Consider the following 57,671-nt stretch of genomic DNA (forward strand, 5'->3'; position numbering starts at 1 on the left):
CCACCGGACCGCGCACCCCTGACCTGGGAACACCCCCACCCCCACAGTTGCCTCCACCACGAACCTGGAGGTGCCCGATGTTCCGAGCCGGACTGCTGGTCCTGGGCCTGCTCTCCACAGCAGACCTGCTGCTCCCCCTGCTCACCGACGGCCAGTCCCCGCCGATGGCCGTAGCCCTGATCGCCGCCGCACTCGGCCTCGCGAGCCTGGTCCTGGTCATCTCAGCCTGGCGCGGCGCCCGCAAGGCGATCGTCCCGCTGATCGTCCTCCGAGCCCTCTCCGCGGCAGCCGCGGTCCCGGCCTTCTTCGAGCCGGACGTCCCCGCACCGGCGATCGGCGGAGCGGCCGCCGTCATCGCCCTGACCGCCGTGGGCGCCACGCTCGTGCTCAAGGGGCGCCTGGCGGTGGCGCGATGAAGTGGCTGCTCCCGATCGGGCCCGCGGCGATCGCGATCCTGAGGCTGATCCTCCCCTACGACACGACCGACGACCGGGCCACCGTTCTGCAGAAGGTGGCCGCCGCCCCCGACACCATGAACTGGGTGATCTGGCTCGGCTTCATCGGCATGCTGACCCTGGCCCCCGCGGTCCTGTACGTCGCGGGCAGGACCCGCGACCAAGCCCCGAAGACCACGACGGCGGCCGTGCTCCTGCTGGTCCCGGCCTACCTGTCGCTCGGCCTGCTGGTGGCAGAGGACGCCGCGAACCTGAACGGCCACACCATCAGCCACCCCGTTCTCGACGCCGCCACCGCGGTCTTCGTGGCCGGGCACGTCATCGGCACCGTCCTGCTGGGCGCGGCGATGTGGCAGGCGGGCCTGCCGCGCTGGGCCGCCATCGCCACCGCCGTCTCGCAGCCGCTGCACTTCGTGGCCGCCGTCGTGATCGTCAGCCACGAGCTCGACTTCGTGGCGTGGGGTCTCAACGCGGCCGGGTTCGTGGCCCTGGCGGTCACCGCAAGGGCGAAAGTCCGGGTCTGACAAGGCGTCACGGCCAGACCACGCACCGAAACCGGCTGCTCCGACGAGCAGCCGGTTTGTCGCGTTCGGGCTAGTCGGAACCGATCCGTTCGTACCGGAATTCGAGAAACCGGTTTCGCGCGGAACCGGTTTCGGCTATTGATTGTGAGAGCGCTCCCACGAACGCTGCCGCCGCACGAGCCCTCCCGGAGACCACATGGATCGCGACGACGTGCCCTACCTCGACGCCACGCTGCCCACTGCGGAACGGGTCGCCGACCTCCTCCACCGCATGACGCTGCCCGAAAAGGTGGGGCAGATGATGCAGTTGGACTCGCGGGAGGACCTGGACGACCACGTGTTGCGCAAGCACGTGGGCTCGATCCTGCACACCTCGCCGGAACGGGTGCTACGCGCGCACGACCTCACCGCACAGACACGGCTGCGGGTCCCCCTGCTCATCGCCGAGGACTGCATCCACGGCCACTCGTTCCACGAGGGCGCGACGATCTTCCCGACCCAGCTCGGCATGGCCGCGTCGTGGGACCCGGACCTCGTCGAACAGGTCGCGCGCGTCACCGCCGTCGAGGCCGCCACGACCGGCGTGCACTGGACGTTCTCGCCGGTCCTGTGCATCTCCCGGGACCTGCGATGGGGCCGCGTCGACGAGACGTTCGGCGAGGACCCGGTGCTGATCGGCGAGCTCGCGGCGGCCATGGTCCGCGGCTACCAGGGCGACGGCCTGCAGGACCCGACGGCGATCCTCGCGACGGCCAAGCACTTCGCCGGCTACTCCGAGACGCAGGGCGGCCGCGACGCCAGCGAGGCCGACCTGTCGAGGCGCAAGCTCAGGAGCTGGTTCCTGCCGCCGTTCGAACGGGTCGCGAAGGAGGGCTGCGCGACGTTCATGCTCGGCTACCAGTCCACCGACGGCGTGCCGATCACGGTCAACTCGTGGCTGCTCGACGAGGTGCTGCGCGGTGAGTGGGGCTACCAGGGCACCCTGATCACCGACTGGGACAACGTCGGGCGCATGGTCTGGGAGCAGAAGCTGCAGCCCGACTACGCCCACGCCGCCGCAGCCGCGGTCAAGGCCGGCAACGACATGATCATGACGACCCCGCGGTTCTTCGAGGGCGCGCTGCAGGCCGTCGAGGAAGGTCTGCTGGCCGAGGAGGACCTCGACCGCGCGGTCACCCGCATCCTGACGCTCAAGTTCGACCTCGGCCTGTTCGAGAACCCGCGCCGGCCCGACCCCGAACGCCAGCGCGTCATGATCAACCGCGACGAGCACGCGGCGCTGAACCTGAAGGTCGCGCGCCGCTCCGTCGTCCTTCTGCGCAACGACGGTGTGCTGCCGCTGAAGAAGGGCAAGATCGCGCTCGTCGGGCCTCTCGCCGACGACGCGCAGACCCAGCTCGGCGACTGGGCCGGCTCGTCCGGCCAGGCCGACTGGCTGCCCGACGGCCAGCCGCGCGACCTGATCACCACCGTCCTGGACGGCCTGCGCGAACTGTCGTCCCACGAGGTCACCTACGCGCGCGGCGCCGACATCCTCACGCTCGAACCGGACCCCGAGGGCGACACGTTCCCGGACGGCCAGCCGCGCCCGCACATCGTCCAGCCGTGCGCGCCGGACCCCGAGCTGATCGCCGAGGCCGTCGCCAACGCGCAGGACGCCGACTGCGTGGTCGCCGTCGTCGGTGACCGCATCGAACTGGTCGGCGAGGGCCGGTCCACCGCCACGCTCGACCTGATCGGCGGCCAGATCGCCCTGCTGGACGCGCTCGCCGCGACCGGCAAGCCGTTGATCGTCGTGCTGATGGCCTCGAAGCCGCTGGTGCTGCCCGCGTCGGCACGCGACGCCGCCGCGCTGCTGTGGGTCGCGAACCCCGGCATGCAGGGCGGTCGCGCGATCGCCGAGGTGCTGCACGGGCTGGTCGAGCCGAGCGGTCGTCTGCCGATCTCGTTCGCGGCGCACGCCGGTCAGCAGCCGACCTACTACAACCAGATCCGCGGCCAGCACGGCACGCGGTACGCCGACCTCACGCAGGAGCCGGCGTTCGCGTTCGGCGAGGGCCTGTCGTACACCACGGTCGAGTACGGCGACCTGCACGTGGAGACGGCGGTGCTGCGGCCCGACGAGGTCGTCAAGGCCTCGATCACGCTCACCAACACCGGATCACGGCCCTCGGTCGAGACCGTGCAGGTCTACGTCAGCGACGCCGTCACGTCGGTGAGCTGGGCGGACAAGGAGCTCAAGACGTTCAGGCAGGTCGGCCTGGAGCCCGGCGAGACCGCGAAGGTCGACCTCGAACTCCCGGTCGCCGCCTGCACGATCGTCGACCAGCACGGCACCCGCGTGGTCGAGCCCGGCGAGTTCGTCCTCCTGGTGGGTCCGAACTCGAAGGATCTCCGCCGGGCCGAGTTCACCGTCAAGCCTCAGTTTTAAGCAACACTGAAGCTATTGAGATAACGAGGAACGATCGTGAGGTAGCGGGGCGGAAGTTCCACCGCCTTCGTGATCGCCCTCTTCACCGCCGGGACCAGGTCCGCGTCGACCAGCACGACAGCGGGCCTGCCCGGTGGATCGACCAGCATGCTGGCGCCCCTCGCCCCAGCGGCCAACGCGGCTTCCACCACCGCGTCCTGCACGGGATCCGGCTCCTGAACACGGTGATACGCCGTCAACGCCGCCCCGAGTTCGCCGCCGTCGTGCACGTACGGCCGCTCAACCTGCGATTCCTGCAGCCGGACCCGCGTGTCCACGACGAGCAAACGATGAAGGGACCCTTCATCCACCTCACGTGGATGAAGGGTCCCTTCATCCCGAACGTCGGGGCCGTCTGCGAGGTCGCGGAGTGCCAGGGTCACGGCGGTCCGGAGGGCTTCTCCCGCGGAGAGGCCGCTGCCCTGCGGCAGGTCGACGCTGCACATCAACGTCGCGCCACCGGCACATCCGGCCACCGGAGCCGCCCACGCCGGGATCTCGTCGGACGGCAGCACAGCCCGTTCGGTCGGCCGGTTCACCGACACCAGTTCGAGCCTGCCGTCGTCACGTCGATCTCCGGCGACGATCGCACCCCACTTGGCGTGCACCTTCACCCTGCCGCCCAGCAGGTTCAGCACACCGGGCGCGTACCACACGCCTTGCGCCGGCCGTCCGAACGTGCGCCGGAACGCGTGCGGCACCAGCCTGAGCTCCGGCGCGAGCTCAGGCCGATCCGCGATGTCCGTCATGCGGTCTTCCGCGCCAGCAGGCGATAAGCGTTGCCCTGGCCGGTGCGGGCTGCCAGGAACCGGTTCACCGTCTGGTCCAGCGCCATCGCGACGAAGAACGCCGGAATGCCCAGCGACCACACCAGGAAACTGCGGGTCCGGCGCAACCGCACCCGTTCCGGACGCCACGGCGCGGGCGTGCGCGGCGCGATGTTGCCGAGGAACAACAGCAACGCGAGCGTGAAGTCGTTGCAGAGGTGGGCTTTCGCGCGCTCGGTGGCCACGGTGGTCAGGCCGCGGTCCGCGAGCGCGTGCTCCAGGTTGCCGATCGGCATCATGTGCTGGTGCTGCGGCTGGAACCACGGCATCCAGTACTTGCCGAACAAACGCCCGAGCCGCCATTCCGGGTCCGGCAGCTCGATCAGCAGGTAGCCGCCGTCGGGCAGCACGTCCGCGACGATGTCGAGCTCCTCCCACGGATCCCGCACGTGCTCCAGGTAGTGGTGCATGCTGATCACGTCGTAGCGGCCCTTGAGCTCGCCCGCGAACTCCTTGAAGCTGCCCCGGTAGGACTGCTCGATCCGCCCGAGCCGCGCCGCCTCCTCGATGGCCGCGCCCTGGTCCAGCCCGTCGAACCTCGTGTCCGGCAGCACTTCCTTGGCGCCCAGGCAGAAGTGCGCGTGCCCGGATCCGACGTCCAGCCACCGTTCGGGCTTGGTGAACGGCTCCACCATGCGCGCCCGGCCGTAGTACGGCTCGGTCTTGCCGGAGAACACCGCTTCGGCGGACGTCGCGCCGAGACCGTCGTAGAAGTCGCGGTAGTAGAAGCCGAGCCCCTCCTCGGACAGGCGCGGGTTCTGCCAGACGTGTCCACATCGGACACAGCGGTCCATCGTGAACGTGCCGGGCTTGCGCTGCACCAGATCCGTGGCGGTGACCCACCGGCGCAGGTCCGTGCTCCCGCACGCCGGGCAGTTGTCCCGCCGGGTCTCGTGGAAGTTCTTGTCGCGGTTCTGCTCGTACCAGGGCGTCGCCTGCTCAAGAGTCGCGGCCTGGCGGCGTTCGGCCGTGGACTTCTTGCCGCCGGCCGTCCTGAACCACAGGTAGGGCGTGCGCACGAAACGCGGCACCCACAGGTCACGCGGCCGCAGCGGCGTTCCGGCGAACACCAGCAGCGGGTGCGCCCAGTAGGCGGCGAGCGCGACGAGTCCCCACTGCCAGTTCGCGATCAGCGCCGCCGCGACGAACCCGTACCCGATGACCGAGCCCGCGATCCACAGCGAGGGCCGTTTTCCGAGCTGCCGCAACGTCGCCGCGCGGTACCCGAGGTCGTACGGCCCGGCCTTGAGTCCCGGCGCGACCGCGATGTCGACCCGCGCCCGCACGTGGTCCTTGACCCGCCGGACGAACGCGACGAACTCCGTCGGGTCGTCGGGGTCCACGTCGTCCTTGTACTCGTCCCGCACCAGCACCGCCTGGGACGCGCTGACCCCACGTGCCCACTGGTCGTCGCGGTACTTGGCCGGATCGACCGCGCCGAGCAGGTCCAGCGCGGCGACCGTCGGCAGGTCGCGCGGCACCAGGTCGACCAGGTCGGCGTCGGTCTCCCACGAACCCTCGGTACCAACCCCGGTCGCGGTGAGAAGCGTGTGCTCGCTCGCGCCCGAGGCGAGCACCCGCAGCTTGGCCGCGCGGGAACGCAGGCGCAGCACGTCCAGCAGGACGACCAGCACCACCAGCCCAGAAAGAATCGAACCCGCGAGAATCACCCGGCCACCACCTTCTCCAGTCGGTCGGCTGCGGCTGCCGCGCCGCCCGCCGCCAAGAACGACTCCCGCACCAGCTCCGCGGCGGCCGCGTACTCCGGCTCGTCCAGCACGGACTCCAGCGCGCTGCGAATGTCCGCGGACCGGGCCCGCGAGTAGGTCAGCCGCACCCCGGCCCCTGCCGCCACGACCTGGGCGGCGACGGTCGGCTGGTCGTCCCGGATCGGTGCCACGACCAGCGGCAACCCGTGCGCCAGCGCCTCACACACCGTGTTGTGGCCGCCGTGCGTGATCACCGCGTCCAGGTGCGGCAGCAACGCCAGCTGCGGCACGGACGGCAGCATCAGCACGTTCGGCGGGGCTGGGCGCGGTTCCGCGACCATGATCGCTTGGACGTCCACGCCGGCGACCGCGTCCAGCGCCTGGCCGAGGAACCGCTCGCCGGCCGGGCCGTTGAGGGTGCCGAGCGAGATGAGGGCCCGCCGCTGCCCGGTCAGCCGCTGCCAAGGGAAGTCCACCCGTTCGACGCGGTGGCTCAGCGCGGGCCCCACGAACGCCACGTGCTCACCGAACTCCCCCGCCACCAACGCCTTCGAGCTGTAGACCAGCACCAGCCGGTCGGAGAACCTGATGTCGCCGCCCGCGAAGTCGTGCAGCAGGTCGCGCACCCAGGCGTCGACCTTCGGCATCGTCCTCAGTGGATTGATCAGCTCGGCGGAGGTGCTCGCCGAGGTCGCCCACGGCAGGTAGGCGTGCTGGGCGACCAACGGTCCGGCGAGCGCCTGCTGGTCCGCGACGATCATGTCCGGCTCGAACGCCGTGACCGCGGCCGAGACACCGGGCACCATCGCGTGCCCGAGCGGGATCAGGAACTCTTCCCAGAAGAACTTGAGCACCGCCATGCCGCGCAACGCGAGCCAGCGTTCCCGCTTGGCGCGGATGTCGGACTCCAGGTCGTCGTCGATCGCCGGGAACACCACGGCGTTGTCCGGCAGCAGCGGCGCGAGCGTGCCAGGATGTCCGACCCACGCGACGTCGTGCCCGCGCGCCAGCAGCTCGCCGCCCACAGAGGCGGTCGGGTTGACGTGGCCGGTCAGCGGCGGCACCACGAACAGGAACCGGCTCATGACGGCAACCAGTCCAGCAGCACGTCGAGCAGCTCGGCCGTGGCTTCGCGCAACACCGTGTGCCCCAACCCGGACACGATGTGCAGCCGGCAGGACGGGATCCGTTCCTGCAGCTCGGCCGCCGCACCGATCAGCTCGGACTCGGCGCCGTAGACGCCGAGCACCGGACACTGCACCTGCGTGAGGTCGAGCTTCGCGCCGGAGCCGAGGTCGTCGATCAGCGTGGTGCCGTTGAGCAACGCGTTGGCGTTGACCGCCAGTTTCGCGATCTTGCGCTGCCCGAGCGCCATCAACTGGTCCTGCGTGCGGTCGAACTCCAGGCCCAGGGCCGCGACCGTCAGCGTGTTCGTGATGTCCTCGAACCACGCGTCGCCGACCACTCCCCCGCACGCCGACTCGACGAGCACGACACCGCCGACCCGTTCGGGAGCCTGGACGGCCGCGTGCATCGCGACCACTCCGCCATAGCTGTTGCCCAGCAGGAAGACCGGCTCGGTCACGCCGATCTCGTCGAGCACGGCGACGAGGTCCTCGGCGCTTTCCTCCGGCGTGTAACCGGATGGCGGCCGTTCGGACAGACCGTGCCCGCGCAGGTCGAACAGCACGGTGCCGAACCCGGCCTGGGCCAGCGGTGCGGCGAGCGTGTAGTAGAAGCTCGACAGGTTGTCCATCACCAGGCCGTGCACGAACACGATCGTCGGCGCGTCAGTTGGCCCGAGCCGTTGCACGTGGAAGCGCAACCCTCGGGCGTGAACGTCAGACACGAGCCGTGATGTGGTCGACGAGCCGGCCGACGGACATCGCCATGATCTCGTCGATGTCCATGTCCGCCAGGAAAGCAACGAGATCGACGCCGTAGTGGGCGTTGAGCTTGTCCGCGAGCGCGACGAACTCGATCGACTCCAGGCCCAGGTCGTCGCTGAACGTGGTGTCACGGGTGATCTCCACGCCCAGCAGGAAGTCAGGCCCGACCACCTCGGTGATCATCTTGGCGACCTGCTCCAGCACCTCGTCCATCAGTTCTCCGTCCTGACCCGGGCGGCGGCTCGTCCGTGTTCCGCGATGACTTCGATGCCGGGCACGGCGAAGGCTCCGCGCACCCGGCCGTTGGCGCCGACGGTGAGTTCCGCCGGGTAGATCGGCCCGGCCCCGCGGTCCCACAGCCACGTGCGCACGGCGTCCTTCACGACGATCACGCGCAGCAGCCAGTCCCGTTGGGCGGGCACGTCCAGTCCGCCGTAGTGCCGTCTCTCGGCGGAGTTCAGGTAGCGGCGCATGATCAGGTCCCTGGTCGCGCTGTCCGACCAGTTCTCCGTGACCCGCAGCCACTCACCGTCCTGTGTGGACAGCAGTTCGGTGCCGGGCCTGAGCTTGACCTGCCAGATCCGGTCGTCCGTGGTGAACCTGCGGGTGGTCCAGCCGGTGATGCGGCACCACAGCTCGCCGTTCACCCTCAGCTCGGCGTCGGCGACCATCTCCTGGGCGGTCACCGAACGGATCCAGGCCGTGCACTGAACGTCCTCTGTCGGCGCCGGTCCGTGGAACGACACCTGTTCGATCCCGGTCGGCAGCACGGTCTGGTCGACCGTGTGCGTGACCTGCATCCAGTGCCCGATCAGCTGTCCGGCGCTGTCCAGCAACGCTCCGGGCGCGGGCAACGGCGTGAGCACACCGGCGATCCCGTTGTCCGCCAGGCAGTCGATCTTCGTCACGCCCGCGAACGCCGGACCGTGGAACATCCAGTTGTCCTGGTACAGCTCGGCGGCGGTGACCGGTGCTTCGCGCACGCCTTCAAGTTCCTTGCCGACGGGCTGTTTCGCGACCGGCGCCATCAGCACGACACCCTCGGCGTAGTCGCCGACCTTCACGACGACGCGTTCCTGACCTTCGGCGCGGGCGGAGATCTTCACCGTGGACGCGGGCAGAGCTGTCAGCCAGCGCTTGGCCTTGACCTGCGCGAACCCGTGCACCGTGCCACCGGTGAGCCTGCGCGCGGCGTCCGCGAACACCTCCAGCAGACCGGTCGCGGGAACGATCGGGAACCCGTCGGAGAGGTCCGGCCAGCCCAGCGGCTGCGGGAACACCGAGTGGTCGACGAGTTCCGGCATGGTGCGCAACGAGAACTCGCGGGTGAACCCGGCCTCGTTCGGCCTCAGCGCACCGACGACCTCGCGCGCCACCGCGTTCGTGTGCGCGATCAGCCGGTTGACCGCGGCCGACATCGGGCTGTCGTCGGCGACCAGCACGGGTTCGGTGCCCAGCGGGTCGACCTTGATCCTGGGCGTGCCGAGCCGGAGCTTGACCTTGTGCGCCGTGCCGCGCTTGAGCCCGAACGCCCACAGCGCCTCTGGTGCGATGTCGGCGTTCACGGCGAGGTGCGGGCGGTCGCTGAGCGTGTCGCTGACGAACCCCTGCACACTGCCCGGTCCGATTTGGACGAACGCCCGGAAACCCGACTGGTGCAGGCGTTCCAGCAGCGGCCGGAACCTGACCGGTTCGACCAGGTGGCGCAGGACCAGTTCGCGGACCTCGTCGACGGCCATCGGTTCGAGGGAGTTCGCCGACCACACCGGGATGTCCGAGGCGCGGACCGGCAGCTGGTCGAGCGTTTCCCTGGCCTGCCCGAGATACGGGGCGAGCGCCGGGGTGTGGAAGCCGGTGCGGAACGGCATGAGCTGGGCCATCACGCCGTTGGCCTTCAACGTGACGAGGACCTGTTCGAGGCGGTCGATCGGGCCGCAGATCACCGACTGGTGCGGGCAGTTGTCGTGGCTGATCGTCACGCCCTCGACGAGGTGCTGCTCGGCGGTGTCGGCGGAGCAACCCAGTGCGGCGTAAGCGATGTCGACGACCGCGACCGCGCCGGGGCCGAGTGCCGAGACGAACTCGTCGATCGTCGGGTAGATGCCGCCGACGACCATCGCGGTCCACTCGCCCATGCTGTGCCCGGCGAGCGCGCCGGGCGTGATGCCGAGCGCCATCAGTTCGCGGGCGACGCGGCGGCCGTCCTGCAGCAGCCGCACGGCGTGCTCGACGACCTCGCCGCTGAACTCGCGCTCGAAGCCAGGGAACAGGAACGCGACCTGGTCCGTGCTGGTCAGCAACGGTTGCGGGGCGAACCAGATGTCGTGGCGGCCCGGCCACGCCTTGCCCTGGGCGAGCACGCGTTCGGCGAGCTTGAGCTTGCGGTCGTCCGGGTTGCCGATGGCGAGCCGGAACGCGCGGTCGGCGCTGGACGTGCGGCGTTCCTTGAGCGCCTTGGCCAGTTCGTCCGCGGTGTCGGCGGCGAAGGTCATGACCGGCTTGCGCGGCTTGGCGACCGTGTGGCCGTCGAGGACTGCGTGCGCGTTGATCCCGCCGAACCCGAACGCGTTCACGACCGCGCGGTGCGGCCCGGTCCACTCGCGTGCCTCGTGCACGGGGGTGAACCTGGTGCCCGCGAGCGCCGAGTGCGGGTTCTCGACGTGGAGGGTCGGCGGCAACGTGTTGTGGTGCAGCGCGAGGGCGGCCTTGATCAGGCCGGCCATGCCGGCGGCCGGCATCGCGTGGCCGATCATCGACTTGACCGTGCCGATGCCGATCTCGTCGCCCTCCGCGCCGAACGCGTTGATCATCGTCGACAGTTCGGCGGCGTCACCGGCGGGCGTCGCGGTGCCGTGCGCCTCGATCAGGCCGGGAGCGTCGTGGTGAGGATCGAGCTCAGCGCTGGCCCAGGCCCGTTGCACGGCAAGGAGCTGGCCCTCGGGGTTGGGCGTCATCATGCTGGTCGCCCGGCCGTCGCTGGCGGTGCCGATGCCGCGGATCACCGCGTAGACGCGTTCGTCGCCGACGTCTTCCAGTCGTTTCAACACGACCATGCCGACGCCCTCGGACAACAGCGTGCCGTCCGCGCTCGCGTCGAACGGCCGGATGCGCTCGCTCGGGCTCAACGCCCTGAGCTGGGTGAAGACGCTCCACAACGTCGGGTGGTGGCAGACGTGCACGGCCCCGGCGAGCATGGCGTCCGCGCGGCCCTCCTGGAGCTCGCGGACGGCGTGTTCGACGGCGACCAGGCCGGACGCGCAGGCCGCGTCGACGGTGTAGGCGGTGCCCTTCAGGTCGAACCGGTTGGCGATCCGCGACGCCGCGAGGTTCGGCACCAGGCCGATCGACGATTCCGGCTGCTCCGGGCCCAGCCGGTCCTTGATGGCCTGGCGGACGTTGTTCAGCTCCGTGCCGGCCAGGTTCGGGAAAAGATCGCGGACCACCGACACGACCTCGTCGGCGAGCCGCACCCGCTGGTCGAGGCGCGCACAGCCGGGCGTGAGGTAACCGCCGCGCCCGACGACCACGCCGACCCGGTCACGCGAGGGAAGCGTTGCCTCGCCGCCCGCGTCCGCGATGGCTTCCGCCGCCGTGGCGAGGGCGAGCAGCTGGTCGGGTTCCGCGCCGTCCACTGTGGACGGCATGATGCCGAACCTGGTCGGGTCGAACTCCGCCAGGTCGTCGACGAACCCGCCCCTGCGGCAGTAGAACCGGTCGCCGCTGGTGCTGCCCTGGTCGTAGTAGGTGGCCGGATCCCAGCGGCCGGGCGGGATCTGCCCGATGGCGTCGACGCCGCTGACGATGTTGCGCCAGAACGTCGTGGCATCGGGGGCACCGGGGAAGACGGCGCCGATCCCGACGATCGCTATGCCTCCCATCGGTAGACCACCTGCACGTCCGCACCGTTCCCGATCTCGTTCAGCAGCGCGTCCACACCCTGCCGCGGCTCGATCAGCGGGATGCCCCGGCGCCCGTACTCGTCCGCGAGCCCGGCCGCCATGCCCGCGCCGGCCCAGGGACCCCAGTCGACAGCGACGACCTTCCGTTGCACGCCCCAGAACCTCGCCATCCGGTCCAGCGCGTCGTTCGCCGCCGAGTAGTCGGCCTGGCCGCGGTTGCCGAACACCCCGCTGACGCTGCCGAACAGCACGAGGAAGCCCTCGTCGAACGCCTTGGCGCCGTTCACCTTCGTGGCCCAGACCCGGTCGAACGACTCCTGCGTCTTGGCCTCGATCAGCTTGTCGTCCAGCACGCCCGCGCCGTGGACGACACCGTCGATCCGGCCGAACCTGACCTTGATGTCGTCGAGGATCTTCGCGACGGCCTCGGTGTCGGTGACGTCGCACTCGTGGTAGCGCACGCTCGATGCCTTGGCGCGCAACCGTTCCATGGTCTGACGGACTTCACGTTCGGCGAGCACCTTACGCGCCTTGGCCGGCACGTTCTCCTTCTCGCCCAGCTCGAACAGCGCCTTCACGAGCTCGGGCTCGGTCGTGGCGTGGCTGAGCCGGTGGTCCTCCGCCGCGATCGGGGTGCGGCCGATCAACTCGATGTGACAGCCGGTGCGTTCGGCGAGCTCGGTCGCGACCAGTGCCGTGATGCCACGGGCGCCACCGGTCAGCAGCACCACGCTGTCCGCGTCCAGGTCGAGGCTGCCGTTGGCGAGTTCCGCCGGCACCGCCTCGATGACCTGCCGCCTGCCCGCCTGGTAGCCGACGACCGCCGGTCCCGGGCCGATCTCGGCGAGCAACGCGGTGGCGATGTCGCGGTGACTCTCCTTGGAGTTCACGTCGACCGCGCGCACCACGAGGTCCGGGTACTCGAGCGCGGCCGTGCGGATCAGGCCGTGCAGACCGATGTCCGCGGGCAGCTCGTCCGGGGTGTGGTCGAAGCCGAACGTGCCACCGCCAGTGGTCACCACGAGCAGGTTCACGCCGTTGGTCACGCACGCCTTGACTTCGCTGAACGCCTCGGGCAACCGTGCCCCGAGCCTGACCACGACGTCGATCCCGCCCAGGTCGTCCGGCAGCACCTGCTCGATGCGCGGACGGACCGCGTGCCGTTCGATGAGGTCCGCGAGCTCCAGGCCGATGCCGTTGTCGTCGATGATCAGCACGGTCTTGCCGGTCAGGTCGACCGGTGCCGCCGGCTCGGCGGCCACGACCTGCGGCACGAGCCGGACGAGACGACCGGTCGTCTTCGGCGTGACAGGTGCTCCGAACCAGCCGACGATCCCGTCGATCGTCTTCAACTGGGCCAGTTCCTCGACCGCGCCCGTGGCACCGAGCTCCTGGGCCAGCTCGCCCACGATCTCGGCGCGCTTGATGGAGTCGATGGACAGGTCCGCTTCCAAGTCCAGGCCCGGCTGCAACATCTCCACCGGATAACCCGTGCGCGTGCTGATCGTCCGCAACACGACCGCCCGCACGTCCCGTGCCGGTGTGCCTGGTGCGTCTGCAAGTACTACCAGCCGCGAGTTGGTGGTACTTGCAGACGCCAGTTCCGCCGCGCCGAACCAGCCGACGATCCCTTCGATCGTCTTGAGCTGGGCGAGCTCGTCCACCGATCCGGAGGCGCCCAGTTCCGCCACCAGCTCGCCGACGATCTCGGTCCGCTTGATGGAGTCGATCGACAGATCCGCTTCCAGATCCAGGCCTGGCTGCAACATCTCGACCGGGTAACCCGTGCGCGTGCTGATCGTCCGCAACACGACCGTACCCACGTCCTCCTGCGGCTTGGCCGCGGCGACCGGGACGGGAGCGGCCTGTTCGAGCACCGGCATCGGCGCTGGAGCAGCGGGTGCGTTGCCGAGGTAGCTCAGCAGGACATCGCGCTGGGCGCTGACCGCGTCGCGCATGCCGTCCAGGAACTTCTCGATGATCTCGTCGCGCCCCAGCCCCGAGCCGACTCGCAGGGTCGGGAACTCCGTCGCGGGCCGCAGCCCGCCGGGCAGTGCGTCGCCGTTCGCGTCCCGCACGAGACCTCCATCCACGTACCAGCCCGGCCGCGGTGGCACGACCGTGGCGGGTTCGGCCCTGTCCTCGAACAGCGGCGCGGCGTCCACCTCGACGCCGGCGACCGCGAGTTCCGCGAGCGTGCGCAGGAACGTCACGTGGTCGTCGCACCGCAACGCCTGGTGCGGCCGGTCGCCGAGGGTCTTGCCGACCAACGACGTCAGCACGCCGCCTGGGCCGGCCTCGACGAAGATCCGCGCGCCCGCCGCGTACATCGACTCGATCTGGTCCACGAACCGCACCCGGCCCGCGAGCTGTGCGGACAGGCCGTCGCGCACGTCCGTGTGCGGGGCAGCGGACACGTTCGACCACACCGGGAAATGCGTCTCACCAAGGGAAACGGCCGCGAGACTGGCCGCGAACCGGTCCCGGGCACCCGCCATCAGCGGGCTGTGGAACGCGGCGGCGACCGGGATGCTCTTCACGCTCAGCCCGGCGGCCCGCAGCACCTCGACGGCGTTCGACACCGCGGCCGTCGCACCGGAGATCACGACCTGCTCGGGCGCGTTGTGGTTGGCCACCACGACATCCGCCGGCAGCAACGCCTCGACCGCGGCCAGCGGCGCGGACACCGCGGCCATCGTGCCGGGGTCCTCGCCCACTGCGGCCAGCATCGCCTCGGCCCGTGCCGCGCTGAGCGACAGCAGTTCTGCCGGCCCGAACGCGCCGGCCGCCGCCAGCGCGACCAGTTCGCCGTAGCTGTGGCCACCGGCCAGATCCGGCCGCACCCCGACGGATTCCAGCAGCGCGGTGACCATCAGGCCCGCGATGCCGAGCGTCGGCTGGGCGTTGCGGGTGTCGGTGATCTCCGCGCGTTGCCTCGACGCGTCGTCGGGCGTGAGCGCGGCCGGCGGGTACATCACCCGTTCGTACCGGGCGTCCACGAAGTCCTGCAGCCGCGGGAAGGCCGTGACCAGGTCGAGCAACATGCCCGGCCGCTGGCTGCCCTGGCCGGGGTACAGGAACGCGATCTTCGGTCGTTCGCCGGAACGCAGGCGCACGACCTCGGACGACTGCCACGCCTCGACGTCCGCGAGCGCCTTCCGCAAGCCGTCGTGGTCGCTCACCACGAACGCCGCCTGAACCATGCCGTCACCGCACGCCGCGGCCAGCGAACGCAACGGCGTGCGCTCATCGACAAGTGCGCTCAACCGGGCCGCTTCTCGTTGTGCCGCAGCCTGATCATCGCCCCGAACCAGGAAGAGCTCGGCCGGCCAGCGAGTCAGCCCGTGGCGTGGTTCGTCAGCACCGGTATAGCCCGCGAGGACGGTGTGGAAGTTGGTGCCGCCGAACCCGAACGCGCTCACGCCCGCGACCCGGTTCCTGCTCGCCCACGTGCGGTGGCCGAACGAGAACGGGCTGGTCCGCGCGTCCCAGAAGGCGTTGGGCTGCTTGACGTGCAACGTGCCGGGCCGCAACCCGGTGTGCACGGCGAGCGCCGCCTTGATCACGCCCGCGAGGCCAGCCGCGCACTTGGTGTGCCCGATCTGCGACTTCACCGAGCCGATCGTGCAGGTGCCCGCCTCGACGCCGGAGAACATCTCGGTCAAGGAAGCAAGCTCGGTCCGGTCGCCCACCACGGTTCCAGTGCCGTGAGCCTCAACCATCCCAACCGACGTCACCGGTAAACCCGCTGAGGCGTACGCACGACGCAACGCCCGTTGCTGCCCCTCCGGACGTGGCGCGGTGAGGCCCAGCGACCGGCCGTCACTGGACGCGCCGATGCCCTTGATCACCGCGTAGACCCGGTCGCCGTCCCGTTCCGCGTCAGCCAGCCGCTTCAGCACCACGGCGGCGACACCTTCGCCCAGCGCGATGCCGTCCGCGGCCGAGTCGAACGTGGCGCAACGGCCCTTGGCGGACAACGCCTTGACCGAAGCGAACATCTGGTAGTCGTGCGCGCTGTTGTGCAGGTCGACCGCGCCGCACAACACCATGTCGCTGGTGCCGCCGACGAGTTCCTTGCACGCCACGTCGAGCGCCGCGAGGCTGGACGCGCAGGCCGCGTCGACCGTGTAGTTCGCGCCGCCGAGGTCGAGCCGGTTCGCGACCCGGCCGGCGATCACGTTGCCGAGCACACCGGGGAACGAGTCCTCGGTCAGCGCGGGCAGGTGGTCGTCCAGGTCGCGGATTCCCAAGGCGGGCAACGCGGTGCGGACCGTGTAGGCGTTCGCGAGGTCGGCGCCGGCCTCGGCGCCGAAGATCACCGACGTGCGTTCGCGGTCGAACACCCGCGTCGCGTAGCCGGCGTCCTTCAACGCCTGCGCCGAGACTTCCAGCGCCAGCAGCTGCGCGGGTTCGATCGAGGTCAGCGACGCGGGCGGGATGCCGTAGGCGAGCGGGTCGAACGCCGTGCGCGGGATGAACCCGCCCCACCTGAACGGGCTGCCGTAGCGTTCGGGCGACCAGCGGTCCGGCGGGATCTCGGTGATGGAGTCGGTGCCCGCCAGCACGTTCGCCCAGAACTCGGCCACGTCCCGAGCACCCGGCATGATCGCCGCCATGCCGACGATGGCGACGTCCAACGGCTCCCGCGCAACGGTTTCCGAGCTGGTCTCCGGCAGCAGGCCGGAAACGATGTCCTCGTGTAACTGAGCGATCGTGGTGCGGTCCGACCGCAACGTCGCGACCTGGCCGATCATGAACATGCCCTCACGGCGCTGTTCGTCCTCGCCGACCTCTTTCAGGCCTTCGTCGTCGCGGACGAGACCGCGGCTGGCGAGCCGGAGCCGGCCGAGATTGAGCTGTTCGAGCCGCTCCCAGCTCTCCTGCTTCGGCAGGCCGGCGAGTTCGGCCCGCGCCTGCTCGAAGGTGTCCACATAGGACGTCTGCGCGCACCGGACCGCGTGGCCGGGCGAGGTCTCCAGCAACGCGGTGTCCTCGCACTCGATCGCGACCTGCTGGAACACCGGCTGGATCGCGCCGTGCGTGACGGCTTCCTCGGTGAACAGGTAGGCCGTGCCGACGAGCACGCCGACCGCCGCACCCCGCGCCGCGATCGGTGCGGTCAGCGCGGAGATCATCGCGGCCGAGCGGGCGTCGTGAATGCCACCGGCGAACAACACAGTGACGTCAGCAACATCCGTCTTACGCCCGCGCAACACGTCCACCTGCTGCTGCCACAACGTGAAGCTGGACCGGGGGCCGGTGTGCCCGCCGCATTCCGAGCCCTCGAAGACGAACTTCCGCGCGCCCTCGTCGAGGAACCGGCGCAGCAACGCGGGCGACGGTACGTGCAGGAACGCCTCGATCCCGGCGTCCTCCAGCTCGCGTGCCTGCGCGGGCGTGCCGCCGGCGACGATCGCGTACCGAGGCCGGACCGCCAGCACGGCCGCCATCTGCCTCGCCCGCAACTCGGGCGGCGCGAAGCCCAGGAGCCCCACGCCCCACGGCCGATCACCGAGCTTCGCGGCGGTGCTCTCCAGGAGTTCGCGGACCGCCGGACCCTCCATCAACGCGAGCGCGAGGAACGGCAGCGCGCCCCCTTCTGCGACGGCCGCGGCGAACGCGGGCTGGTCGCTGACGCGGGTCATCGGGCCCTGCGCGATCGGGTAGCGCAGGCCGGGCACGCGGTCGCAGAACGGCCCGGCGGCCCGGATCGAGCGGTGCTCACCCGCCAGGGTGAGATTGTCTTGAATCCCCCTCTGAATCGCGCCTACGACGCCTCCGACGGTCCCAAACGACGTACGATTGAATTCGGCGAACGCGCCTTCCTGGCCTATTTCGAGCGCGTTCTGCCGAACATGTACACGCAACCCGTCGTTCACAACCGTGTCGGCGCCGTCCATCAGGCGGACGGCGTTCACAATTTCGCCGGAAATCTGTTTTCGAGCCTCCGCGACGAGCGTGAGCTGGCCTTCCAGCACCACTCCGCGCGCGCCACCGGCGATCGCGGCGGCCGCCGTGTCGGGGCCGATCGAACCGGCCACCCAGACCGGCAGATCGGTCAACGCGAGCACCTGTTGGAGCAGCACGAACGCAGGCGAACCGCCCACCCGACCACCGGCTTCGGCACCTTTGGCGATCAACCCGGTGGCCCCGAACTCGATCGCCGCAACAGCCTCGGCCACCGAGGTGATCACCGCGAGAACCCGTCGTCCGCCCAGTTCAGCCGCATTCGGGGCATACCGGGCGAGATCCACTACGACCGTGTCGACCGCATCCGGAAGAGGGACTGTCAACGGCCCATGCAGCCGCACCCCGAACGCGCGCGAGTGGCGTGCGGCGACACGGCGGAGATCAGCGGCGGCATTCGGCCCGAGGTCGAGCACACCGAGCCCGCCCGCTCGTTCCGCCGCGACCACGAGGGCCGGGTTGGGGGTGCTGAACGGACTCAGGCACAACACCCGTTCTCGTTCCGACGGCATGTTCACTGCGCTCACTTCCTCACCCTGCAGGGGTGGGGAGAAAGGAATTCAGCTGGGTTCCTACTGGCCGGTAAAGTAGTGCGCGCTCACCGTACGCACAACCCGCGGGCGCCGTCGAGAGGGGTGGTGAAACTTTCTCACATGCGTAACCTGACGAATGGCCCCAGATGGCGGGGCGCATTACGCCAGTTCGCGGATGGTCAGGTGTGCTATGGCCTCCGCCGCTGCCGGTGCGGGTCGAGCAACGTCGTGATCAGCGGAATGCCGCGGCCCTCACCGCCGAGGACGCCCACGATCCACTGATGGACGAACCAGCGTGCGGCCGCAGGATGTTCAGCACGGCCACCGGTGATCTTCACGCCAGCACCTCCGTCACATCGGCCCTGACCGCCAGCGCGTCGAGGTCGGACGGCACCTCGGCGTCGTCCCGATTGATCCGCACCAGCCGCGCACCAGGCATGCCGCGCACCAACGACTCCACCGGCCAGCGGATCACCGACGGCGTGTTGAACCCGGCCCCGATCTCGACGACCAGCAGCCGGCCGTCGCCGCCCAGCCACTCCCGCAACCGCTGCCCGTCCGGCAGGTAGTGATCAGGGACGTACTCAGGTCCCTTGTGCACGTTGAGGAACACCGGGCCGCCGCACCGCGGGCACGACGGAATCGCCGACACCTCACCGGACTCCACGTCGTAGGTCGCCAACGCCGCCTCGACGAGCACCCGGTCGGACTCGTCCAGCCATCGTTCGAATGTCACAGCAGCTCCCGGTAGGCGTCGTCGTCCTCGTCGCTGAACGTCGTGAACGCTGAGCGGGTGGAACGGTTCGTCCAGTGCGACCGCGTCCCGGTAGTCGCGCAACGGCAGTGCGGTGATCACGGTCAGAAGAGGCCGTTGGTGTGCGGCAGTTCGGCCGGGATCGGTGCGACCACGTCCCAGTGCTCGACGATCTTGCCGTTCTCGACCCGGAACAGGTCCCAGTACGCCACCGGTTCGCCGAACTCGCCCTCGGACTGCAGCAGCACGAGATCTCCCTCGGCCACCACCTGGTGGATCGTCTTGTAGACGAGGTTCCTGCCCTGCCCTGCCCACTTCGCGGCGGCGGCACCGAACCCGGTGAGCCCGTCGGCCGCCTCGGGGTTGTGCTGCAGGTAGGTCTCGGTCGAGATGTAGTCGGTCAGCACGGAGTAGTCGGCGTCCTGGAGCACGCGCTGGGCGAACTCCCGGACGAGCGCGCGGGAGTGCTCGGTGTCGGCGTTCGCGGGCTCGGTCTGACCGTCCGTCTGGGACCGTCCACTGACAGTCTCGGTGACCACCGGCGTGAGTCCGTCCCAGTGCTCGGCGAGCTTGCCGTCCGCCACCCGGAACAGGTCGAACGCGACTAGCGGCTCCGGCCCGAAGCCGTGGTAGACGCCGTGCAGCGCAACGAGATCACCGTCGGCGATCACGCGGGACAGCTCGTAGCGGAAGCCTTCCGGCAGGTTCGTGACGAGTCCGCGCAACGCCTCGGGGCCGTCCGCGGCGAGCGAGCTGTGCTGGCGGTAGTCCGGTGCGACCCAACGGTCCACAGCGGACGGATCCCGGTCGCCGAAGAGTTCACCGGTGGCCTTGAGCACGAGTTCCTTGTTGTCCATGGCTCCAAAGATGGCTGAGCGGCGCGCCGCGGACGAGGTAGGATCACGCCTCACCATGGTCAAAAGTGGACAGCTCGCCAGCTTCGGCTTCAGCAACCCGGACCGCGGCGCGCTCGGTCTGGAGGTGGTCGACCTCGCCGTGCTGCGGCGCAGGCAGACCGCCGACACCCTCACGAAGGTGCACCGCACCGACTTCCACCAGCTGTTTCTGTTCACCGAGGGCCGTGCCACCACCATGGTCGACTTCGTGGACCACTCGTGCGAACCCGGCACGTTGTTGCATGCGAGCCCCGGCCGGGTACTCCGGTTGCCCGCCGGCGACGCGGAGGCGTTCATGGTGCTTTTCACCCCCGCGTTCCCGCCGCCGCTGGACGGCGTGCGCCCGTTGCTCAGCCCGTTCGCACCGGTGCGGCGAACCGTGCCCAAGGCGGAGCAGGCGGTCGTCACGCGTGCCGTGCAGGATCTCAAACAGGAGTACCGCCGCAACGTGCTGACGAACGAGCCGGTCGAGCTGCTCCGCCAGTTGCTCGGCACGTTGCTGCTGCGCGTCGCCCGGCTGCCTTCGGACACGGACCCCGCGCAGGTGGACGGCCGGTTCGGACGGTTCCAGCAGGAGCTGGAGCGCTCGTTCGCCGTGACGCGCAACGCCGCCGAGTACGCGGCCCGCATCGGTTACTCGTTGCGCAGCCTCAACCGCATCTGCCTCGCCGCGACCGGTCAGTCGGCGAAGGCGTTGATCGACGCCAGGGTCGCGCTGGAGGCGAAACGGCTCCTCGTGCACACCGATCTGTCGTCGGCGGCGATCGGGCACCGGCTGGGGTTCAGCGAGGCCACCAACTTCACCAAGTTCTTCGCCCGCGAGACGGGCACGTCACCCGGCGCGTTCCGCCAGTAGTTGGTCGAGCGCGTGGCGGCAGAAGCCGGCGACGAACGGGTTGGTGTCCGGCCGCGCCAGCGCGAGCACCGAGAGTTCGAGCGCCCAGCCCCGCGCACGGGCCCAGGTGGCGTCGTCGAACTCGGTGAGCTCACGCCGGAACAGCTTGCGGCCGCGTTCGTCGAGGAACAGCCACGCCGTCATGAGGTCTCCCGCCGGATCACCGGCGGCCACACAGCCCCAGTCGATCACGCCGGTCAGCTCGCCACCGGTGAACAGCAGGTTGCCCCTGTGGAGGTCGGCGTGCGCCCAGCGGAGCGGCTGGTCCCAGCGCGGTGCGCTGATCGCCTCGTCCCACAGGGCGGTGAGCCTCGGGTCGCCGCCGAGCCGGGCGATCGACCAGCGGACGCCGTCGTCGCTGATGGAGATGTCCTGGCGGCCGCGGTAGGTGGTCCACGGTTCGCCCGTGGCGTCGATCTTCTGCAGCGCCTGGACCACCTCGGCGAGGCGAGCGCCGGTGTCCGGGCCGACCGCGTCGATCGTGGAGATGTCGCCGTCCAGCCACCGCACGATCGACCACTGGTACGGGTAGCGCTCGGTCGGTGTGCCCAGCTCCAGCGGTTCCGGCACCGCGACCGGGAGGTGCGGCGCGAGCCGGGGCAGGACGGCGAAGTCCAGCGCCGGCTGGTCCTTGGCCCAGTCGATGAGCGGCAGGCGGACCGCGAGCTCGTCGCCGAGGCGGTAGATCGCGTGGTCGGTGCCGCCGTGGTCGAGCTTCCTGAGCGGCAGGCCGTGCCGGCGCGGGAACTGCGTGCGGATCAGTTCGTCCACAAGGGACACACCGATCTCCACTACCGCTCCCAGCCAGGGCACAGCTGGTCGAGCGTGTGGCGGCAGATGGCCGCGAATTCCGGGTTGGTGTCGCGGTAGTACGGCAGACCGGCCACCGCGAGGTGCAGCGCCCAGCCACGGGCCCGTGCCCAGGCGGCGTCGTCGAACTGGCTCAGCTCGCGCCGGTGGAGCCGCCTGCCCGGTTCGTCGAGGAACAGCCAGGCCGCCATCAGGTCGCCCGCCGGATCGCCGACGCCCGCACAGCCCCAGTCGATCACGCCGCTCAGCTCGCCACCGGTGAACAGCAGGTTGCCTCCGTGCAGATCGGCGTGCAGCCAGCGGCCGGGCCGGTCCCAGCGCGGCGCGTCGAGCGCGTCCTGCCAGATCCCGAGGAGCCGGGGATCACCGCCGAGCACGGAGACCTGCTCGCGAACCTGGTCGTCGTACTTCCCCTGGTCGGCGTGCCCGCGATGAGGAACCCACCGCTCGTCGGTCACCTCGACGCCCTGCAGCGCGTGGACCAGCTCCGCCAGGCGGATCGCGGTGTCCGGGCGGACCGCGTCCACCGTCGCGGTCGTGCCGGTCAGCCAGCGCACGACCGACCACCGGCGGGGAAAGCCGCAGCCGGGTTCGCCGAGTCCGACCGGTTCCGGCGTGGCGACCGGGAGATGGCGGGCGAGCAGCGGCAGCACGGCCGCGTCGCGCTCGGCCTGGCCGTCCGACCAGCCCCGGTTGGGCAATCGGACCGCGAGGTCGTCGCCGAGGCGGTAGATCGCGTGGCTGGTGCCGGAGTGCTGGACGTGGGTGATCGGCAGGCCGTGCCAGGCCGGGAACTGCGTGCGGATCAGTTCGTCCACAAGGGACACGTCCGTCGCGGTCACCTCTGCGCCCTGCATTCGATCACTCCCCCGAAGCTCGATGTCCCGCATGCAACACCGAGCCTCCGGGTCGAGCAACTGCTTTAACGGTCCGCAGGGCCTTCTCGAACGGCAGCGGCCCGGCCGGCGGGACCGTCACGTCGAACAACGGCGTGAAGCCCGCCGCCAGGTAGAGCCCGCGCGCCTCGGGCTGACGTGGCCCGGTGGTCAGGTACAGGCGGCAGTAGCCGAGGCGCGCCGCCTCGTCCTCCAGGATCTCCAGCACCTTCCGCGCGAGGCCCTGGCGGCGGCACGACGAGTGGGTCCAGATCCGCTTCAGCTCGGCGGTCTCCTCGTCGTACCGCCGGAACGCGCCACCGGCCACAGCGGTTCCGTTGCGCAGCAACACCATCAGGCGCCCGTGCGGCGGGGTGAGCTCGTGGTGCGGGAAGCGTTCCATCCGCTGCCGCGCCGCGGGTCCGTACCTGCTCACGTACTCGTGCAGCAGTTCCGCCATCATCTCCGCGACCTCGGGAGCGTCCGGTCGCGTCCAGTGGACCTCTTCGGTCATCCGGCCCGTCGATCGGCGAGCTGGACGACGTTCGGCGTGCTCTCGACGCGCACCCGGCCGGACGAGGCCACCAGATAACCGACGCCGCGCACTGTCTGGATCACCTCCGCGGCGTCGCCGAGCTTCTGCCGCACCCGTCGTACGTGCACGTCGACCGTGCGCGCACCGCTGTAGTTGTCGGTGACGCCCCACACCGATGCCAGGAGATCGCGGCGGCGGTGCACGCGGTCGGGGTTCGAGCACAGGTGCGACAGCAGCTCGAACTCCAGCCTGGTGAGCTCCACGGGCACGTCCCGGAGCAGCACCTGCCGGGTGTGCGGCAGGATCCGGACGTCCACGTCGTCCACCACGGCCTCGGCTGCGGCCACCAGGCCCACGTCCTTCAACGCGCCGAGGAGCCGGAGCGCGGTTTCCTCGTCGTCGGTGTCGATGGTGATGCTGAACCGCATGACGGGCTCCCTCAGCTCTTCGGCAGGCCGACGGGGTTGATCTCGGAGGTGGGCACGGCCTCGTCCGAGAGACCCCAGCGTTTGAGCACCTCGGCGTACTTGCCGTTCGCGATCAGCTGGTTCAACGCCTCCTGCACCGGCGCGACGAGCCCGTTGTCCTTCTTGGTGGTCACCGCGATCTTGCCCTGGACGGACGCGCCACCGGAGAAGGTGCCGATCACCTCGGTCTGCCCGGACGTCGCCGCGTGGTAGGCGGAGGTGGGGTTCGGGCCGAGGTAGGCCTCGATGCGTCCGGACTGCAGGGCCAGGTAGTAGTCCGAGGAGTTCTGGAAGTACTTGATGTCGGTGGCCTTCAGCCCGGCCGCCACGTTCTGCGCGCTCCAGTCGACCAGGATCTTCTCCTGGTTGGTGCCGGACGTCACGGCGATCACCTTGCCCGCCACGTCCTTGGGCTCCTTCACCTTCCAGGTGCCGCCCTTCTTCGCCTCGAACGCCAGCGTGTCGAGGCGGTAGGTGGCGAAGTCGTACTTCTCCTTGCGCGCCTCGGTGACGGTGATGTTGGACAGGCCGACGTCGAAGGCGCCGCTGTCCAGGCCGACGAACAGGTTCTCCCAGGACGCGACTTCCAGCTTCGGCTTGAGGCCCAGCACGTCGGCGACCAGCGAGGCGATGTCGGTCTCGACGCCGATCACGGTCTTGTCGTCGGTGGCGTAGAACCGCAACGGTGGTGCGGTGCCGGCGGATCCGCCGATGGTCAGCTCGCCCTTAGTCCGGAACTTCTCCGGCACCTTCGCGGCGATCTTGTCGTCTTTCTGAGCCGTGACGCGGTTCTGCTGCGGGCTGAGGTTGACGTTCAGCGCGCCACCGCCGTCGGCCGGCTCGCTCTCGGCGGTTCCGCAGGCGGCGAGGACGAGGGCCAGCGCGGCGAGAAGTGGTTTGCGCACAACAATCTCCTTCTAAGCAGGCTGCCAGAAGTTGTGTCCATTACTCGCCTGACGGACGCCCGTTCGGCCTGATGGCGTCTGCAAGTACCGCCAACTCAACATCAACAGGCACTTTTCTACTACCAACAGGGCGGTTCTGGACGGAGGACACGGCGAAGGTTCGTCGGGTGACGAACCGGTTGGGTGTAGTTGAGGGCGATTCGATCAAGAGTTGGTGGTACTTGCAGACGCGCTCGGCATCAACGAGTCGTGAGGTTTCGGACGAGACTTCTGGTCAGGTGCTTAGAGGACCTTGGACAGGAACGCGCGGGTGCGTTCGTGGATCGGGTGATCGAGCACCTCGCCGGGCGTGCCTTCCTCGACGATCACGCCCTGGTCGATGAACACGATCCGGTCGGCCACCTCGCGGGCGAAACCGATCTCGTGCGTGACCACGACCATCGTCGTGCCGGAGCGGGCGAGGTCGCGGAGCACGTCGAGCACTTCGCCGACCAGTTCCGGATCCAACGCCGACGTCGGTTCGTCGAACAGCACGACTTTCGGTTGCGTGGCGAGGGCTCGCGCGATCGCGACGCGTTGCTGCTGGCCGCCGGACAACTGGCGCGGGTACGCGTTCTCCTTGTCCGCGAGGCCCACGCGGTCCAGGAACCGTCGCGCGTCGGCCAGCTCGGCCACCTCCGCCACGTTCTCCAGCGCGGTGAGGTGCGGGAACAGGTTGAAGTTCTGGAAGACGAACCCGATGTTCCTGCGCTGCTTGAGCACCTCGCGTTCCTTGAGCTCGTACAGCTTGTCGCCGCGCCTGCGGTAGCCGATCAGCTCACCGTCGACGGCGATGAACCCGCTGTCGACCTTCTCCAGGTGGTTGATCGTGCGCAGCAACGTCGACTTCCCCGACCCGGACGGACCGAGCACCACCACGACCTCGCCGGCCTCGACCTCCAGCGACACCCCGCGCAACACTTCCAGTGAGCCGAAGCTCTTGTGCACGCCCAGAACCTCGATCATCGGCGGTCTCCTCGCGCGAAGTACCGCTCGACGTAGTGCTGACCGACCGAGAGCAGGGTGGTCAGGATGATGTACCAGACGGTCGCGACCATGAGCAGCGCGACGACCCGCGCGTTGCGGCCGTAGATCACCTGCACCTGGTAGAACAGCTCGCCGATCGCCATCACCGACACCACCGAGGTGCCCTTGAACAGGCTGATCACCTCGTTCGCGGCGTTCGGCAGGATCGCGCGCATCGCCTGGGGCAACACGATCCTGCGGAACTGCCTGCCCTTCGGGATGCCCAGCGCGGCGGCGGCTTCGAGCTGGCCGGGGTCGACGGAGATGACGCCGGACCGCACGATCTCGGCGGCGTAGGCGGCCTGGTGCAGCGCGAGACCCAGCACGGCGGCGCCCATCGGGCTGATCAGCTGCACGGTCTCGAAGCTCACGAACTCCGGCCCGAACGGCACGCCGAGCGAAAGCCGCTGGTAGAGGTAGGAGATGTTGAACCAGAACAGCAGTTGCACGATCAGCGGGATCGACCGGAACGCCCAGATGTAGGTCCAGCCGACCGCCTGCAGGAACGGGCTGCGCGACATCCGCAGCACCGCGACCACGATGCCGAGCGCGAACCCCAGGACCGTGCCGAGCACGGTCAGCACGATCGTGGTGCCGACGGCCGTCAGGATCGACTGGGCGGTGAAGTAGCGGGCGAACGTCGGCCAGTCCCAGCCCGGATTGGTGACCAGGCCGTGCACGAACTGGGCGGCGAGCACCAGCACCGCGACGACCCCGACCCACCGCCACGGGTGGCGGGCCGCGACCACGGGCAATGAGGCGAGAGCCTCGGATCTGTCCTTTGAGGACACGACGGTGAGCGTGCCGGAAGAGGGCATGGCGAGTCCTTGGGAGGCCAGGCGGGAAGGAGGGGCTCTGCGGAGAGGTCAGCCCGTACAGGCGGCGCTGAACACGCGGCCGTGGTCGATGTGCCTGCGGGAGGACAGGAACAGAGCGAAGACCATTCCTGCCCTCCCCTCCCTGCGCTCCGATGAGAGCACTGTGCAGAACACGACTCACGTTAAAGAGCACTCCATTGCCTGAGCAAGGACGTCCACGTGCTGAACAACTATCGGACACCGAGGTGATCCCGCAGGGTCTCGCCGGTGTACTCCGCGCGGAACACCCCGCGTTCCTGCAGCAACGGCACGACGGTGTCGGCGAACTCGTCGAGCCCGCCCGGCGTCACGTGCGGCACGAGGATGAACCCGTCCGCCGCGTCCTGCTGCACCAGATCGTTGATCTGCGTGGCCACGCTGTCCGCCGACCCGATGAACGTCTGCCGCGCGCTCACGTCGATCACGAGGTCACGGATGGAGAAGTTCTTGGCCGCCGCCTTCTCGCGCCACTCCTGCACCGTGGCCGCCGGGTCCTTGAACATCCGCACGCTCGCGCGCCCCTTGGCGATGGTGTTCTCGCCGATCAACGGTTCGACATCGGGCAACGGCCCGTCCGGGTCGTACGCGCTCAGATCGCGGTTCCACACCTGTTCGAGGAACCGGATCGCGGTGGCGCCGCTGACCTGCTGGCGCCGCACCTCCGCTCCCTTCTCCTGCGCGTCCGCGTCGGTGTCGCCGAGCACGAACGTGGCGGCGGGCAGCACCACCAGCTGGTCGGGCGTGCGGCCGTACTTGGCCAGCCTGCCCTTCACGTCGCGGTAGAACTTCTGGCCCGCCTCCAGCGTGCCGTGGCGCGAGAAGATCGCGTCGGCGGTGGCGGCGGCGAACTCCCTGCCCTCCTCGGAGTCGCCGGCCTGCAGGATCACCGGACGCCCCTGCGGTGACCTCGGGACCCCGAACCTGCCGCTGATGTCGAAGTGCTGGTCCTGGTGCCGGAACTCGCCGATCCCCGTGTCGAACAGCTTCCACGCCGTGCGCAGGAAGGATTCCGCTCGCGTGTACCGGTCCTCGTTCGCGAGGAACCCGCCGCGGCGGAAGTTCTCACCGGTGAACGCGTCCCACGAGGTGACGACGTTCCAGGCGGCACGTCCGGCGGAGAGGTGGTCGAGCGAGGCGAACTGCCTGGCCACCTCGTAGGGTTCGTTGAAGGTGGAGTTGATCGTGCCGGCCAGCCCGAGCCGTTCGGTGACGGCGGCCAGCGCCGCCAGCACGGTGAACGTGTCCGGCCGGCCCACCACGTCGAGGTCGTAGATCAGGCCGCCCTGCTCGCGCAGCCGCAGCCCCTCGGCGAGGAAGAAGAAGTCGAACTTCGCGCGTTCCGCCGTCTGTGCCAAGTGGACGAACGAGTCGAACTCGATGTGGCTGCCCGCCTGCGGATCGCTCCACACCGTCGTGTTGTTCACACCGGGGAAGTGCGCGGCGAGGTGGATCTGCTTGGTCATCTCGCGCTCCTTCAGGCGTACTGGTTGGCGGGCTTGGCAAGGCCGAGGTGGCCACGCAGGGTCGTGTGCTCGTAGGCGGTGCGGAACAGGCCACGCTTTCGCAGTTCGGGCACCAGGCCCTGGGTGATCTCGCGCAGGTCTTCCGGGTGGAACCGGAACCCGGCGAAGCCTTCCTCCTGCCAGGCGAGCAGCTGGTCCGGGTCGGCGGTGCCACCCTCGACGTCGCGGAAGACGCGCTCGCCCGGAGCGTCCGCGAACACGATGTCCGCGAAACCTGGCTCTGCAGCGGCGATCAGCGGGTGGCCCTGCGGCGGGCGTGGCGTGATCGACGGGCCGCGGACGGAGAACCAGCGGCCTTCGAAGTCGATGTAGTGCAGCTTGTCGCGGTCGACGAACCGGCCGGTGGCGACGTCGCGGATCTCGGCGTCGACCTCCCAGCTGTCCCACAGGCGGCGCAGCACCTCGGCGTAGTCGGCGGCCTCCTCCCACAGGTCGTCCAGGTTGTCCCGGCGCCCGAAGTGCTTGGCGTGCAACGGATCGTGCGCGGTCGTCAGCTGCACGCCGGCACGCCCCTCGCTGACGTAGTCGAGGGTCGCGATCGCCTTCGACAGGTGGAACGGCTCGGTGTGCGTGACGACGGCTGTCGGTACCAGGCCGATCCTGGTGGTGAGCGGCGCGACGCGGGCCGCGGTCAGCACCGCGTCGAGGCCGGGTTCGCCGCCCAGCGAGTCGTCGAACGTGACGAAGTCGAGCGTCGCCTCCTCGGCCTCGCGCACGAGCCCTGCCCAGTGCTTCGCGGTGAACGCCTCGTCGCCGGTCGCGCGCAGTGCGACGGCCAGGTGCAGTGGTGACCCCACCGGTCCCCCTCTCCTCGGGTCCTTGCATTCTGTGCGGGTCGCGGGGGTGGGCGCGGGAGCGGTCACTGGGTGGGAAAGAGGGCAGGGACGGGAATATTTCGCGAGCTTGCCTTGACGTGCGCGTCAAGGTTTAGCGTTCGTGGCATGAGGATCGGCGAACTGGCCAAGCGAGCCGGCACCACCACACGTGCGTTGCGCTTCTACGAGTCCCAGGGACTGCTCCAAGCACACCGCACGTCCAACGGCTACCGCGAGTACGACGACCACGACCTGCGGCTGGTCCGGGAGATCCAGTCGCTGCAGGCGGTCGGCCTGTCACTCGAGGACACCCGGCCGTTCGTGGCGTGCCTGCGCGCGGGACACGAGTCCGGTGACTCGTGCCCGGACTCGCGGGAGGTCTACCAGCGCAAGCTCGCGGAGGTGGACGAATGTCTGGAGCGGCTCCAGGTGGTCCGGGAGTTCCTGCTGGCCAGGCTCGCCTTCCAGGATCCCTGTCTCGTGACCGAACCCAAGGAGTTCCAGTGCAGCTGACCGACGCCACCTTCGCGGAGAGCACGAGGACCGGCACCGTGCTCGTCGAGTTCTGGGCGCAGTGGTGCGGGCCGTGCCACATGCTCTCGCCCGTGCTCGACGAGATCGACCGCGAGCGCGACGACCTGACCGTGCTCAAGATCAACGCCGACGAGAACACCGCCACCGCACGCGACTACCAGGTCATGTCGCTGCCCACGATGTTGCTGTTCCGCGACGGCGTGCCGATCCGGCAGATGGTGGGAGCGCGCCCGAAGTCGCGTTTGCTGGCTGAATTGGATGACGCGCTGAGCGCGTGAGCCGCTTATCTTGGGCGCATGCTCGGTCTTGAACTCGTAGTGGTGCTGGGCGTGTGCATCCTGGCGAGCAGTGTCGTGTCCGGACGGTTGCGCCTCGCCGCCCCGGTGCTGCTCGTCCTCTGCGGCGCGGTGCTCGGTTTCGTGCCGGCCCTGGAGTCGGTCAGCCTGCCGCCGGAGGCGATGCTGCTGATCTTCCTGCCCGCGTTGCTGTACTGGGAGAGCCTCAACACCTCGTTGCGGGAGATCCGCAGCAACCTGCGCCCGATCGTGCTGCTCAGCACGTTGCTCGTGCTCGCCACCGCCGCCGCGGTGGCCGCTGTCGCCCACGCGCTGGGCCTCGACTGGGGCCCGGCGTGGGTGCTCGGCGCGGCCCTCGCGCCCACCGATGCGACCGCCGTGTCCGCGATCGCCAGGGGCATGCCGCGCCGGACCACGACCATCCTGCGCGCGGAGTCGCTGATCAACGACGGCACGGCGCTGGTGATCTACGCCATCGCCATCGCCATCACGACCGGCGAGCAGCAGTTCAGCACCGGGCGGGTCGGCCTGCAGCTGCTGTTGTCCTATGCGGGCGGCGCGGTCGCCGGGCTGGCGATCGCCTGGCTCGCCGTGCAGGTGCGCAAACGGCTCGACAACCCGATCCACGAGACGGTCGTCAGCATCCTCACGCCGTTCGCCGCGTTCCTGCTCGCCGAGACCGTGCACGGTTCGGGCGTGATCGCCGTCGTGACGTGCGGGCTCGCACTGGCCCGCGTCGGCCCGCGCATCGTGCCCGCCGACACCCGCCAGGTCAGCTCCGCGTTCTGGGGCATCGCGACGTTCGTGCTCAACGGCGCCCTGTTCGTCCTGATCGGACTCCAGGCGAACAGCGCCATCCGGTCGTTGGACGGATCCGAGATCCTCGCGGCGTTCGGCGGGATCGGCCTGGTCGCGTTGACCGTGGCCGGAACCCGGCTGCTGTGGGGCTACACGACCCCGTACATCATCCGCGCGATCGATCGCCGTCCCCAGCAACGACTTCGGCGCATGGGCGCCCGGCAGCGGCTGGTGTCGTCGGCAGCCGGGTTCCGCGGCGCCGTGTCACTGGCGGCCGCGCTGGCGGTGCCCGAGACCGTGGTCGGCGGCGGGCCTTTCCCGTTCCGCGAGGAGATCATCCTGATCACGTCCGGCGTGGTGGTGCTGACGCTGGTCGTGCAGTCGCTGATGCTGCCGTCGATCATCCGGTTCTCGCGCCTGCCAGAGGACACGGCGCTGGACGAGGAACTCCGGCTGGCGCAGGCGACGGCGTCCGAGGAGGCCTACGAGGCGCTGCCGGGTCTGGCCGACAAGGTGGGCGTCAGCGACGTCGTCTACAAGCGGGTGCTCGCCGAGTACGAACACCACCTGGAGGTCCGGCGCGCCAAGGAGGCCGGCGACGAGGAGGTCGCGCAGTCCGAGGTCGAGTACACGGCGTTGCGGCTGGAGCTGATCGGGCACAAGCGGGCGACGGTGGTGCGGCTGCGTGACGAGGCGGCCATCGACGACATCGTCCTGCGGACCATCCAGCGGCGGCTGGACCTCGAGGAGGTACGGCTGGCGCGGCGGGAGATCGAGGAGGACTGAGCGTCTCGAACTGATCGTCTCGACCGGCGTCCGCCGCAGACGCTGAGACATCGATCAGCGCGCCTCAGACATGGCCCGCCTCGCGGATGGCGGCTTCACTTGGAACATGCCTCGACACCCGATCGGGGTACGAGGTTGTTGCCGCAGGGGGACGCGGTGAGGCCGGAAAGCCGAGCAGTCACCGCATCAGCACCAATATCGACGAACGACTACCAGGGGGCTCATCCACAACGCGGCGATCAATTCGCCCGAATTCACGTGACGCCGGTCGACGGCATTTGCCGATCGCATTTCCGGGCATTTCCGCGTCACCGGTAAATCAACTCCGCACCAGGTCGTGAACAACATCGACGCCATGCCACATCTACGGCATGACGTCTATTTACGCTGCTCAACCACCTGCGTGCACGTTTCGTGCGTTGCCGGACAGGGCCGTCCGGCAACGCGGGAACCAGACATTCATGCAGTTCGATATGCTTCAGGTCAACCCTGCCGCACACACTCCGTGTCCGTCCGGCTACGCAGCTATCACTATGGCATATCACCGGCGGCACGTCCAGGGACGACCAGTGCATTTCCACTGTTCCAGTGAAACGCCGTCGAGATGAGGACGAAGCAGTGAGTGAAAACATGGGGGCTGGGCACACCGATCGCGCGTTGTCCCGGAGGTGGTTGCTGAAGGCGGGTGGTCTCGCTGCCGCCGCCACCGCCGTCGGCACGGGTACCGCGGCCGCGCAGCCGTCCTCCAAGCCCACGCAGTACGACGCCATCGTCGTGGGTGCCGGGTTCGCCGGAGCGGTCGCGGCACGGCAGCTGCGCGCCGCGGGTCTGAGCACCCTGGTGCTGGAGGCGCGCAACCGCATCGGCGGCCGGACCTGGACCGACACGTTCGCGGGCCAGCGGATCGAGCTGGGCGGGCAGTACGTCTCCAGCGCGCAGCAGCTCGTCACCGCGGAGTTGCAGCGCTACCGGATCGCCACCTCGACCGGCCTCGCGGCGACGCAGGCGATCATGCCCGCGCCCGGCGGCTTCTCGACGTTCACGATCGAGGAGATGGCCACGCGGCAGGGTGCGTTGCTGGAACGGATGTTCGCGGGAACGCGTGACTACTTCCCGGCGCCGCACGACCCGATGCTGCGCCGCAGCATGGTGGCGCAGATCGACGGGTACTCGCTCAAGGACCGGCTCGACCAGCTGGGCTTCACCCCGGAGGAACGCAGCTGGCTCAGCGGCACGACGGCCGGGCAGTCGGGCGGTTCCAGCTCCTACGGCGGCATGACCTCGCTGATGCAGTGGTGGGCGCTGGCCGGGTACAGCGCCGCCTCCTGGTACCAGGCGCAGGGCGCGATGGTCTCGACCGGCATGTCGAGCCTGGTCGGCGCCATCCTCAACGAGGCCAACGCCGAGGTGCGGCTGAACACGCCGGTCGCCGCGATCAGCGAGAGCGGCGGCCAGGTCACCGTCACCACCCGCGCGGGCACCCGCATCACCGCCAAGACCGTCGTGGTGGCGGTGCCGGTGAACCTGTGGAGCACCATCTCGTTCTCCCCCGGCCTGCCCTCGGTGCAGTCCGTCGCCGCCGGACAGGGCGTGGGCGTGCGCAACTGCCGGAAGCTGTGGCTGCACGTGCGGGGCCTGTCCGAACCAGTGCTCGTCAACGGTGCCGAGGGTGACACCTTCATGGCCGTGGTGTCGCACAGCACCGCCGCCGACGGCGGGCAGCTCATGTTCGCGATCAACAACCTGCCCGCGCTCGACGTCACCAGCCACTCGGCCGTGAACGCCGCGCTGCAGCGGGTGCTGCCGGGGACGACGCTGGTCGGCTTCCGGGCGCAGGACTGGGGTGCCGACACGTACTCGCGCGGCGGCTGGGCGCTGCGCAAGCCCGGTCAGATGACCGCGCAGCTCTACTCGATCCAGCAACCGCACGGCCGCCTCGCGTTCGCCACCAGTGACATCGCCAGCGGCTGGGCCGGCTTCGTGGAGGGTGCGCTGGAGTCCGGGTTCAGGGCGGCGACGCAGGCGATCGCCCTCGCCCGCTGATCGCGTGGGTCCGCCGGCAGGGAGCGCGTGCCGCTCCCTGCCGGCGGTGCCACATGCCGTCATGGCGCAGGTCTCCGGCCGGCGGACCCGCACGCCATCACGGCTCCCGCAGTCCCCCGACCGGCGGACCCGCACACCATCACGGCGCCTGCAGTTCCTGGTCGATCAAAGCGAACAGCTCGTCGTCGGAGGCCCCGGCCAGCTCGGCGACGGCCGTGGACTCCGGGTCGAGGCGCCGCAACAGGTCGGTCAGCCGGGCGACGACGTCCGCCGGGTCGGTGGCGGGATCGGCCAGCACGGCGTCCACGGCGGCGTCGATCCGGTGCACGCCGGTCTCGGGCCGCTCTTCCGCCAGCAACTCGTCCAGGTGCGCGGCCACCGCTTCCGGGGTCGGGTGGTCGAACACGAGCGTCGTGGACAGCCGCGTGCCCGCCGCCGTGGCGAGCCGCGTGCGCAACTCCAGCGCGGTCAGCGAGTCGAACCCGTCGTCCAGGAAACCGGCGTCCGTGCGGATCGCGCCGGGATCGTCGTGTCCGAGCACGCTCGCCGCGGTGCGGCACACCAGGTCCAGCAACAGCGCCCGCCGCTCCTGCGCCGAACGCCCTGCCAGTTCGTCGGCCAGTGTCGCGCCCGCGGGGGCCGCCGGACGGGGTGCGGGCCTCGCCAGGCCACCCAGCAGCGGCGACCCGGTTTCGGCGGTCCACCCGGCGGCGTTCAGCCGGGCGGTCACGAGCAGCGGTCCCGGGGTGTCGAGGGCGTAGTCGAGCATCGCCAGTCCGTGCGCGGTGGACAGGCCCGCGACTCCCCGCCGGCCTAGCCGGGCGACGTCTGCGGCCGACACCGCGCCCGCCATCCCACCCGCCTCGTCCCACAGGCCCCACGCCAGTGAGGTCGCCGGCAGGCCGAGCGCCGTCCGATGGTGCGCCAGGGCGTCCAGGAACGCGTTGGCCGCCGCGTAGGCGGACTGCCCCTGGTTGCCGAGCACCCCGACCACCGAGGAGAACAGCACGAACGCGGCCAGGTCGGCGTCGCGGGTCATCCGGTGCAGGTGCCAGGCGGCGTCGGCTTTCGGCCGCAGCACCGCGTCGGCGTCGGCATCGGTCAGGCGGTCGAAGGTGGCGTCGGCCAGTACGCCCGCGGTGTGCACGACAGCGGTCAGCGGATGCGCTTCCGGAACACCCGCCAGCAGGGCGGCCAGGTCGTCCGGATCACCCGCGTCGCAGGCGACCACCTGGGCCTCGGCACCCAGCTCCGCCAGTTCGGCGACCAGCGCGGCCGCTCCCGGCGCGTCCGGCCCGCGGCGGCTGGTGAGCAGCAGGTGCCGCACGCCGTGCCGGGTCACCAGGTGCCGGGCGGTGAGCGCGCCGAGCGTGCCGGTGCCACCGGTGATGAGGACCGTGCCGTCCCGGTCGAGCGGCCGTCCTGGCGCACCCGTGGTCGCCCTGGCCAGACGGGGCGTGAGCACGGCACCGCGGCGCACGGCCACCTGGGCCTCACCGGAGGCGAGCGCGGCCGCCACATGCCGGTCGCCGTGGTCGTCCACGTCCACCAGCACGACCCGGCCGGGCTCCTCGGCCTGCACCGCGCGCACCAGGCCCCACAGCGCGGACGCAGCCAGGTCCGCCACGTCCTCGCCCGGCGCGGTCGCCACCGCGCCGCCGGTCAGCACCGCGACCGGACGATCGTGCACGGCCGCGGCCCGCAGCGCACCGACCACCGCACTCAGCAAGCGTCGCGTCTCGGCGGGCATCTCACCACCGGCCACAGCGCGCGAACCACCACTGCCGACCACACCCCGCGTCCCGGCAGGCAGGCCATCGCCTCCCACCCTCGCGCCGCGGGTGTCGAGCACCAGCACCGACCGGCCGGGCGGCACCGGGTCTCCGAGCCGGACCAGTTCGAACGGCACCGCGCCTGCCGCGGGCACCGGCGTCCAGGTCACGGCGTGCGGGCGGACCCGGTCGTTGGCGACCTGGTCCGCGGTCACCGGCACCAGGCGCAGCGACCTCGCGGACGCCACCAGCTGGCCACGGTCGTCCGCGACCAGCAACGCCACCCCGTCCGGCGACGGCGTCAGCCTGGCGCGCAGCACCGAGCCCACCGCACCCACCACCCCGGCCCCCGACCACGAGAACGGCAGCGCCACGCCCTCACCGACGCCCACCAGCGGGTGCAGCAGCGCGTCGAGCAGGACGGGGTGCAGCGCGAACCCTTCCGGTACGCCGTCGGGCAGGGCCACCTCGGCGAAAAGCTCGTCGCCGTGCCGCCAGGCCGCGCGCAGCGCGCGGAACGCGGGGCCGTAGTCATAGCCGCGTGCCGTCAGGTCCTCGTACAGCGCGTCGACGTCGAGTCGTTCGGCGCCGGGCGGCACGTCGGTCCAGGCGGGCGCCGGCACCGGGTCCGGCGTGAGCAGGCCCTCGGCGTGCCGGACCCACTCGCCGTCGGCCGCGCGGACGTGCACGGCCACCGGACGCCTGCCGTCGGCGTCCCGCTCACCGGCTTCGACCTGGATCCGCACCGATCCGTCCTCTGGCAGCACCAGTGGGCGCAGCAGGGTCAGCTCCTCGACCGCCGCGCACCCTGTGTCGGCCGCGGCGCGCAGTGCGAGGTCGAGGAACGCGGTGCCGGGCAGCAGCGGGCCACCGAGCACGGCGTGGTCAGCGAGCCAGGGATGCGTGGCGAGGGACAGCCGGCCGGTGAGCACCGCGCCGCCACCTGCCAGCTCCGCGGTCCTTTCGAGCAACGGATGCCCGTCGGCGGGCGTGCCGGGGTCCGCGTCCAGCCAGTGCCGGCGGCGCTGGAACGGGTAGGTCGGCAGCACGACGCGCGCCGCGCCCGTGCCGAACACCGCCGCCGGGTCGAAGTCGACACCCGCGGTCCACAGTTCGCCGAGCGCGCGGGCCGCGGCCACCGCCTCGTCCTGGTCCGCCCGCGAGGCCGGCACGACGGCGGCGTCCTCGGAGATCCGCCGCACCTGGGCGGTCAGCGCACCGTCCGGCCCGATCTCCAGGAACCGGCCTACGTCCATAGTGGACACTGCGGCGTGGAAGCGGACCGTGTCGCGCACGTGCCGCACCCAGTAGTCGGCGTCGAAGGACGTCGCGAGCTCACCGGTCACAGTGGACACGATCGGGATTCTCGGTGCCGCGTAAGGGATTCCGGTGACGATCTCACGGAACTCCGCCAGCATCGGGTCCATCAGCGGCGAGTGGAACGCATGGCTCACCCGCAGCCGCTTGACCCGGCGTCCCGCGCCCTGGAAGTGCCCGGCGAGGTCGCGGACGCGCCGCTCCTGCCCCGAGACGACCACCGACGACGGACCGTTCACCGCCGCCACCGCCAGCATCTCGCCCAGCAGCGGCAGAATCTCGTCCTCGGTGGCCTCCACGGCGGCCATCGCCCCGCCCTCCGGCAACCGGTCCATCAACCGGCCGCGAGCCGCCACCAGCCGTCCCGCGTCCTCCAGCGACATCACGCCCGCCACGTGCGCGGCGGCGATCTCCCCCACCGAGTGCCCGACCATCACCTCCGGAGCCACGCCCCACGAGTCGAACAGCCGGAACAGCGCGGTCTGGAAGGCGAACAGCGCGCCCTGGGCGTAGAGGGTGCGGTCGAGCCGTTCGGCGTCGTCCGCGACCACCTCGCGCAGCGGGCGCTCGACGTGCCCCTCCAGCGCGGCGTCGACCGCGGCCAGGGCCTCGTCGAAGGCCGAGGCGAACACCGGGAACGCCGCGCTCAGCCCGGAACCCATGCCGACGCGCTGCCCGCCCTGCCCGGAGAACAGGAACGCGAGCCCCGCGGGGGTCGCCGCGCCGACCTGACCGCCCGCCGCGAGTTCGCGCAGCCGGGCGACCAGGTCGTCCGAGGTCCGGCCGGCCACCACCGCGCGCCGGTCGAACATCGCCCGCGACGCCAGGCTCAGGCCCACGTCGGCCGGATGACGGGCACCGACGTGATCCGCCAGGCGGGCGGCCAGTTCGCGCACCGCGTCGTCCGTGCGGCCCGACAGCACCAGCGGCACCACCTGGGCGCGCTCTCCTGCCGGATCGGTCGCGTCCGGCGCCTGTTCCAGCACCACGTGCGCGTTCGTCCCGCTGATCCCGAACGACGACACGCCCGCCCGGCGCGGCCTGCCCACCTCCGGCCAGGTCCTGGTGCCGGTCAGCAGCTCCACCGGGCTTTCCGACCAGTCCACGTGCCGGGACGGCGCGTCGAGGTGCAGGGTCGCGGGCAGGACGCCCTCGCTCAGCGCGCGCACCATCTTGATCACGCCGGTCACGCCGGCGGCGGCCTGGGTGTGGCCGATGTTCGACTTCACCGAACCCAGCAGCAACGGCCGGTCGGCCGGCCGGTCGCCGTAGGCCTTGATCAGCGCCCGTGCCTCGACCGGGTCACCGAGTGCGGTGCCGGTGCCGTGCGCCTCCACAGCGTCCACATCGGACGGACGCAGGCCCGCGTCGGCCAGGGCGGCGCTGATCACCCGTTCCTGCGCGGGCCCGCTGGGCGCGGTCAGTCCGTTGGACGCGCCGTCGGAGTTGATCGCGGTGCCGCGGACCAGCGCCAGCACCGGCAGGCCGAGCCGACGCGCGTCGGACAGCCGGGCGAGCAGCACGAGACCGGCGCCCTCGGCCCACGCCGTGCCGTCGGCCCGGTCGGAGAACGGCTTGCACCGGCCGTCCGCCGCCAGCCCGCGCTGGCGGCTGAACTCGGTGAACATGCCGGGTGACGACATCACCGCCACCCCGCCCGCCATCGCCAGGTCGCATTCGCCTCCGCGCAGCGACCGCACCGCCAGGTGCACCGACACCAGCGACGACGAGCACGCGGTGTCCACGCTGAGCGATGGACCCTCCAGGCCGTAGACGTAGGACAGCCTGCCGGAGGCGACGCTCGCCGTGCCACCGGTCAGCGCGTGCCCCTCGTGGCCGCTGGGCGTGCGGTGCAGCGGCGGCCCGTAGTCCTGGGGCGTGAGGCCGACGAACACCCCGGTCCGGCTGCCGCGCAACGATCCCGGCTCGATGCCCGCGTTCTCCAGCAGTTCCCAGGACGACTCCAGCAGCAGGCGTTGCTGCGGGTCCATGACGCGGGCCTCGCGCGGTGGTACGCCGAAGAAGTCGCCGTCGAACAGGTCGGCGTCGTACAGGAAGCCGCCGTGGCGGGTGTAGGTGGTGCCGGGAGCGCCGTCCGGGTCGTACAGCGCTTCCACGTCCCAGCCGCGGTTGTCCGGGAACGGCCCGATGGCGTCGACACCGTCCAGTGCGAGCCGCCACAACGCGTCGGGCGTGCGCGCCTCGCCCGGCCACCGGCCGCTCACCGCCACGATCGCGATCGGTTCGCCCTCGGCGACCGGCACGGCGGGGGCCGCCGCGGGTGCGGAGTCGTCACCGGCGAGGTGACGGAGGACGGCGCCGGGCGTCGGGCGTTCGAACGTCAGAGTGGCGGGCAGTCGCCGTCCGAGTGCCTCGCCGAGCAGGTCGCGGAACTCGACCACGCCCGCCGAGTCGAAGCCGAGGTCGTGGAAGGACCGGCCGAGGTCGATCCCGCCGGGCGCGGTGGTGCCGAGCACGACGGCGGCCGTCTGCCGCACCAACGTTTCGAGATCGGCTCGGCCGGGTTCCGGCACGTCGGCCTGCTCCACGACGCCGGCCTGCTCGACTCCTGCCTGCTCACCGTCTGGCGCGACCGGCTCGGCCACCGCGCCGAGCCAGTACCGCCGCCGGTCGAACGCGTAGGTCGGCAGTTCGACCCGGCGGGCGTCCACGGGCACGGTCGCGCGCCAGTCCACCTCGACGCCGCTCGCGTGCACGCGCCCCAGCGAAGTCAGGAACGCGGCCCGGCCGCCGTGGTCGCGGCGCAGGGTGCCGGTGACGAAGCCGTCCACGCCGCGTTCGGCGAGCAACGCCTCGATGCCCACCCCCACCACGGGGTGGGCGCTGACCTCGACGAACGTCCGATGTCCCGCGTCGACGGCCCGGTTCACCGCGCCCTGGAAGTCGACGGTGCCCCGCAGGTTCCGGTACCAGTACTCGGCGGTCAGTCCGGTGGTGTCGAACGGTTCGGCGGTCACCGCCGAGTAGAACGGCAGCTCGCTCGCGCGCGGCCGGATGCCGGCCAGCACCGCCAGCAGCTCGTCCCGGATCTCCTCCACGTGGTCGCAGTGCGAGGCGTAGTCCACGGGCACCGTCCTGGCGTTGACGCCGTCCTCGCGGAAGGCCTCGACCACGCGCTCGAGTGCGTCCCGGTCGCCGGAGACCACGGTGGACGACGGCCCGTTGACCGCGGCCACGGCGAGCGGCTCACCCTCGATCCGGTCCAGCACCACGGCCGCCGGCAACGGCACGGACGCCATGCCGCCCACCCGGCTGATGCCGGTGAGCGCCTTGCTGCGCAACGCCACCACAGCAGCCGCGTCGGCCAGGGACAGCGCGCCCGAGACATACGCCGCGGCGATCTCGCCCTGCGAGTGGCCGATCACCGCGTCCGGCCGCACGCCTGCCGAGCGCCACAGCGCGGCCAGCGACACCATGACCGCGAACAGCACCGGCTGGACCACGTCCACCCGGTCGAGCGATGGCGCGCCCGGCCGTTCCCTCAGCACGTCGAACAGCGACCAGTCCACGTGCCTGGCCAGCGCGTCCGCGCAGTCGACGAGCGAGGCGGCGAACACCGGTTCGTCGGCGAGCAGGCTGCGTGCCATGCCCGGCCACTGGGTGCCCTGGCCGGGGAAGACGAACACGGTGCCGCCGGTGACGTCCCGGCGCGAGCCTCGCACCACCCCCGCCGCCTGACCACCGTCGCGCACCGCCGCGAGCCCGTCGAGCAGCGCCTGCCGGTCGTCGCCGACCACGACGGCTCGGTGGCCGAAATGCACGCGGTCCACCGCGAGTGACAGCGCGACGTCGTGCGGCGGCAGGTACTCGTCCGCGGCGACGTGGTCGTGCAGCCGCGCGGCCTGGCCGCGCAGCGCGGCCGGTGAAGCCGCCGAGAGCGGCCAGGCCGCCGCGGTCGGGCGGCGGTGAAGGCGCGACAGCGACGGGGTGCGCGGCGGGCTCGCCACCACGACGTGGCAGTTCGTGCCTCCCATGCCGAACGCGGACACGCCCGCGACAGTGTGACCGGGCAGCTCCCGGTACTCGCGCTGGACGGTCAGTCCGAGCTCGTCCAGCGGCACGTCCGGGTTCGCCCGCTCGAAGTTGAGACTCGGCGGCAAGCCGCCGTTCGCCAGCGACAGCAGCACCTTGAGCAGGCCGGTGATGCCCGCCGCGCCCTCCAGGTGGCCGGTGTTGGTCTTCACCGACCCGACGGCGAGCGGGCGGGAGGCGTCCCGCCCGAACACAGCGCCCAGCGCGGCCGCCTCGACCGGGTCGCCGACCCTCGTGCCGGTGCCGTGCAGCTCCACGTAACCGACGTCGGCCGGGTCCACGCCCGCCCTGCGGTGCGCCGCGGTGATCACGGCCGCCTGGCCCCGCGCGTCCGGGGTGGTGAGCCCGTCGGTCGCGCCGTCGCTGTTCACCGCGCTGCCCAGCAGCACGCCCAGCACCCGGTCGCCGTCAGCCTCGGCCGCCGCGAGTGGTTTGAGCACCAGGGCCACGCCGCCTTCACCGCGCACGTAGCCGTTGGCGCGGGCGTCGAAGGTGTAGCTGCGGCCGTCCGGGGACAACGCGCCCAGCCGTTCGACGCGGACCGTGCTGTCCGGTGCGAGGTTGAGGTTCACGCCGGCCACCAGTGCCAGTTCGGACTCGCCCCTGCGCAGGCTCTCGCACGCCAGATGCACGGCGACCAGCGACGAGGACTGCCCGGAGTCGACGGTGAGGCTGGGGCCGTGCAGGCCGAGCAGGTGGGACACGCGGTTGGCGAGCATGCCCCGGTTGAGTCCTGGCAGCGTGTGCCGGGTGATCGCGCCGATGCCGCCGCGAGCGGCGAGCAGCGCGTAGTCGTCGGCCATCGCGCCGACGAACACGCCGGTCGCCGTGCCGTGCAACGCGGTGGGCGGGACACCTGCCCGTTCCACGGCCTCCCAGCTCAGCTCCAGCACCAGCCGCTGCTGTGGATCCAGCACGGTGGCCGCCCTGCCGGGAATGCCGAAGAACTCCGCGTCGAACCGGTCGGTGCCGGGCACCACTCCCGCCCAGCGTCCGGGCTCGACCTCGGTCACCGCACTGCGGCCCTCTGCCAGCAACCGCCAGAATCCGGCAGGGTCGTCCGCGCCGGGCAGGCGACAGGCCGCGCCGACGACCGCGATGGCGTCGGTCCGGGTGATCGGTGCGCTCATGTGTCCCCCGTTCTGGGTCCGGACGGGCGGGTCTCCCTGCCATATCCGACCCCTATTCTGTGCAGTCGCGATAACACGTCACTAATCCACGGATAACGCGTCCGTGGACGGACGAGGAGTTGTCGAGAACTTCTTGCCAGAACTACGGATTCACCCCGCTGAGCAGCGCAGACACCGCCGAGTGAGCGCCGGTGCGCCCAGGGACCAAATTCACCGCGAACATTTGGTGTCACGGTCACAGCCGCCGGGGCGAAGGTGGTATTAACGTTTCCCACGACCGCACTAGAAGAACGGGGGAACGAACGTGGGGACGATCGACGCCACGCGTTTCCGGCAGACGCTGGGGCATCTGCCGACCGGGGTCGTGGTGATCACCGCGACCGATCCGCTCGGGGGTCCGGTGGGCATGGCGTGCAACTCGTTCACGTCCGTGTCGCTGGATCCCGCGCTGGTGCTGTTCTGCGTCAAGCGCGGCTCGTCCACGTGGCCGGCCGTCCAGGCGGCGGGCGCGTTCCGGGTGAACGTCCTCGACCGCGGCCATGAGCACCTGAGCAGGCAGTTCGCCGCGCGCGGCGTGGACCGCTTCGCGGGCGTGCGGTGGACGCCGGCGCCGTCCGGGCCGAGGCTGACGGACGTGGTCGCGAGCATCGGGTGCGAGGTGGAGGCGGAGCACCCCGGCGGCGACCACGTGATCGTCGTCGCCAGGGTCCTCTCACTGGAGATCGGCGAGCCTGCCGCGGAACCGCTCGTGTTCCACCGCGGCCGCTACGGCTCGTTCGCCGAGTTCGACCCCGCCCGGTGACGTGAGACGGCCATTGGGCTCCTCAGCGCCGCCCACGAGCGCCGGGCAGTTCGAGCCCGTCGCCGGCTTCGAGCTGGTGGGTGAGGATCGCCCGCTCCAACTCCCGCAGCCGGGGACCGGGCTCGGTGCCCAGCTCGCCGGCGAGGACCGCGCGGGTGCGCCGGTAGACGGCCAGTGCGTCTGCCTGCCGCCCGCTCCGGTACAGCGCGAGCATGAGGTTGCCGCACGTCCTCTCGCGCAGCGGTTCCGCCTCGACCAGCGCCTCCAGGTCGCCGATGACGTCCCGGTAGCGGCGTGCCGCCAGGTCCGCCTCGACGCGGAGCTCGACGGCGGCGGTCCGGGCGTTGTCCAGTGCCCTGATCTCCGGCCAGGCGTAGCCGTGCTCGACGAGGTCGGCCAGCGCCGGTCCGCGCCACTGGTCCAGCGCCGCACGCAGGGTGTCCGACGCCTGTTCCCACCGCCCCGCCGCCAGCTCCGCCCTGCCCCGCTCGGACAGAGCGCGGAAGCGGGCGAGGTCCACCCGGTCCTCCTCCACGTGCAGGACGTAGCCCGGACCGTGCCGCAACAGCCGTGGCGGGTTCGGGCCGGGTGCTCCCGCCAGTGCGGCACGCAGCCGGAAGACCGCGTTGTGCAGGACCTGTCTGGCCGTCCGCGGCGCTGCGGCCGGCCAGATCGCGTCCATCAGCCTGCTCACCGGGACCACCTCGTTGCGGTGCAGGAGCAACCAGCCCAGGGCGGCGGACCTGCGCGCGCCGCCGAGCCGCACCTCGTGACCGCCGTCGTGGACCCGGAGCGGGCCCAGCACTTCGAACCACATGACTCACCTCGGTCGGATGTCCGCCTCGTTCGTGCCGGTGAGGGCAGCGCTGCCGGGGCGGCCGATCACCTCCGCCGACCCCATCCGGTGTCGCGCACGGGAAGATGTCCACCACGTCGAACGAGCATTTTGTGCCCCCAACTTCCGTCGTTTCGGTCATTCCGAGGCTAAACGGGAAATCCACCTGACTTCCACCATGTCACCCGACATGAAGCTGCACTTCCTCTTGTGGAGTGCCTTTTTCGTCCTCAGCCGGAAACGTGCCCCCCGGCTGAGGGCACGACAAAGACCCGGGCCCGCCATTTGCCGGGTCCGGGTCTTTGTCTTTCGTCAGGAGTCGTCCTGCTGCATCTCCCGCACGGCGTAGCCCAGCTGGAACCTGCTCGTCGCGCCGAACCTCTGCATGAGCTGGCCGATGTGCTTGCGGCAGGTGCGCACGGACAGGCCCAGCCTGCGGGCGATGGCGTCGTCCTTCGCACCGGCCACCAGCATCTTGACGATCTCCTCCTTGAGGTCGTCGCTGATCACGTCCGGCATCGCCCGCCGCGTGTCGAACTCCTTGGCACCGATCCAGGCGTGCTCGAAGCAGGAGTGCAGAAAGCTCACCAGCGCGGGGTCGCGCACCACCGTCGCGGCGCCTGGCCCTTCCCCCGGTGCAGGCACGAACGCCGTGGCACGGTCGAAGATGATGAGCCGGTCGAACAGCGCCTCCGCGGTGCGGAACTCGGCGCCGTCGCCGACGAGCTTGGCGGCGTGCTCGCGGGTGTTCGCGTCGAAGCGGGCCGTGTGCTGGTAGAGCACCCGCATCCGCACGCCCCTGGCCAGCATCCGCCGGTCGCGCTCCTCCGCCTCGCGCAGCTCGTGGGTCGAGCGGGGTCCTCCCGGCTGCATGGACAGCACCTCGACGGTGGCGTTGGTGGCCGCCTCCCTGAGCAGCGCCCTGACCGCGACGACGTCCTGCACCACGCCCCACCCGGACGAGCCGGAGCGGTTTTCGCGGAATTGTTCGGAGGCATTTCTCAGCTCCTCCCGGAAATGGTAGAGCTCCGCCTGACGCTCCAGCACCTCCACTTCCGCCAGCGGTAACATCGTGTTCATCGCGACACTGGGGTCGACCGGCAGGTACCGCCCCTCGCACGTTTGCCTGACCATTCTGAGCGCGAGCAGGTTCGCGATCATCCGTTCGCACTCGCCGAGGGTGCGGCCCAGTGCGGCCGCCGCCTCCGCACAGGTGAACTCGTCGCGGTGCCCGACCGCCCACCGGTAGGCCTCGAAGCTGCCGTCCAGCACCTTCGGGAAGCCTCCCGCCCAGTCCACTGCCGTCCTCCTGGTGATCTCGTACGCCCTTGTCATGCGGTGAGTCCCCGGACCACGAGGAAGACGTTGAGCCCCGACACCAGCAGGGCCGCGACCACGCCGGCGGCCGTCGTCGCGCGGCTGTTCACCAGTGCGCCCATCACGTCCCGCCGCCTGCCCAGCAACACCAGCGGGACCAGCGCGAACGGGATGCCGAAGGACAGCACGACCTGGCTGAGCACGAGGGCGCGCGTCGGGTCGACGCCGAACGCCAGCACGGCCAGCGGCGGCGCCATGGTGAGCAGCCTGCGCAGCCACAGCGGTATCCGTCTGCGCAGGAAGCCCTCCATCACCACCTGACCGGAGTAGGTGCCGACGCTGGACGCCGCCAGGCCGGAGGCCAGCAGCGCCAGTGCGAACGCCAGCGCCGCTCCCGCGCCGAGCGTGACGCCGAGCCCGGCGTGCACCTCCTCCAGCGACTCGCCGACTCCGGTGCCGTGCAGCGCGCCGGCGGCCACCACCAGCATGGTGGCGTTGACCAGGGCCGCGAGGCCGAGAGCGACACCGATGTCGGCCTTGGCCGCGCGCATCAGCCGTCGTTGCGCGGCGACGTCAGGCGAGTGCAGGTGCTGGGTGAGCGCCGAGTGCAGATAGATGACGTGCGGCATCACCGTCGCGCCGAGCATGCCGGTGGCCAGCAGGACGCTGTCCACCCCCGCGAAGCCCGGCACCAGCCCGCCCGCCAGGCCGTCCAACGGCCCGAGCGCGAGCGCCTGGTACAGGAAACCTGCCAGCACGATCGCCAGCATCCCGCCGATCACCGTCTCGAAACGTCGGCGGCTCGACGGCGCCAGGGCGAGCAGCCCGGCCGACACCACCGCCGCGATGATCGCGCCGTGCAGCAACGGCACGCCGAACAGGAGGTTCAGCGCCACCGCCGCGCCGACGAACTCCGCCAGGTCGGTGGCCATCGCCACCAGTTCCGCCTGCACCCACAGCAGGCGGCTCACCGGCCGCGGGTAGTGCTCCCGGCAGAGCTCGGCCAGGTTCCGCCCGGTCGCCACGCCGAGCTTGGCCGACTGGTGTTGCACGAACATCGCCAGCGCGCTGGCACTCACGATCACCCAGAGCAGCAGGTAGCCGTAGGCGGCACCGCCCGCGGTGTTGGTCGCGAAGTTGCCGGGATCCACGTAGGCCACCGCCACCACGAAAGCGGGGCCGATCGCCGCCACGGCGGATCCGGTCGCCGGCCCGACGGACCGGCGACGCGAGGTCCACACCATTTCTTACGTCCTCTCCCCCGAAGAGTTACGTGCGCCGGCCAGTCGGAAGACGTGCCGGAGCCAGAGGAGGTCTGCGCGCGGACGGAGGACCCACCGTGCGCCCGCGTCATCGAGGGAGGTGGTGCGGCGGCACACACACCAGTACCAGCGGATTTCTCCCCTGGTTGCGCGCCGCCAGTGCCAACGCATGACCCCGGTGTCGAACCTATTCACCGGTTGAGCAGTCAACCAGTGTCGTCTTATCGTGGTACTGGCACCACCAGACGATCCAGCCAGCTCAGCCGCTCGGCCGTGGCGGTCGCGGGATCGGGGGTGTAGATCATGAGCCGGTGGTCGGGCCGGCCGGCCGGGGTCAGCACCACCTGGTCGAAGGTGAGGACGCCCGCGAGGGGATGGCGGAACCACACCGACCGCATCGGCGTCTCGACGAGTTCCTGCAGCTGCCACAACGACACGAAGCGGTCGCTGGACGCGGACAGCTCCAGCACCAGCCGCTGCAGCCCCTGGTCGTCCGGGTACCGCGCGATCTGGTCGCGCAACTGCGCCACGAGCTCACGCGCCAGCCGCTCCTCCTGCGGGTAGAACTCGGCGATCCCGGGGTCGAGGAAGAACGCGTGGAAGCAGTTCTCGTGCGACGCGGCGACACTGAACGCCCGCCGCGCCGCCGCGTTGGCGGCGACGATGTTCCAGTGGCGGTCCAGCAGATAGGCGGGGTTGGGTGACCAGCCGTCGACCAGCACCCGCAGCCCTCCGACGTCGTCGCCGGACGACTCGGTGGTGCTGGTGGGCGGCGCCAGGCCGGCCAGGTGGAAGAGATGCACGCGTTCCGCGTGGGACAACCTGAGCGCCTGACTCACGGCGTCGAGCACGCGCTCGGACACGTTGATGTCCTTGCCCTGCTCGAGCCACGTGTACCAGGACAGGCCGACGTTGGCCAGCACGGCTACCTCCTCACGGCGCAGGCCCGGCGTGCGGCGGCGGCCGTCGACCGCGAGCCCCACGTCGGAGGGAGTGAGCCTGGCCCGGCAAGATCGCAGGAAATCGCGTAACTCCTGTCTGCGGACGGCCACTGCCGGCGTTCGTGAAGTCATCTGGTTCATACTTCGAAAGTAGGACGAGCGCCGACCGCGCGGCAACATCGCAGGAAGAGCGGGCCGAATCCCGGGATTGACGAGGAAGACACGCCGAAAGGCGCGATACAACACCTTCACTCGTACGGACGAACGCAAATCAATATCCGTCCGAAGTCGTCACAGAGCGCACATATATCATTCACCAACGCGAACATATTACTCTGATCGCGTTAGCACAAAAGTACCATAAAGATCATCCATAACGTCTCCACCAGTCAAAACAGGTCGATCACGGACCGTGAACAACCTTTACCGTCCACCTGAGAAAGAGTGTGACGCTAATCATATGGGACTGGGCTGAACGCTCACGGGCCAGGTAGAGCGGCGACCAATAAGCTGGCCGGAGATAGGCCACGTCGACTCGGGGGATGCCGGTGGTCCTGCGCGAAAATCCGATGAAGAAGGCCATGCGCCGGGAGTTCCTGCATTCACGCAGGGCACGCCTTTCACCGGAAGATGTCGGGCTGGTGTCCACCGGCAGACGCGGCACGCCGGGACTGCGCAGAGAAGAGGTGGCAGCGCTGGCCGGAGTCAGCGCGTCCTGGTACACGTGGCTCGAACAGGGCCGCGACATCAAGGTCTCCGACGCGGTGCTCGACGCGGTGAGCGAGGCACTCAGACTCACCCCGGCCGAGCGCGCGCATCTGTACCGGCTGACCGGCCGCACCCCACCGCCTCACCCCGTCCCGGCCGGCAGGCAGGCGCCGGCCCTCGCCCGGCTGACACACGACTGGCAACTGGGCCCGGCCTACGCGCTGGACCGCCACTGGACCGTCGTGGCGGCGAACACCGAGGCCTGTGACGTGCTGCGGGTACGGGTGAACCGCAACCGCCTGACCGACTTCTTCACGGACCCGGTGTTCGCCGAACGGCACGACCGCTGGCGGGAGACGGCCGAACTGCTGCTGGGCGAGTTCCGCGCGCGGGCGGCCCGCTTTCCCGGCGACGAAGGAGCGGCCGCACTCGTGCACGACCTGAGCACCACGAGCCTCACGTTCCGGGAACTGTGGCGCCGGCAACGCATCGCCGACGGCGCGGACGCGGTGGTCGAGGTCCGCCGCGAGGACGGCACCCCGGTCCGGCTGCGGCGGGTGACGCTCGGCGCAGACGAACACGGGGACTGCCACCTGGTGGTGTACACGCCTGCCGACGGGTGAGGCGGGTGAGCCCCGCAGGGCTCATTCCGCGATCTTCGTCCGGTACGCCCAGGTGAACACCGGCAGGTGCTCCCCGTCCACCAGCCTGCTCTCCTCGCTGCGGGTGAAGTGCTCGTGGCCGGCGGCGTGCTGGACACGGACCTTCACGTCGAACCCGTCCGCCAGTTCGACCACCTCACCGTCGAGCGTCCGCGGCCCGCCAATCAGCACTGCCTTGCTGTTCCGCTGCACGATGTCCACCTTTCGCTGGGCCCGCCGAGGCGGACCGGCCGAAGTACGAATGTCGATAATCCGTTGGCGCATAAGGGAAAATGTCCGAAAGTCATCCACTGTGGACGGATGACTGCGGGCGTGGAGGGAAGTAACCGCTGCGGATGAAGTACTCCAGGTAGGTGGTCACCAGGTCATCGGTGACCGGTGGGCAGCTGACCGGAGAGCCCGCCAGTGCCGCGTCCAGCTTCTTCGTGTCGATGTCGGGATAGCCGCCGACGCCGGTGAACGCGGTTTCGAACACGTCGAGCAACGGCGTCAGCGCGTTCGCCGGATCACGGCGGACCAGCCGGCTCCACTCCTGCTGCGACAGCTCGGCGATGTCGTAACCCAGTTCCCGCAGCCGATCGATCACCTCGGTGAACGTCAGCGTGTCCCGGTTCGACACGTTGTAGGTCTCGCCGATGCTCTCCGGTTTGCCGAGGAGTTCCACGACGGCCCGGCTCACGAAGTCGACCGGGGTGGGGTGGAACGCGACCGCGGCGCCGGCGGGGGCCGCCCCGGCTTCGAGCATGCCCCGGACGCTCAGCCAGACGAAGTCCTGGGTCTGGCAGGTGCCGCGCTCGCGGTCGCCGGAGATCGAGTCGACGCGGTAGACCGAGACGGGGACGCCGCGCTCCCTCGCCAGACCGATCACGCCTTCGGCCACCCACTTGGAGCGCCGGTAGCCGTTGGTCAGGATCTCCGGCGGGCCGATGGGGTCGAGCTCGGTGAGGTGCGCGCCGGGCCGCTGGTCGTACACACCGGTGGACGACACGTAGTGGACCGGCACGGTGCGGTGGCGGGCGGCCAGCCGCAGGATCTCCTCGGTACCGCCCACGTTGGCCGCCTTCAGCTGGGCGTACGGGTACAGCCAGTTGACGTGCGCGCCCGCGTGGACGACCACGTCCGCGGTGCGGGCCAGTTCGTCGAAGACGTCCTCGGTGAGCCCCAAGCCGGGCTGGGCCAGGTCGCCCCGGACGATCCGGACGCGGCCGGCCAGGTCGACGCCGGTCTCGTACTGCTCGGCGGCGCGGCGCAACCGGTCCGCTGCCTCCTGGTCGTCGCCGCCGCGCACCAGGCAGTGCACGGTGGCGCCGGTGTGCCGCAGGAGGTCGCGCAGCAGGAACGACCCGAGGAAGCCGGTCGCCCCGGTCAGCAGCACGTGCTCCGGTTCCGCGGTGTGGTGCGCGGGCGTCGCCGCGACGACGTCCGCTGCGAGGACGACCTCGGCTGGGAAGTCGACGTCCCCGGTGTCGGCGGCCGGTGTGCCGAGCAGGTCGGCGAGCATCCGTTCGGCCAGCGCGTCCGGTGTGCGGTGGTCGAACACCGCGGTGGCGGGCAGCTGCACGGGCACGGCCTTGGCCAGGCGGTTGCGCAGGTCCACGGCGGTCAGCGAGTCGAAGCCCGCCTCCTGGAACACCTGGTCGGCCGCGAGGCGCTCGTCGCGGCCCAGCACCGCCGTCGCGTGGTCCAGGACGATGCCGCGCACCAGCTCGCGCCGACCGGTCTCGTCCAGGGCGGACAACCGGTCCAGCAGCGCGCCGCTGCTGACGACATCCGCCGCCGCGGACTCCGGCCGGATCCGGGTCCTCGTCAGGCCACGCATCAGCACCGGCTGCATGGGGTGGGTGCGCGTGGCCGACAGGTCGACCGGCATGCCGACCACCGCGGGTTCCGGCTGTGCGGCGGCGGCGTCCAGCACGGCCATGCCGAGGTCGGCGGGAAGCATCAGCAGGCCTTCCTTGGCCATGCGCTGCAGGTGCACCTCGGTCAGGTGCTCGGTCATGGTGCTGGCGCCCTCCCAGAGGCCCCAGGCCACCGACACCGCCGGCAGTCCCCGCAGGCCGCGGCGCACCGCCAGCGCGTCCATGAAGCTGTTGGCCGCGGCGTAGTTCGCCTGTCCCGGTGTGCCCATCACGCCGGTGACCGAGGAGAAGAGCACGAAAGCCGACAGGTCGAGCCCCTCGGTCAGCTCGTGCAGGTGCCAGGCGGCGTCCACCTTGGGCCGCAGCACCACGTCCAGGTCCTCGGCGGTCATGGAGGTGAGCAGGCCGTCGGCCAGCACACCCGCGGTGTGCACGACGGCGGACAGCGGGTGCTCGTCCGGGATGCCTGCCAGCAGGTCGCGCACGGCTTCCCGCTGGTTGACGTCACAGGCGGCCACGGTCACCTGGGCGCCGAGAGCCTCCAGTTCGGCGACGAGCTCCGCCGCGCCCGCCGCGGCCGGGCCGCGCCTGCTGGTCAGCAGCAGGCGCCGCACGCCGTGACGGGTGACGAGGTGCCTGGCCACGGTCGCACCGAGCGCACCGGTGCCACCGGTGATCAGCACCGTGCCGTCGGTCCGCCAGGCGCTGGCCGGGGACGGTGGCAGCTCCAGCCGGGCCATCCGGGGCACCAGCACCCGGCCCTCCCGCAGCGCGAACTGGGGTTCGCCGACGGCCAGCGCGGCGGCGAGCACGCGCTCGGTGTCCCGGTCGGCGCCGGGATCGGTGTCGACCAGCACGATCCGGTCCGGGTACTCCGACTGCGCGGACCGCACCATCCCGCACAGCGCCGCACCGGTGAGATCCGCTTCCTCGCCCGCGCCGGTGGCGACCGCGCCCTCGGTGAGCACGACCAGCCTGGTGCCGGCGAGCCGGGGTTCGGTCAGCAGGTCCCGCAGCTCGGTCAGCGCGCGCTGGAGCACGGTGTGCGTGGCCTCTGCCGGGTCGTCCGGCGAGCCCTCGCGGTACGGCCCGACCAGCAGCACCTCCGGCGCGTCGCCGGGCAGTGCGTCAGCGGCCGTCGCCCACGAGGGCTGTCGCGCCGGGCTGGGCAGCACCGTCGGCACCCAGGTCACCCGGAACATCGCGTCCCGCTCCCCGCCCCGGCGTGCGGCGGCGGGGGCGAAGTCGATTTCGTCGACGGTGAGCACGGTCTGCCCGGTGGAGTCGGTCGCTCGCAACGCCACCGTGCTCTCGCCGGTCGGGGTGAGGCTCACCCGCAGCGTGCTCGCGCCAGCTGCGTGCAGCCGGGCACCGCGCCAGCCGCGCGGCACCAGCTCGGACCCGCCCAGGTATGGGCGCAGCGCGGCGTGCAGGAGCAACGGGTGGACGCCGAAGCCACCGATCGCGCCGAGCTGGTCGGCGGGCAGGGTCAGTTCGGCGAACAGCTCGTCGTCCCGCCGCAGTACGGCGGTGAGTCCCAGCGCGGCGGACACCGGGTCGGCCTCCTCGGCGACCGCGCCGGCGGGCGGCCACTCGGCGGCCGGCGGTTCGGCCAGCGCCACCTGCCTCGCCAGCGTGCCGCTCGCGACCAGTTCCCACGTGCCGTCCACGGTGTCCTCGCGCGTGTGCAGGGTGAACCGCCGCTCGCCGAGGCCGGCCGGTGGTTCGACGGCCAGCCGGATGCCCGCGGCGAATCGCGCGGACGGCCGGAGCGGGCTGTGCAGGACGAGTTCCCGCACCAGGTCGCAGTCGGTCTGGTCGGCGGCGTGCAGCGCCAGGTCGGCCACGACCGCGTCGGCCGACTCCGGCACCTCGGCGAGCCACCGGTGCGCGGCGGTGGACAGCCGCCCGGTGAAGACCACCCCGGTCCCGTCGGCCTGCTGCACCAGCGAACCGAGCAGCGCGTGCTCGGCGGGCACCAGGCCGAGATCGCCCGCCTCGACCGCGGATCCGGTGGCGGGCAGCCAGTACCGGCGCCGCTGGAACGGGTAGGTGGGCAGGTCGACCACGGTGGCGGTGTCGCCGAACACCGCACGCCAGTCCGGCGCGACACCGGCCGCGTACAGGGCGGCCAGCGCGCCCACGGCGGTGTGCGGCTCGTCCTGGCCCGCCCTCAGCACCGGCACCACCAGATGGCCGTCGCGGGGCGAGTCGTCCAGGACGCGTTGCGCCTGGGCGGTCAGCGCACCGTCGGGTCCGAGCTCGACCAGCGCTGTCACGCCCGCGGCGTCCAGTGCGGTCACCGCGTCGAGGAACCGGACCGCGTGCCGGGCGTGCCGGGTCCAGTAACCAGGGCCGATGCTGTCCACGGGCTGCCCGGTCACCGTGGACAGGATCGGGATGCGCGGTTCGGCGTAGGACAGGCTCTCGGCCACCCGCTGGAACTCGGCCAGCATCGGTTCCATCAGCGGGGAGTGTGAGGCGCAGCTGACCCGCAGCCGCTTGACCCGGCGGCCGGCCGCGGCGAATCCCGCCGCCACCGCCTCGGCCCGCACCGCGTCACCGGAGATCACCACCGAACGCGGTCCGTTGATGCCCGCGACACCGACCAGCGGCTCGCCGGCCAGTGCGTGCTCGGCCTCCGCCTCCGTCGCCTCCAGCGCGATCATGCCGCCGCCGGGTGCGAGTCCGTCCATCAGCCGGCCCCTGGCCGCGACCAGTCGCGCGCCGTCGGCCAGCGACAGCACGCCGGCCGCGTGCGCCGCGGCGATCTCGCCGACGGAGTGGCCCGCCAGCCAGTCCGGGCGCAGTCCCCAGCTCTCCACCAGCCGGAAGAGGGCGGTCTCCAGCGCGAACAACGAGGTCTGCGCGTACACCATGCGGTCGTGCAGGTCGTCGCGGTGCACCAGCGCGTCCCGCACCGAGTGCTCGACGTGCCCGTCGAGTTCGACGTCCAGCGCGGCGATCGCGTCGTCCAACGCCCGCGCGAACACCGGGTAGGCGGAGTAGAGGCCCTGTCCCATGCCCGCGTGCTGACCACCCTGGCCGGCGAACAGGAACGCCAGCCCGCCTGCCCGGCCGCTGCCGGTCCGCGCGTCCGGCGAGTCCTCCGCCACCTGCCGCAGTCGCTCGACCAGTTCGTCCCGGCCGGCGCCGGCGACCGCGGCCCGCCGGTCGAAGTGGGTCCGGGTGGTGGCCAGGGAGAAGCCGACGTCGGCCGGGCTGACGTCCCGCGCGGCCAGGTGCTCTGCCAGGTCGGCGGCCCGCGCGCGCAGAGCCTGGTCCGTGGGCGCGGACAACACCAGCGGCACCACGGCGGGGCGCGGCGCTCGCGCACGCGGCTCGGAGCCGGGTGCCTGTTCCAGGATGATGTGCGCGTTGGTGCCGCTGATGCCGAACGACGACACGCCGGCCCGCCGGGGCCGGTCCAGTTCGGGCCACGGCCGCGCCGCGGTCAGCAGCTCCACCGCGCCGGTGGACCAGTCCACCTCCGGCGTCGGCTCGTCCACGTGCAGGGTCCTGGGCAGGACGCCGTGGCGCATGGCCTGCACCGCCTTGATCACGCCGCCCACGCCCGCTGCCGCCTGGGTGTGGCCGATGTTGGACTTCAGCGAACCCAGCCACAGCGGGTGGTCCGCAGCCCGGTTCTGCCCGTAGGTCGCCAGCAACGCCTGCGCCTCGATCGGATCACCCAGGGTGGTGCCGGTGCCGTGCGCCTCCAGCAGGTCCACGTCGGCGGTGGTGATCCCGGCGTCGGCCACGGCCGCGCGGATGACGCGTTCCTGGGCAGGGCCGTTGGGGGCGGCCAGTCCGTTGCTGGCACCGTCCTGGTTGACCGCGCTGCCCCGCAGCACCGCCAGCACCGGGTGTCCCAGCCGCTGTGCGTCGGACAGCCTGGCCAGCAGCAGCAGGCCGACGCCCTCCGACCAGCCGGTGCCGTCCGCCGCACCGGCGAACGACTTGCAGCGGCCGTCCGGCGCGAGGTTGCCCTGCGCGCTGAACTCGAGCCAGCCGTCGAGGCTGCCGGTGATCGACGCGCCACCCGCCAGCGCGAGGTCGCAGTCCCCCGCGCGCAGCGCCCGGACGGCCAGGTGCATGGCCACCAGCGAGGACGAGCACGCGGTGTCGAGGGTGACGGCGGGGCCCTCCAGCCCCAGCGAGTACGCGATGCGCCCGGAGGCGATGCTGCTGACCACGCCCGTGGCCAGGTAGCCCGCGTAGTCCTGCTGGTCCAGCGACTGGTTGTAGGTCTGCGCGGCGATGCCCGCGAACACACCGGTCCTGCTGCCGCTCAACGACCTCGGGTCGATGCCCGCGTGTTCCACCGCCTCCCACGCGACCTCCAGCAGCAACCGCTGCTGCGGGTCCATCGCGGTGGCCTCACGGGGCGAGATCCGGAAGAACTCGGCGTCGAACTCGGCCGCGTCGTGCAGGAAGCCGCCGTGCCTGGTGTAGGTCTTTCCCGGCTTGCCCGGCTGCGGGTCGTACCGCCCGGCGACGTCCCAGCCGCGGTCGGCGGGGAACTCGGTGATCGCGTCCTGCTCGTCGGCCACCAGCCGCCACAGTTCGTCGGGTCCGGTCACACCGCCGGGGAACCGGCAGCCGATCCCGATGATCGCGATGGGCTCGCTTCTGGCGTTCTCCAGGTCGGACAGGCGGGCACGGGTTCGCTGCAGGTCCGCGGTCACCCACTTGAGGTACTCGACGGCCTTCTTGTCATCGGACATCGGGCGCGTTCTCCTTCTGGCTGGCTCGTCAGTGGGTCGCTCGTCCGAGCTGGTTGTCGATGAAGTCGAAGAGTTCGTCGGTGGAGGCGGCCGCCAGCTCACCCGGCACCGCCTGCTCTCCGGTCAGCGCGGTGAGCAGGTCACGCAGCCGGTCCGCGATGGCGGAGCGGTCGTCCGGTTCGAGCTCGGTGCCGGTGAGCCTGCTCGCCCACTCGTCGAGGCCGGTCCGCAGTCCGGTGAGCGGGTCGTCGCCGGGCGCGAGCAGCGCCCGCAGGTGCTCGGCGACCGCGCTGGGCGTCGGGTGGTCGAACACGGTGGTGGCGGACAGCCGCACCCCCGCGTGAGCGTTGAGCCGGTTGCGCAGTTCCACGGCGGTCACCGAGTCGAACCCGAGGTCCTGGAACGGGAAGTCCGGGTCGACATCGGCCGCGCCGTCGTGGCCCAGCACGTCCGCCACCTGTTCTCGCACCAGCGCCAGGAGGAGGTCCCGCTGCTCGGGGACGGCCAGTCCGGCGAGTCGGGCCGCCAGGTCTGGTGCGACCGGTGCCGGTTCAGGCTCGGCGCTGTCGTCCGCCGCCGCCCGCCTCGGTCGCGGCACCGCGCCCTCGGCCGGCACCGGCAGCCCGTCGACGTCCAGCCAGAAGCGCCTGCGGCGGAAGGCGTAGGAGGGCAGCGGGACCACGGCCGAGTCCTCGCCGAAGACCGCGCTCCACCTCGGGACCACCCCGGCGGTGTAGAGCGTGCCGAGCGCCGCGAGCGCGGTGCGCGGTTCGTCCTGGCCCGCGCGCAACGCGGCGGTCAGCACCTGGTCACCACCGTCCAGCACGCGTTCGCCCTGCGCGGTCAGCACGGCGTCCGGTCCCAGCTCCAGCAGCCTGGTGCCGCCGGCGTCGGCCACCACGCGGACCGCGTCGGCGAACCGGACGGTGTCGCGGACGTGCCTGATCCAGTAGTCCGGTCCGCTCAGCAGTCCTTCCGCGGCGACGTCACCGGTCACCGTGGACACGATGCGCAGCCGTGGTTCCTGGTAGGACAGTCCTTCCAGGACGGTTCGAAACTCGTCGAGCATCGGCGTCATCAACGGCGAATGGAACGCGTGGCTCACTCGCAGGCGTTTGGTCCGGCGTCCGGTGAACGTCGCGGCGACCGCGGTGACGGCTTGCTCGTCGCCGGACAGCACCACCGCGTCCGGACCGTTGACCGCCGCGATGCCTGCTCCCCCGACGCCGTCGAGCACCGCTCGTACCTCGGCTTCGGTGGCTTCGACGGCGATCATCGCGCCGCCCTCTGGCAGGGCCGCCATCAGCCGGCCGCGTGCGGCGACCAGCCGGGCCGCGTCCTGCAGCGAGAACACCCCGGCCACGTGCGCGGCCGCGATCTCTCCTACCGAGTGGCCCACCAGCCAGTCCGGCTCCAGGCCCCACGACTCGTAGAGCCGGTACAACGCCGTCTGCAGCACGAACAGACCGGCCTGCGTGTAGTCCGTGCGGTCGAGCAGTTCCGGCTGCTCGGCCAGCACGGTGCGCACCGAGCGGTCGTAGCCGAGCTCGGCGTCCACCGCGTCCAGGGCGGCGTCCCACGCTTCGGCGAACACCGGATAGGCCCGGTACAGCCCCTGCCCCATCCCGGTCCGCTGCCCGCCCTGTCCCGAGAACAGGAAGGCCAGCCCACCGGGAGCCGGAGCCCTGGGCGTGATGGTGGCGAGGGCCGCCACCAGGTCGTCCACGTCGTCGCCGACCACGAACGCGCGCCGGTCGAACGACGTCCGGGTGCTCGCCAGCGACCATCCGACATCCGTTGGGCGCAGGTCCGGATGCCGCTTGGCGTGGTCGGCCAGCCGGGCGGCCTGGGCGCGCACCGCGTCGTCGGTGCGGGCCGACAGCACCCACAGCGCCGGTCCCCGCTGTTCTCGCGCGTCCTGGGGCGCGTCCGGTGCCTGCTCCAGCACCACGTGCGCGTTGGTGCCGCTGATGCCGAACGCGGAGACGCCTGCCCTGCGCGGGCGGCCGAGCTCCGGCCACTCGCGGTTGCCGGTCAGCAGCGCCACCTCGCCGGCGGTCCAGTCGACCTGCGGGGTCGGCTCGTCCACGTGCAGGGTGCGGGGCAGCACGCCGTGCCGCATCGCCTGCACCATCTTGATGATCCCGGCGACACCGGCCGCGGCCTGGGTGTGGCCGATGTTGGACTTGACCGTGCCGAGCCACAGCGGCCGGTCCGCCGGGCGCTGCCCGTACGTCGCCAGCAACGCCTGCGCCTCGATCGGATCACCCAGCGTCGTGCCCGTGCCGTGTCCCTCCACCGCGTCCACGTCCTCCGGCCGCAGGCCCGCGACGGCCAGTGCCTGGCTGATCACCCGTTCCTGCGCGGGGCCGTTGGGCGCGGTGAGTCCGTTGCTCGCACCGTCCTGGTTCACCGCACTGCCCCGGATCACCGCGAGAATCCGCCTGCCGTTGCGCCGCGCGTCCGACAGCCGTTCCAGCAACAGGAAGCCGACGCCCTCCGCGAACCCGGTCCCGTCGGCGGCGGCGGCGAACGCCTTGCACCGGCCGTCCGGGGACAGGCCGCGCTGCCTGCTGAACCCGGTGAAGAGGCCCGGCGTGCCCATCACGGTGGCCCCGCCCGCGAGCGCGAGGTCGCACTCACCGCCCCGCAGCGACTGCGCCGCCACGTGCGTCGCGACCAGCGAGGAGGAGCACGCCGTGTCCAGCGTCAGGGCCGGACCGCTCAGCCCGAGCGCGTAGGCGATGCGGCCGGAGGCGATGCTGGCCGCACCGCCGGTGAGGAAGTGGGTCTCGTGCTGGTCGGCGATCACGTCCGACCGCGGGCCGTACTCCTGCCGGATCAGGCCGACGAACACACCCGTCCGGCTGCCCCGCAGGCCGGTGGGGTCGATGCCGCCGGACTCCAGCACCTCCCAGGCCGACTCCAGCAGCACCCGCTGCTGCGGGTCCATGATCGCCGCCTCACGGGGGCTGATGCCGAAGAAGTCGCTGTCGAAGTCGGCCGCGTCGTGCAGGAAGCCGCCGGTGCGCGCGTAGGTGCTGCGCGGGCGTTCGCCGGTGGGGTCGTACACGCCGTCGACGTCCCAGCCGCGGTCGGCGGGGAACTCACCGATGGCGTCCACCCCGTCCGACACCAGCAGCCAGAGGTCGTCGG

The 57,671-nt window shown here is 71.1% G+C and carries 37 protein-coding genes and 1 pseudogene (1 of these 38 running past the window's edge); 10 read left to right on the forward strand and 28 right to left on the reverse strand.

From position 1 onward, the window contains the following. Positions 1-77 precede the first annotated feature (77 nt). From B0F77_RS31955 to B0F77_RS31965, 3 genes are all read left to right on the forward strand, one after another. Positions 78-416: a hypothetical protein gene (locus B0F77_RS31955; RefSeq protein WP_086666741.1), complete on the forward strand. Its 339-nt coding sequence runs from the start codon at positions 78-80 to the stop codon at positions 414-416. Next, positions 413-979 (forward strand): hypothetical protein, encoded by a 567-nt coding sequence (locus B0F77_RS31960; protein ID WP_086666742.1) that lies wholly within the window; start codon positions 413-415, stop codon positions 977-979. The genes B0F77_RS31955 and B0F77_RS31960 overlap by 4 nt, the downstream gene beginning before the upstream one ends. Before the next feature lie 196 nt (positions 980-1,175). Beyond that, entirely contained in the window at positions 1,176-3,410 is a 2,235-nt protein-coding gene (locus B0F77_RS31965) for an exo-beta-d-1,3/1,6-glucosidase (protein WP_086666743.1), read from the forward strand. Here the strand turns inward: B0F77_RS31965 and B0F77_RS31970 are convergent. The 10 genes from B0F77_RS31970 to B0F77_RS32010 all read right to left on the reverse strand — a co-directional run bounded on the left by B0F77_RS31970 (position 3,407) and on the right by B0F77_RS32010 (position 19,887). Then, positions 3,407-4,198, reverse strand: coding sequence for a hypothetical protein (locus B0F77_RS31970; RefSeq protein ID WP_086666744.1), 792 nt, complete (start codon positions 4,196-4,198; stop codon positions 3,407-3,409). The two genes, B0F77_RS31965 and B0F77_RS31970, sit on opposite strands and share 4 nt — an antisense overlap. Further along, positions 4,195-5,946, reverse strand: a complete 1,752-nt coding sequence (locus B0F77_RS31975) for a class I SAM-dependent methyltransferase (protein ID WP_143466995.1) — start codon at positions 5,944-5,946, stop codon at positions 4,195-4,197. Before B0F77_RS31975 ends, B0F77_RS31970 begins: the two co-directional genes overlap by 4 nt. Then, entirely contained in the window at positions 5,943-7,070 is a 1,128-nt protein-coding gene (locus tag B0F77_RS31980) for a glycosyltransferase (RefSeq protein WP_086666746.1), read from the reverse strand. Before B0F77_RS31980 ends, B0F77_RS31975 begins: the two co-directional genes overlap by 4 nt. After that, positions 7,067-7,834 (reverse strand): alpha/beta fold hydrolase, encoded by a 768-nt coding sequence (locus tag B0F77_RS31985; RefSeq protein WP_086666747.1) that lies wholly within the window; start codon positions 7,832-7,834, stop codon positions 7,067-7,069. The genes B0F77_RS31980 and B0F77_RS31985 overlap by 4 nt, the downstream gene beginning before the upstream one ends. Continuing rightward, the gene (locus B0F77_RS31990) at positions 7,827-8,087 is read right to left on the reverse strand and encodes an acyl carrier protein (RefSeq protein WP_045315192.1); all 261 of its coding nucleotides are present in this window, start codon (positions 8,085-8,087) and stop codon (positions 7,827-7,829) included. The genes B0F77_RS31985 and B0F77_RS31990 overlap by 8 nt, the downstream gene beginning before the upstream one ends. Then, on the reverse strand, positions 8,087-11,752 hold the full coding sequence (locus B0F77_RS31995; RefSeq protein WP_086666748.1) for a type I polyketide synthase: 3,666 nt from the start codon (positions 11,750-11,752) through the stop codon (positions 8,087-8,089). Before B0F77_RS31995 ends, B0F77_RS31990 begins: the two co-directional genes overlap by 1 nt. Beyond that, complete coding sequence (locus B0F77_RS32000) at positions 11,740-18,270, reverse strand: type I polyketide synthase (protein ID WP_245848924.1); 6,531 nt, start codon at positions 18,268-18,270, stop codon at positions 11,740-11,742. Before B0F77_RS32000 ends, B0F77_RS31995 begins: the two co-directional genes overlap by 13 nt. A 194-nt stretch (positions 18,271-18,464) precedes the next feature. Continuing rightward, complete coding sequence (locus B0F77_RS48160) at positions 18,465-18,614, reverse strand: hypothetical protein (RefSeq protein ID WP_158102873.1); 150 nt, start codon at positions 18,612-18,614, stop codon at positions 18,465-18,467. Further along, positions 18,611-19,012 (reverse strand): SIR2 family NAD-dependent protein deacylase, encoded by a 402-nt coding sequence (locus B0F77_RS32005; protein WP_143466996.1) that lies wholly within the window; start codon positions 19,010-19,012, stop codon positions 18,611-18,613. Before B0F77_RS32005 ends, B0F77_RS48160 begins: the two co-directional genes overlap by 4 nt. A 122-nt stretch (positions 19,013-19,134) precedes the next feature. Further along, positions 19,135-19,887 carry a nuclear transport factor 2 family protein gene (locus B0F77_RS32010; protein ID WP_086666750.1) on the reverse strand — a complete coding sequence of 251 codons (753 nt, stop codon included), beginning with the start codon at positions 19,885-19,887 and terminating at the stop codon, positions 19,135-19,137. 10 nt (positions 19,888-19,897) lie between these two features. On the opposite strand from B0F77_RS32010, the gene B0F77_RS32015 reads away from it, so the two are divergent. Next, positions 19,898-20,782, forward strand: coding sequence for an AraC family transcriptional regulator (locus tag B0F77_RS32015; RefSeq protein ID WP_211294157.1), 885 nt, complete (start codon positions 19,898-19,900; stop codon positions 20,780-20,782). On the opposite strand, the gene B0F77_RS32020 is transcribed toward B0F77_RS32015, so the two are convergent. The 9 genes from B0F77_RS32020 to B0F77_RS32060 all read right to left on the reverse strand — a co-directional run bounded on the left by B0F77_RS32020 (position 20,759) and on the right by B0F77_RS32060 (position 28,655). Next, complete coding sequence (locus B0F77_RS32020) at positions 20,759-21,613, reverse strand: aminoglycoside phosphotransferase family protein (RefSeq protein WP_158102874.1); 855 nt, start codon at positions 21,611-21,613, stop codon at positions 20,759-20,761. The two genes, B0F77_RS32015 and B0F77_RS32020, sit on opposite strands and share 24 nt — an antisense overlap. Beyond that, a complete protein-coding gene (locus B0F77_RS32025) occupies positions 21,613-22,488 on the reverse strand; it encodes an aminoglycoside phosphotransferase family protein (protein ID WP_158102875.1) in 876 nt (291 codons plus the stop codon). Before B0F77_RS32025 ends, B0F77_RS32020 begins: the two co-directional genes overlap by 1 nt. Before the next feature lie 4 nt (positions 22,489-22,492). Beyond that, on the reverse strand, positions 22,493-23,020 hold the full coding sequence (locus B0F77_RS32030; protein WP_086666754.1) for a GNAT family N-acetyltransferase: 528 nt from the start codon (positions 23,018-23,020) through the stop codon (positions 22,493-22,495). Continuing rightward, the gene (locus tag B0F77_RS32035; RefSeq protein WP_086666755.1) at positions 23,017-23,469 is read right to left on the reverse strand and encodes a winged helix-turn-helix domain-containing protein; all 453 of its coding nucleotides are present in this window, start codon (positions 23,467-23,469) and stop codon (positions 23,017-23,019) included. Before B0F77_RS32035 ends, B0F77_RS32030 begins: the two co-directional genes overlap by 4 nt. Positions 23,470-23,480: 11 nt before the next feature. Continuing rightward, a complete protein-coding gene (locus tag B0F77_RS32040; RefSeq protein ID WP_211294158.1) occupies positions 23,481-24,413 on the reverse strand; it encodes an ABC transporter substrate-binding protein in 933 nt (310 codons plus the stop codon). Between the two features lie 282 nt (positions 24,414-24,695). Continuing rightward, positions 24,696-25,418: an amino acid ABC transporter ATP-binding protein gene (locus B0F77_RS32045; protein WP_086666757.1), complete on the reverse strand. Its 723-nt coding sequence runs from the start codon at positions 25,416-25,418 to the stop codon at positions 24,696-24,698. Beyond that, positions 25,415-26,296 (reverse strand): amino acid ABC transporter permease, encoded by an 882-nt coding sequence (locus B0F77_RS32050; protein ID WP_086666758.1) that lies wholly within the window; start codon positions 26,294-26,296, stop codon positions 25,415-25,417. Before B0F77_RS32050 ends, B0F77_RS32045 begins: the two co-directional genes overlap by 4 nt. A gap of 230 nt (positions 26,297-26,526) precedes the next feature. After that, the gene (locus B0F77_RS32055; RefSeq protein WP_086666759.1) at positions 26,527-27,798 is read right to left on the reverse strand and encodes an LLM class flavin-dependent oxidoreductase; all 1,272 of its coding nucleotides are present in this window, start codon (positions 27,796-27,798) and stop codon (positions 26,527-26,529) included. Positions 27,799-27,809: 11 nt separating this feature from the next. Beyond that, positions 27,810-28,655, reverse strand: a complete 846-nt coding sequence (locus B0F77_RS32060) for an LLM class flavin-dependent oxidoreductase (protein WP_086666760.1) — start codon at positions 28,653-28,655, stop codon at positions 27,810-27,812. Positions 28,656-28,799: 144 nt separating this feature from the next. On the opposite strand from B0F77_RS32060, the gene B0F77_RS32065 reads away from it, so the two are divergent. The 4 genes from B0F77_RS32065 (at position 28,800) to B0F77_RS32080 (ending at position 33,130) form a co-directional block, all read left to right on the forward strand. After that, the gene (locus B0F77_RS32065; protein ID WP_086666761.1) at positions 28,800-29,186 is read left to right on the forward strand and encodes a MerR family transcriptional regulator; all 387 of its coding nucleotides are present in this window, start codon (positions 28,800-28,802) and stop codon (positions 29,184-29,186) included. After that, complete coding sequence (trxA, locus tag B0F77_RS32070) at positions 29,177-29,485, forward strand: thioredoxin (protein ID WP_245848925.1); 309 nt, start codon at positions 29,177-29,179, stop codon at positions 29,483-29,485. The genes B0F77_RS32065 and trxA overlap by 10 nt, the downstream gene beginning before the upstream one ends. Positions 29,486-29,503: 18 nt before the next feature. After that, a complete protein-coding gene (locus B0F77_RS32075) occupies positions 29,504-31,087 on the forward strand; it encodes a Na+/H+ antiporter (RefSeq protein ID WP_086666762.1) in 1,584 nt (527 codons plus the stop codon). Positions 31,088-31,705: 618 nt separating this feature from the next. Further along, positions 31,706-33,130, forward strand: a complete 1,425-nt coding sequence (locus B0F77_RS32080; RefSeq protein WP_245848927.1) for a flavin monoamine oxidase family protein — start codon at positions 31,706-31,708, stop codon at positions 33,128-33,130. 139 nt (positions 33,131-33,269) lie between these two features. Here the strand turns inward: B0F77_RS32080 and B0F77_RS32085 are convergent, their stop codons facing one another. Beyond that, entirely contained in the window at positions 33,270-41,402 is an 8,133-nt protein-coding gene (locus tag B0F77_RS32085; RefSeq protein ID WP_086666764.1) for a type I polyketide synthase, read from the reverse strand. 304 nt (positions 41,403-41,706) lie between these two features. On the opposite strand from B0F77_RS32085, the gene B0F77_RS32090 reads away from it, so the two are divergent. Beyond that, the gene (locus B0F77_RS32090; RefSeq protein ID WP_086666765.1) at positions 41,707-42,204 is read left to right on the forward strand and encodes a flavin reductase family protein; all 498 of its coding nucleotides are present in this window, start codon (positions 41,707-41,709) and stop codon (positions 42,202-42,204) included. A gap of 22 nt (positions 42,205-42,226) precedes the next feature. Here B0F77_RS32090 and B0F77_RS32095 read toward each other — a convergent pair whose 3' ends face one another. The 4 genes from B0F77_RS32095 to B0F77_RS32110 form a co-directional block, all read right to left on the reverse strand. Next, entirely contained in the window at positions 42,227-43,021 is a 795-nt protein-coding gene (locus tag B0F77_RS32095) for an AfsR/SARP family transcriptional regulator (protein ID WP_086666766.1), read from the reverse strand. 330 nt (positions 43,022-43,351) lie between these two features. Further along, a complete protein-coding gene (locus tag B0F77_RS32100; protein ID WP_086666767.1) occupies positions 43,352-44,374 on the reverse strand; it encodes a helix-turn-helix transcriptional regulator in 1,023 nt (340 codons plus the stop codon). Beyond that, positions 44,371-45,600, reverse strand: a complete 1,230-nt coding sequence (locus B0F77_RS32105; RefSeq protein ID WP_086666768.1) for an Nramp family divalent metal transporter — start codon at positions 45,598-45,600, stop codon at positions 44,371-44,373. Before B0F77_RS32105 ends, B0F77_RS32100 begins: the two co-directional genes overlap by 4 nt. 239 nt (positions 45,601-45,839) lie before the next feature. Further along, positions 45,840-46,739, reverse strand: a complete 900-nt coding sequence (locus B0F77_RS32110; protein ID WP_086666769.1) for an MmyB family transcriptional regulator — start codon at positions 46,737-46,739, stop codon at positions 45,840-45,842. A 362-nt stretch (positions 46,740-47,101) separates the two neighbouring features. Between B0F77_RS32110 and B0F77_RS32115 the strand changes: the two genes are divergently transcribed. Beyond that, entirely contained in the window at positions 47,102-47,890 is a 789-nt protein-coding gene (locus B0F77_RS32115) for a helix-turn-helix transcriptional regulator (RefSeq protein WP_086666770.1), read from the forward strand. Positions 47,891-47,911: 21 nt separating this feature from the next. Here B0F77_RS32115 and B0F77_RS32120 read toward each other — a convergent pair whose 3' ends face one another. From B0F77_RS32120 to B0F77_RS32130, 4 genes and pseudogenes are all read right to left on the reverse strand, one after another. Continuing rightward, positions 47,912-48,121 carry a DUF5988 family protein gene (locus B0F77_RS32120; protein ID WP_143466997.1) on the reverse strand — a complete coding sequence of 70 codons (210 nt, stop codon included), beginning with the start codon at positions 48,119-48,121 and terminating at the stop codon, positions 47,912-47,914. A 91-nt stretch (positions 48,122-48,212) separates the two neighbouring features. Then, positions 48,213-51,932, reverse strand: coding sequence for a thioester reductase domain-containing protein (locus tag B0F77_RS50960; RefSeq protein ID WP_425435754.1), 3,720 nt, complete (start codon positions 51,930-51,932; stop codon positions 48,213-48,215). Continuing rightward, positions 51,906-54,617: pseudogene (locus tag B0F77_RS50965) on the reverse strand (type I polyketide synthase); the annotation flags it as partial. The pseudogene B0F77_RS50965 and the gene B0F77_RS50960, both read right to left, overlap by 27 nt. Continuing rightward, positions 54,544-57,671, reverse strand: the end of a protein-coding gene (locus tag B0F77_RS32130) for a type I polyketide synthase (protein WP_086666773.1). Its footprint extends 5,197 nt past the window's final position; 3,128 of the gene's 8,325 nt are visible here — the last part of the coding sequence; its start codon lies off the right edge, out of view; its stop codon occupies positions 54,544-54,546. The gene B0F77_RS32130 and the pseudogene B0F77_RS50965, both read right to left, overlap by 74 nt.

The organism is Lentzea kentuckyensis (assembly GCF_002150765.1).
GTDB lineage: Bacteria > Actinomycetota > Actinomycetes > Mycobacteriales > Pseudonocardiaceae > Lentzea > Lentzea kentuckyensis.

Coding starts and splice junctions, on each gene's coding strand:
- B0F77_RS31955 (WP_086666741.1), top strand. CDS start 78: ATGTTCCGAGCCGGACTGCTGGTCCTGGGCCTGCTCTCCACAGCAGAC.
- B0F77_RS31960 (WP_086666742.1), top strand. CDS start 413: ATGAAGTGGCTGCTCCCGATCGGGCCCGCGGCGATCGCGATCCTGAGG.
- B0F77_RS31965 (WP_086666743.1), top strand. CDS start 1,176: ATGGATCGCGACGACGTGCCCTACCTCGACGCCACGCTGCCCACTGCG.
- B0F77_RS31970 (WP_086666744.1), bottom strand. CDS start 4,198: ATGACGGACATCGCGGATCGGCCTGAGCTCGCGCCGGAGCTCAGGCTG.
- B0F77_RS31980 (WP_086666746.1), bottom strand. CDS start 7,070: ATGAGCCGGTTCCTGTTCGTGGTGCCGCCGCTGACCGGCCACGTCAAC.
- B0F77_RS31990 (WP_045315192.1), bottom strand. CDS start 8,087: ATGGACGAGGTGCTGGAGCAGGTCGCCAAGATGATCACCGAGGTGGTC.
- B0F77_RS31995 (WP_086666748.1), bottom strand. CDS start 11,752: ATGGGAGGCATAGCGATCGTCGGGATCGGCGCCGTCTTCCCCGGTGCC.
- B0F77_RS32010 (WP_086666750.1), bottom strand. CDS start 19,887: ATGGACAACAAGGAACTCGTGCTCAAGGCCACCGGTGAACTCTTCGGC.
- B0F77_RS32015 (WP_211294157.1), top strand. CDS start 19,898: ATGGCTGAGCGGCGCGCCGCGGACGAGGTAGGATCACGCCTCACCATG.
- B0F77_RS32025 (WP_158102875.1), bottom strand. CDS start 22,488: ATGCAGGGCGCAGAGGTGACCGCGACGGACGTGTCCCTTGTGGACGAA.
- B0F77_RS32030 (WP_086666754.1), bottom strand. CDS start 23,020: ATGACCGAAGAGGTCCACTGGACGCGACCGGACGCTCCCGAGGTCGCG.
- B0F77_RS32035 (WP_086666755.1), bottom strand. CDS start 23,469: ATGCGGTTCAGCATCACCATCGACACCGACGACGAGGAAACCGCGCTC.
- B0F77_RS32045 (WP_086666757.1), bottom strand. CDS start 25,418: ATGATCGAGGTTCTGGGCGTGCACAAGAGCTTCGGCTCACTGGAAGTG.
- B0F77_RS32050 (WP_086666758.1), bottom strand. CDS start 26,296: ATGCCCTCTTCCGGCACGCTCACCGTCGTGTCCTCAAAGGACAGATCC.
- B0F77_RS32055 (WP_086666759.1), bottom strand. CDS start 27,798: ATGACCAAGCAGATCCACCTCGCCGCGCACTTCCCCGGTGTGAACAAC.
- B0F77_RS32065 (WP_086666761.1), top strand. CDS start 28,800: ATGAGGATCGGCGAACTGGCCAAGCGAGCCGGCACCACCACACGTGCG.
- B0F77_RS32075 (WP_086666762.1), top strand. CDS start 29,504: ATGCTCGGTCTTGAACTCGTAGTGGTGCTGGGCGTGTGCATCCTGGCG.
- B0F77_RS32085 (WP_086666764.1), bottom strand. CDS start 41,402: ATGAGCGCACCGATCACCCGGACCGACGCCATCGCGGTCGTCGGCGCG.
- B0F77_RS32095 (WP_086666766.1), bottom strand. CDS start 43,021: ATGTGGTTCGAAGTGCTGGGCCCGCTCCGGGTCCACGACGGCGGTCAC.
- B0F77_RS32100 (WP_086666767.1), bottom strand. CDS start 44,374: ATGACAAGGGCGTACGAGATCACCAGGAGGACGGCAGTGGACTGGGCG.
- B0F77_RS32105 (WP_086666768.1), bottom strand. CDS start 45,600: ATGGTGTGGACCTCGCGTCGCCGGTCCGTCGGGCCGGCGACCGGATCC.
- B0F77_RS32110 (WP_086666769.1), bottom strand. CDS start 46,739: ATGTTGCCGCGCGGTCGGCGCTCGTCCTACTTTCGAAGTATGAACCAG.
- B0F77_RS32115 (WP_086666770.1), top strand. CDS start 47,102: ATGCCGGTGGTCCTGCGCGAAAATCCGATGAAGAAGGCCATGCGCCGG.